This window comes from Alteromonas sp. S015 (assembly GCF_036864485.1).
GTDB lineage: Bacteria > Pseudomonadota > Gammaproteobacteria > Enterobacterales > Alteromonadaceae > Alteromonas.
The window spans coordinates 346,027-403,697 of record NZ_JAZETO010000001.1 but is presented as its reverse complement, the minus strand read 5'-3'; the positions used below and the strand labels follow the sequence as shown (position 1 = coordinate 403,697).

45 protein-coding genes (2 of these 45 only partly in view) are annotated in these 57,671 nt (G+C 44.7%); 14 read left to right on the top strand and 31 right to left on the bottom strand.

All coding sequences use genetic code 11. The features are described 5' to 3' along the window. Positions 1 to 1,127, bottom strand: the 5' portion of a protein-coding gene (locus tag V7R42_RS01670) for an aromatic ring-hydroxylating oxygenase subunit alpha (protein ID WP_334018509.1). The gene continues 28 nt to the left of window position 1, outside the view; only the first 1,127 of its 1,155 coding nucleotides appear in the window; the start codon lies at positions 1,125 to 1,127; its stop codon lies beyond the left edge, outside the window. A gap of 153 nt (positions 1,128 to 1,280) precedes the next feature. Here V7R42_RS01670 and V7R42_RS01665 point away from each other — a divergent pair, with 153 nt between their 5' ends. After that, entirely contained in the window at positions 1,281 to 1,865 is a 585-nt protein-coding gene (locus V7R42_RS01665) for a TetR/AcrR family transcriptional regulator (protein ID WP_334018508.1), read from the top strand. A 332-nt stretch (positions 1,866 to 2,197) separates the two neighbouring features. Further along, on the top strand, positions 2,198 to 3,847 hold the full coding sequence (locus tag V7R42_RS01660) for an AMP-binding protein (protein WP_334018507.1): 1,650 nt from the start codon (positions 2,198 to 2,200) through the stop codon (positions 3,845 to 3,847). 118 nt (positions 3,848 to 3,965) lie between these two features. Here V7R42_RS01660 and V7R42_RS01655 read toward each other — a convergent pair whose 3' ends face one another. The 4 genes from V7R42_RS01655 to V7R42_RS01640 form a co-directional block, all read right to left on the bottom strand. Further along, the gene (locus tag V7R42_RS01655) at positions 3,966 to 7,013 is read right to left on the bottom strand and encodes an efflux RND transporter permease subunit (RefSeq protein WP_334018506.1); all 3,048 of its coding nucleotides are present in this window, start codon (positions 7,011 to 7,013) and stop codon (positions 3,966 to 3,968) included. Between the two features lie 3 nt (positions 7,014 to 7,016). Next, on the bottom strand, positions 7,017 to 8,150 hold the full coding sequence (locus tag V7R42_RS01650) for an efflux RND transporter periplasmic adaptor subunit (protein WP_334018505.1): 1,134 nt from the start codon (positions 8,148 to 8,150) through the stop codon (positions 7,017 to 7,019). 267 nt (positions 8,151 to 8,417) lie between these two features. After that, the gene (locus V7R42_RS01645) at positions 8,418 to 10,355 is read right to left on the bottom strand and encodes a monovalent cation:proton antiporter-2 (CPA2) family protein (RefSeq protein ID WP_334018504.1); all 1,938 of its coding nucleotides are present in this window, start codon (positions 10,353 to 10,355) and stop codon (positions 8,418 to 8,420) included. Position 10,356: 1 nt separating this feature from the next. Beyond that, entirely contained in the window at positions 10,357 to 10,995 is a 639-nt protein-coding gene (locus V7R42_RS01640) for an NAD(P)H-dependent oxidoreductase (RefSeq protein WP_334018503.1), read from the bottom strand. Between the two features lie 246 nt (positions 10,996 to 11,241). Between V7R42_RS01640 and V7R42_RS01635 the strand changes: the two genes are divergently transcribed. Beyond that, positions 11,242 to 11,736 (top strand): acyloxyacyl hydrolase, encoded by a 495-nt coding sequence (locus V7R42_RS01635; RefSeq protein ID WP_334018502.1) that lies wholly within the window; start codon positions 11,242 to 11,244, stop codon positions 11,734 to 11,736. A gap of 148 nt (positions 11,737 to 11,884) precedes the next feature. Here the strand turns inward: V7R42_RS01635 and V7R42_RS01630 are convergent, their stop codons facing one another. Together V7R42_RS01630 and V7R42_RS01625 are read right to left on the bottom strand one after the other, a co-directional pair. Next, complete coding sequence (locus V7R42_RS01630) at positions 11,885 to 14,182, bottom strand: xanthine dehydrogenase family protein molybdopterin-binding subunit (RefSeq protein ID WP_334018501.1); 2,298 nt, start codon at positions 14,180 to 14,182, stop codon at positions 11,885 to 11,887. Continuing rightward, a complete protein-coding gene (locus tag V7R42_RS01625) occupies positions 14,179 to 14,670 on the bottom strand; it encodes a (2Fe-2S)-binding protein (RefSeq protein WP_334018500.1) in 492 nt (163 codons plus the stop codon). Before V7R42_RS01625 ends, V7R42_RS01630 begins: the two co-directional genes overlap by 4 nt. A 279-nt stretch (positions 14,671 to 14,949) precedes the next feature. Here V7R42_RS01625 and V7R42_RS01620 point away from each other — a divergent pair, with 279 nt between their 5' ends. Then, entirely contained in the window at positions 14,950 to 15,309 is a 360-nt protein-coding gene (locus tag V7R42_RS01620) for a winged helix-turn-helix transcriptional regulator (RefSeq protein WP_334018499.1), read from the top strand. Positions 15,310 to 15,394: 85 nt separating this feature from the next. On the opposite strand, the gene V7R42_RS01615 is transcribed toward V7R42_RS01620, so the two are convergent. After that, positions 15,395 to 15,670: a putative quinol monooxygenase gene (locus V7R42_RS01615; protein WP_334018498.1), complete on the bottom strand. Its 276-nt coding sequence runs from the start codon at positions 15,668 to 15,670 to the stop codon at positions 15,395 to 15,397. A 299-nt stretch (positions 15,671 to 15,969) separates the two neighbouring features. On the opposite strand from V7R42_RS01615, the gene V7R42_RS01610 reads away from it, so the two are divergent. Beyond that, positions 15,970 to 17,277 carry a diguanylate cyclase gene (locus V7R42_RS01610; protein ID WP_334018497.1) on the top strand — a complete coding sequence of 436 codons (1,308 nt, stop codon included), beginning with the start codon at positions 15,970 to 15,972 and terminating at the stop codon, positions 17,275 to 17,277. 45 nt (positions 17,278 to 17,322) lie between these two features. Here the strand turns inward: V7R42_RS01610 and V7R42_RS01605 are convergent, their stop codons facing one another. From V7R42_RS01605 to xdhA, 7 genes are read right to left on the bottom strand one after another with little or no spacing between them, the layout of a single operon-like run. Then, positions 17,323 to 18,612, bottom strand: coding sequence for a urate hydroxylase PuuD (locus V7R42_RS01605; protein WP_334018496.1), 1,290 nt, complete (start codon positions 18,610 to 18,612; stop codon positions 17,323 to 17,325). 47 nt (positions 18,613 to 18,659) lie between these two features. Then, complete coding sequence (gene guaD / locus V7R42_RS01600; RefSeq protein ID WP_334018495.1) at positions 18,660 to 19,952, bottom strand: guanine deaminase; 1,293 nt, start codon at positions 19,950 to 19,952, stop codon at positions 18,660 to 18,662. Between the two features lie 5 nt (positions 19,953 to 19,957). Further along, a complete protein-coding gene (uraH, locus tag V7R42_RS01595; RefSeq protein ID WP_334018494.1) occupies positions 19,958 to 20,284 on the bottom strand; it encodes a hydroxyisourate hydrolase in 327 nt (108 codons plus the stop codon). A gap of 58 nt (positions 20,285 to 20,342) precedes the next feature. Further along, entirely contained in the window at positions 20,343 to 20,846 is a 504-nt protein-coding gene (gene uraD / locus V7R42_RS01590) for a 2-oxo-4-hydroxy-4-carboxy-5-ureidoimidazoline decarboxylase (protein WP_334018493.1), read from the bottom strand. Beyond that, positions 20,833 to 21,735: a xanthine dehydrogenase accessory protein XdhC gene (gene xdhC, locus V7R42_RS01585; protein ID WP_334018492.1), complete on the bottom strand. Its 903-nt coding sequence runs from the start codon at positions 21,733 to 21,735 to the stop codon at positions 20,833 to 20,835. Before xdhC ends, uraD begins: the two co-directional genes overlap by 14 nt. Continuing rightward, entirely contained in the window at positions 21,732 to 24,098 is a 2,367-nt protein-coding gene (gene xdhB / locus V7R42_RS01580) for a xanthine dehydrogenase molybdopterin binding subunit (protein ID WP_334018491.1), read from the bottom strand. The genes xdhC and xdhB overlap by 4 nt, the downstream gene beginning before the upstream one ends. Then, positions 24,091 to 25,536, bottom strand: coding sequence for a xanthine dehydrogenase small subunit (xdhA, locus tag V7R42_RS01575; protein ID WP_334018490.1), 1,446 nt, complete (start codon positions 25,534 to 25,536; stop codon positions 24,091 to 24,093). Before xdhA ends, xdhB begins: the two co-directional genes overlap by 8 nt. A 420-nt stretch (positions 25,537 to 25,956) precedes the next feature. On the opposite strand from xdhA, the gene V7R42_RS01570 reads away from it, so the two are divergent. Together V7R42_RS01570 and puuE are read left to right on the top strand one after the other, a co-directional pair. Continuing rightward, complete coding sequence (locus tag V7R42_RS01570) at positions 25,957 to 26,601, top strand: TetR family transcriptional regulator C-terminal domain-containing protein (RefSeq protein WP_334018489.1); 645 nt, start codon at positions 25,957 to 25,959, stop codon at positions 26,599 to 26,601. Position 26,602: 1 nt separating this feature from the next. After that, a complete protein-coding gene (puuE, locus tag V7R42_RS01565; RefSeq protein ID WP_334018488.1) occupies positions 26,603 to 27,508 on the top strand; it encodes an allantoinase PuuE in 906 nt (301 codons plus the stop codon). Positions 27,509 to 27,834: 326 nt separating this feature from the next. On the opposite strand, the gene V7R42_RS01560 is transcribed toward puuE, so the two are convergent. Next, positions 27,835 to 29,166 (bottom strand): NCS2 family permease, encoded by a 1,332-nt coding sequence (locus tag V7R42_RS01560; protein WP_334018487.1) that lies wholly within the window; start codon positions 29,164 to 29,166, stop codon positions 27,835 to 27,837. 323 nt (positions 29,167 to 29,489) lie between these two features. On the opposite strand from V7R42_RS01560, the gene V7R42_RS01555 reads away from it, so the two are divergent. Continuing rightward, positions 29,490 to 30,488, top strand: a complete 999-nt coding sequence (locus V7R42_RS01555) for an adenosine deaminase (protein WP_334018486.1) — start codon at positions 29,490 to 29,492, stop codon at positions 30,486 to 30,488. A 65-nt stretch (positions 30,489 to 30,553) separates the two neighbouring features. Here the strand turns inward: V7R42_RS01555 and V7R42_RS01550 are convergent, their stop codons facing one another. Continuing rightward, on the bottom strand, positions 30,554 to 30,916 hold the full coding sequence (locus V7R42_RS01550; protein ID WP_334018485.1) for an Hpt domain-containing protein: 363 nt from the start codon (positions 30,914 to 30,916) through the stop codon (positions 30,554 to 30,556). 186 nt (positions 30,917 to 31,102) lie between these two features. Here V7R42_RS01550 and V7R42_RS01545 point away from each other — a divergent pair, with 186 nt between their 5' ends. The 3 genes from V7R42_RS01545 to V7R42_RS01535 all read left to right on the top strand — a co-directional run bounded on the left by V7R42_RS01545 (position 31,103) and on the right by V7R42_RS01535 (position 36,516). Further along, positions 31,103 to 33,208, top strand: coding sequence for a two-component system response regulator (locus tag V7R42_RS01545; RefSeq protein ID WP_334018484.1), 2,106 nt, complete (start codon positions 31,103 to 31,105; stop codon positions 33,206 to 33,208). Positions 33,209 to 33,433: 225 nt separating this feature from the next. Beyond that, positions 33,434 to 34,354, top strand: a complete 921-nt coding sequence (locus tag V7R42_RS01540; protein ID WP_334018483.1) for a diguanylate cyclase — start codon at positions 33,434 to 33,436, stop codon at positions 34,352 to 34,354. A 158-nt stretch (positions 34,355 to 34,512) separates the two neighbouring features. Next, positions 34,513 to 36,516: a PAS domain-containing hybrid sensor histidine kinase/response regulator gene (locus V7R42_RS01535; RefSeq protein WP_334018482.1), complete on the top strand. Its 2,004-nt coding sequence runs from the start codon at positions 34,513 to 34,515 to the stop codon at positions 36,514 to 36,516. Between the two features lie 68 nt (positions 36,517 to 36,584). On the opposite strand, the gene V7R42_RS01530 is transcribed toward V7R42_RS01535, so the two are convergent. The 11 genes from V7R42_RS01530 to V7R42_RS01480 all read right to left on the bottom strand — a co-directional run bounded on the left by V7R42_RS01530 (position 36,585) and on the right by V7R42_RS01480 (position 51,112). Next, the gene (locus V7R42_RS01530; protein ID WP_334018942.1) at positions 36,585 to 37,634 is read right to left on the bottom strand and encodes a purine nucleoside permease; all 1,050 of its coding nucleotides are present in this window, start codon (positions 37,632 to 37,634) and stop codon (positions 36,585 to 36,587) included. 245 nt (positions 37,635 to 37,879) lie between these two features. Beyond that, the gene (locus V7R42_RS01525; RefSeq protein WP_334018481.1) at positions 37,880 to 40,306 is read right to left on the bottom strand and encodes a TonB-dependent siderophore receptor; all 2,427 of its coding nucleotides are present in this window, start codon (positions 40,304 to 40,306) and stop codon (positions 37,880 to 37,882) included. A 243-nt stretch (positions 40,307 to 40,549) separates the two neighbouring features. Further along, complete coding sequence (locus V7R42_RS01520; protein WP_334018480.1) at positions 40,550 to 42,103, bottom strand: uracil-xanthine permease family protein; 1,554 nt, start codon at positions 42,101 to 42,103, stop codon at positions 40,550 to 40,552. A 215-nt stretch (positions 42,104 to 42,318) separates the two neighbouring features. Next, on the bottom strand, positions 42,319 to 42,684 hold the full coding sequence (locus V7R42_RS01515; protein ID WP_334018479.1) for a cupin domain-containing protein: 366 nt from the start codon (positions 42,682 to 42,684) through the stop codon (positions 42,319 to 42,321). A gap of 36 nt (positions 42,685 to 42,720) precedes the next feature. Continuing rightward, on the bottom strand, positions 42,721 to 43,965 hold the full coding sequence (locus V7R42_RS01510) for an allantoate amidohydrolase (protein ID WP_334018478.1): 1,245 nt from the start codon (positions 43,963 to 43,965) through the stop codon (positions 42,721 to 42,723). After that, positions 43,958 to 45,226 carry a pyridoxal-phosphate-dependent aminotransferase family protein gene (locus V7R42_RS01505; RefSeq protein ID WP_334018477.1) on the bottom strand — a complete coding sequence of 423 codons (1,269 nt, stop codon included), beginning with the start codon at positions 45,224 to 45,226 and terminating at the stop codon, positions 43,958 to 43,960. Before V7R42_RS01505 ends, V7R42_RS01510 begins: the two co-directional genes overlap by 8 nt. A gap of 10 nt (positions 45,227 to 45,236) precedes the next feature. Continuing rightward, entirely contained in the window at positions 45,237 to 46,055 is an 819-nt protein-coding gene (locus tag V7R42_RS01500; RefSeq protein WP_334018476.1) for a sulfite exporter TauE/SafE family protein, read from the bottom strand. A gap of 115 nt (positions 46,056 to 46,170) precedes the next feature. Continuing rightward, complete coding sequence (locus V7R42_RS01495; protein WP_334018475.1) at positions 46,171 to 47,748, bottom strand: gamma-glutamyltransferase family protein; 1,578 nt, start codon at positions 47,746 to 47,748, stop codon at positions 46,171 to 46,173. A 192-nt stretch (positions 47,749 to 47,940) separates the two neighbouring features. After that, on the bottom strand, positions 47,941 to 49,227 hold the full coding sequence (locus V7R42_RS01490; protein ID WP_334018474.1) for an amidase: 1,287 nt from the start codon (positions 49,225 to 49,227) through the stop codon (positions 47,941 to 47,943). A gap of 284 nt (positions 49,228 to 49,511) precedes the next feature. After that, positions 49,512 to 50,075 carry a DUF924 family protein gene (locus tag V7R42_RS01485; RefSeq protein WP_334018473.1) on the bottom strand — a complete coding sequence of 188 codons (564 nt, stop codon included), beginning with the start codon at positions 50,073 to 50,075 and terminating at the stop codon, positions 49,512 to 49,514. 203 nt (positions 50,076 to 50,278) lie between these two features. Next, the gene (locus V7R42_RS01480; RefSeq protein ID WP_334018472.1) at positions 50,279 to 51,112 is read right to left on the bottom strand and encodes a MurR/RpiR family transcriptional regulator; all 834 of its coding nucleotides are present in this window, start codon (positions 51,110 to 51,112) and stop codon (positions 50,279 to 50,281) included. A gap of 404 nt (positions 51,113 to 51,516) precedes the next feature. Between V7R42_RS01480 and V7R42_RS01475 the strand changes: the two genes are divergently transcribed. Together V7R42_RS01475 and V7R42_RS01470 are read left to right on the top strand one after the other, a co-directional pair. Continuing rightward, positions 51,517 to 52,143, top strand: coding sequence for a CPBP family intramembrane glutamic endopeptidase (locus V7R42_RS01475; RefSeq protein WP_334018471.1), 627 nt, complete (start codon positions 51,517 to 51,519; stop codon positions 52,141 to 52,143). A 47-nt stretch (positions 52,144 to 52,190) separates the two neighbouring features. Beyond that, positions 52,191 to 53,588 (top strand): mechanosensitive ion channel family protein, encoded by a 1,398-nt coding sequence (locus V7R42_RS01470; protein WP_334018470.1) that lies wholly within the window; start codon positions 52,191 to 52,193, stop codon positions 53,586 to 53,588. Between the two features lie 17 nt (positions 53,589 to 53,605). Here the strand turns inward: V7R42_RS01470 and V7R42_RS01465 are convergent, their stop codons facing one another. From V7R42_RS01465 to V7R42_RS01455, 3 genes are all read right to left on the bottom strand, one after another. Next, on the bottom strand, positions 53,606 to 54,724 hold the full coding sequence (locus V7R42_RS01465) for a DUF3080 family protein (RefSeq protein ID WP_334018469.1): 1,119 nt from the start codon (positions 54,722 to 54,724) through the stop codon (positions 53,606 to 53,608). After that, on the bottom strand, positions 54,721 to 55,470 hold the full coding sequence (locus V7R42_RS01460) for a pteridine reductase (protein ID WP_334018468.1): 750 nt from the start codon (positions 55,468 to 55,470) through the stop codon (positions 54,721 to 54,723). The genes V7R42_RS01465 and V7R42_RS01460 overlap by 4 nt, the downstream gene beginning before the upstream one ends. A 160-nt stretch (positions 55,471 to 55,630) precedes the next feature. Continuing rightward, on the bottom strand, positions 55,631 to 56,515 hold the full coding sequence (locus V7R42_RS01455; protein WP_334018467.1) for a fructosamine kinase family protein: 885 nt from the start codon (positions 56,513 to 56,515) through the stop codon (positions 55,631 to 55,633). Between the two features lie 488 nt (positions 56,516 to 57,003). Here V7R42_RS01455 and thrS point away from each other — a divergent pair, with 488 nt between their 5' ends. Further along, positions 57,004 to 57,671, top strand: the beginning of a protein-coding gene (thrS, locus tag V7R42_RS01450; protein WP_334018466.1) for a threonine--tRNA ligase. 1,249 nt of this gene lie beyond the right edge of the window; 668 of the gene's 1,917 nt are visible here — the first part of the coding sequence; it begins with the start codon at positions 57,004 to 57,006; the stop codon falls past the right edge of the window.

Genomic DNA, 57,671 nt, shown 5'->3' with positions numbered 1-57,671 from the left:
TCATTAAAGGCGTGTAAAGCCCACTCATTCTTACCGTATTGAATGTAGGGCAGAGCGCCGCTTTCTAACGATGATTGGATAGACTCACCCAAAGCCCAATCCTCGTTGAGCGTGGTATTGGTGATGTCGTGGTTTTTCTGCCAATGACGAAGCTGATTAATATCGTTAAGATCGGCGCTATTTGGGATTAAAGTGGTAATAGTAATTTCGGTTTCTCCCGCGCTCAGCGGGCGAAAGTTAATAAATTCAACGTGTTCCTTTTGTATAAGCAGCGCCGTATTAGGAAGCAACATGAACAGCGTGTGGCTATAGTCATGCAGCGATAAATCGTCTGTTGCCTGTGCTTCTTCAGACGACAAGTTCTTTGTGGGCATAACTACCCGGTAATGCATATCAACCTTGTCAATTACCGCAACATTGTTGTAAAAAAACGGCGCGATGGTCTCTTTGTGTGCAAATGCAAAGTGATAAGTCTCAAGCCCGCCCTCAGAAAAGAGTTTCCAATTACCCTTCCATACCTTAGTAAAGCGCTTGAAGTGGGTTAGTTCATCTGCTTTAAGCCACTCAAGGTGCGCATTCATACCTGCCAAGTGACCCGTTAAATGGGCTTTGATATCTTCATTTTCAGCAGCGCTTGGGCATACCCATATAAAGCCATACATTTCAATGCTAGGCAGTGCGATTAAGCCATTGTCTGACTTATCGGTATTTGGAAAGCAGTGCTGGTGACCTGGAATGTTGTTAAGAGCGCCATCAGTGGTATACGACCATGCGTGGTAAGGGCATACAAACTGCTTACTGCACCCCGAGCCTTCAACTAATTTCGCACCTCTATGTCGGCAGGCGTTTCTAAATACATGCACGAGGTTGTTCGAATCACGGCTGACAATCAACGAGCCCATAGTTGTCTTAACTTCTTTATAGCTGTCGAGCTCATCTACCTCAGAGGCATGAGCCACAATGGTCGGTAAAGAATTGAACACCTTTTTTAGTTCATCGTTAAATCGAGATTGGCTAGTGTATCTGTTAGTGTTTGAACGCACCTCAATATCACCCAGTGAGGTGGTTTTGTTAGCGACGTTTTGTTTCGCATTTTTAATCAACAACTTTTCGATATCGGTGTTCATGATGTCACTCCTAAACGGGAAGCGTATGTTTTGATAAATCAAACGCGGTATACGTATTTTAATTTACTTACCGGTTGGTAGGTTTTTACAAAATACCTACCAAGTGGTAAGCTGTCAATATGCTATTTACACTTTTTGCTTTGGAATGATGAAGTGAAATTAAAAACGAAAGATAAGTTATTGAGTACCGCCACAATTCTTTTTTCGAAAAATGGTTTTTATGGCACAAGTATTAATGATGTTGCCGCGGAGGTTAGCGTTAGCAAACAAGGCCTGCTGCATCATTTCCCTTCAAAAGAAAAACTTTACGCAGCCGTAATAGCACAGGCCGCTCATCATCTCGTCGATTTGGTAGAGGAAATAAAAACTGAATCAGATAATGCGCAAAATCAACTCTTCGCACTATTTAAAAGAATGGTATGCGCTGATGAAGAGCGATTAAGAGTGATCATTTTGCTGATGCGGGAGCTACTTGACAATCGTGAACGCGCTGAACAGGCACATAAGTGGTTTTTACGCCCGTTTCTTGATGATGTTGTGGCTATTGTCACAAGTGGAGAGCGACAGGGGTATTTTATTGGGAAATCACCGCTGGCTTTTGTGTATCACTTGTTGGGTGCAACGCAATACTACGTTATTTCCCGCCCTACGCTCGATAAGCTTTACACGCGCGAAGAACGGAAACTACACGAACAGCAGCACATGGAGATGTTAAAGGGTATTATTTTTGGTGCATAACTGCACCTAGCACGGTATTGCGTTAAGTGCTTCAATTTCTCGACGGGAATATTGACCCTTGATAGGGCCAATATTCAACCTGTTTCTACAAATGAAAGCTAATGGAAAGCCATTAAAACACTCTTTCTCTTCCGCTAACGGTTTGTTTGTCTCACAACCCTCAATTCCTAGTCCTACCAAAAAATTTTGCCACCTCTAAGCGATCAAAATTTTTTACAAATAATTTTATTATTGTTGACAACCTACCAGTTGGTAAGTTATTCCTATTTAGCCTACCAGTTGGTAGGTTTTAGTTCCCTTGTGCCTAACTAACTGCCTAAGGATGCGAAATAATGAATGATGTACTCCCTTTAAGTGCGCTGAGCCACAACTTTAAACATCTTGCTGTGAAACCGGCATTCTACCAACCTGATGGTGTAAGGCAGCGCGTATGGACTTGGAAAGAAGTAGAAAAAGCGGTGCGATCGTTAATAGGTGGTTTGCATGATTTAGGGCTGGGTAAAGGCGATGCTGTGGCAATTTATGGCAAAAATAGCGCCGAATGGATCATAGCTGACTGGGCGGTAATGCTGGCTGGTATGGTTTCAATTCCCATTTATCCGACGGCAAATGAAGAAACGCTGACTTTTATTATTGAGCGTACAAAATGCAAGGCCGTGTTTATTGGAAAACTTGACGATAACCAAGTAGGTAAGCGCGTGTTTTCCTCTTCGCTTGTGCAAATAGCGCTGCCTAATATTTCGATTGACGGCGCGATTGCATGGGACGACTGGGTGGCTCAAAAGTCGTTTACCGGTGAGTTCTTTGAAGGGGCAGCTGATAGTGTTATCAGTATCATGTACACATCAGGCTCGACGGGCACGCCCAAAGGCGTGGAACTTACACAGCTTGCATATGCATCATCATGTGCTGATACTGCAAGATTGTTTAACGTAAATCAAAGCGATAGGCTCTTTTCCTATCTACCTCTTGCTCATATTGCCGAGCGTGTTGTTACCGAAGGTATGATGATTTATGCCCCAGGAGCAGTGACTTATTTCTCCGAGTCACTTGAAACCTTCATTGATGACCTGAAAGCGGCAAAACCAACTGTTTTTTTCTCAGTTCCTCGCCTATGGGCCAAGTTTCTTGCTTCAATTTATCACACCGTTCCTAAGAAAAAACTGTCAGCGCTGTTAAAGGAGCCTTCTATAAATCAAAGTATTAAACGAAAAATAAAATGTAGTTTAGGCTTCGAAGAAACAAGGGTTTGGGTATCGGCTGCCGCACCAATCGCGAAAGAAATAATTGAAGAGTTTGAAGCCCTTGATATCTATATTTCTGAAGCCTGGGGCATGACCGAGGTAACGGGGGCTGGGTGTATCAACTACCCGTTTAAATCGTCGATGATTGGTACTATAGGCAAGCCCTTTACTGATGCTCAGGTTCGTCTTTCAAAAGATAATGAGATTCAGGTGAAGGGCCGCAATGTATTTGAACGTTACCATTTAAATCCAGAGGTAACTGCTGAAAGTTTCACCGACGACGGCTGGTTTAGAACCAAAGATAGAGGTGAGTGGGACGAGCAGGGCGCTCTTAAAATCGTAGGGCGATTAAAGGACGAATTCAAAACTACAACGGGGAAGTACATTATTCCTTCTCCTATCGAGGCAATAATGTGTAATCACGACATAATAGAATTAGCGTGTGTGATGGGGAGCAATAAGCCCCAACCTTTCGCTGCAGTTGTACTTAGCGATACTGCATTATTATTAGATAAAGACGCTATTAGACGAGAGCTTGAGCGGTTTCTTCAAAATACTAATGAAAGCCTAGAAAACCATCAAAAGCTAAGCCATATTCTTGTGGCTAGTGAACCATGGACTATTGAAAATAATATGCTTACGCCGACGATGAAAATTAGACGCTTTGAAATTGAGGCGAGATTTAAAGAAGCTGCGTCAACACTCAATAAAGAAGAAAAAATTTTGTGGTGTAGATAGCCAATAGCAAAACTGGTAAGTGTTCAGTGACCTTTAGTAGGCAATAGCGCAAATATAAAAAAGCTGGCAACCTAAAAAAGGAGCCAGCTTTTTGCTGTAAAATTGGGTTGTAGGCTTTTTACTCTGACTTTATACCGTGAAACGTACAGTGCAGCACAGGCAAAATAAGCAGCGTAAGTACGGTGGCAACGGTCAGACCAAATACAATAACAACTGCCATTGATGCGAAGAACGCGTCAGAAAACAGCGGGATCATACCCAGTATGGTGGTGATGGCTGCCATTGAAACGGGGCGTACACGAGATACTGATGCGGTAACAACCGCTTCAAACGCGCCGCTATTACCTTTTGCTTGTACATTTATTTCTTCCATCAATACGATACCGTTTTTAAGCACCATACCAATAAGGCTTAAGCTGCCGAGCAGCGCCATGAATGTAAAAGGTGCACCAACTAACACCAAGCCGCCAATAATGCCGATGGTAGTAAGCGGTATTACACCCCATATGGCTAACGCCTGGCGTAGCTTGCCAAACAGCAAAACGGTGATAATGAACATACCTAATATACCAATAGGCATACTTGCAAAGAGGGCGCTTTGTGCGTCTGTAGAGGTTTCGTATTCACCGCCCCATTCAATGTGGTAGCCCTCAGGCAGTTTAAGCGCTTCGACTAGAGGGCGAACTTTAGCTTGCACACTCGCAGCCGTCTCACCGGATAAAGGCATGGGCTCTGCATAAACCGCCAGCATCCGCACCCGGTTGCGGCGTTTGATGATAGGGTTATCAAGCGATACATCAACATTGCTGATAACATCAGCCATGCTTATATATTTACCTTGTTCTTGGCTCCATACGTTGAGTGAGGCGAGGTTATCAATGTCATAGCGCTGGTTTGGATCGTTGCGCATGACAATAGGTATTAAGTCGCTACCTTCGCGGTAAAGGCCCACAGTTTCACCTTCATTGTTAAGTAAAAACGCAGTGTGAACGGCATCGCGCGTTACGCCGATACGCCTGGCTTGTTCTTCCAGAAACACAGGTTCAACAAATGGGACTTTGTTGCTCCACGACAAGCGAACGCTGTCCATGGTTTTCTCTTCTTGAAATATCGCTTCAATGTCGCTGCTTATCTCACGCAAAACTTCAGGCTCTGGTCCGTAGATTCTCGCTTCAATTGCCGCTTTTGCAGAAGGGCCTACTTGAAGTGCTTTTACCTTGTATTGCACATTAGGGAAGTCTTCTCGCACCAGCTCGATAATTTCTCGCATACGGGCATCACGAGACTCAACCGTATCAGTTTCAACAATAAGCTGGCCATAACTGGCGTATCTGTCTTCTGGCGCATAGGTGAGGGTAAGGCGCTGTGCTCCACCGCCAATAACGCTTGTTACGTTGGCGATATTCTCCATGCCTAACACGTTGTCTTCTAAGCGACGAATAGACAGCTCGGTGGTTAAGATGTCGCTACCTTCAGGCAACCACAAATCGACGAAAAATAGCGGTGTGGATGAATCTGGGAAAAATGCATTTTTTACGAATTTACCTGACGCCATACTGCCTACTAATGCAATAAGTACCAGTACAATTGTCACGTAACGATGATTGATAGCAGCAGTAAGCACACGCTTGTATACCGTAAAAATAATGCCCTTATATGGGTCGTCATCTTCATCATTAGCACCGCGCTCTTTTTCAGTTTTAAACAGTAAGTCGAAAAAGAAGGGGGTAATGGTAAGTGCGGTGATCCAACTTAAGAAAAGCGAAAAGCACAGTACCCAGAAGAGGGAGCCGACGAATTCACCAGTGGCATCTGGCGAAAGACCGATTGGCGCAAAAGCGGTAATAGCAATGACAGTCGCGCCAAGTAGCGGTAATCCATTTTGAGACACCACGTCTTTTGCCGCCTGAAGCTTGGTTTGTCCTTTTCTTACGCCAATTAGCATGCCTTCGGTTACTACAATGGCGTTATCGACCAACATGCCTAGAGCAATAATAAGCGCACCCAAAGAGATTTTTTGCAACTCAATGCCTTTGACCGACATCAAAATGAAGGTGCCAAGAATGGTGAGCACAAGAATGAGTCCCATCAACACGCCACTGCGCCAGCCCATAAAAAGCAGAAGTACGAAAATTACGATGGCTACGGCTTCAACAAGGTTAATAAGAAAGCCAGTCACAGAATCGTCGACCACCGTGGGCTGGTTGTAAACGGTATCCAGCGTCATGCCCAGGGGCATTCGCTGCTCTAGCTCGGCAATTTTGCTATCAAGCCGTTTACCTACATCAACTACATTGACCGCCGACGCGAACGACACACCAATCGATAGGGCCGGTGTGCCAGAACTGTGATAAAGAATTGAAGGGGTATCGTTAAGCTTGCGCTCAATGGTCGCGATATCCGTTAAGCGAATAAGGCCGCTTGCCGGTGAACCAATGACTACTTGGCCTAACGCCTCTAAATTATCAAATTCACCGGTGGGCTGAATAGACAGGCGTTTGCCCTGAACCTTAATAGAGCCCGCGTTACCCACCACATTTTGCGCGGTTAAAAGGCCGGCTATGGATTCAGCAGAAACATTGAGGGTTTTCATTTTATCGTGATCTAAAGACACAATAATTTGTTCGCTCACCGTACCTGCAATAGATACTTTTTTTACACCCTCAACAAGCTGAATTTCTCGCTGCATTAAATCTGCAAAGTCCTCCATTTGCTTAAGACTGTAGTCTTCACTTTTGAGAGTGAGTAACAAACCAAATACATCACCAAAATCATCATTCACAATAGAGGTGCTGGTTCCTGGCGGCAGTGCTGCTTGTGCATCACCCACTTTACGGCGCAAGTTATCCCAGTATTGCTCTAGGTCCTTGGCCTGAACACTACTTTTAAGCTCAACGGTAATTTGCGATAGCCCTACCATGTTTACCGAGCTTATGCGCTTTACGTTGGGTATACGCTGAATGGCTTTTTCAAGCTGAAGCGTGACTTCTTCTTCAACTTGCTCAGGCGTCGCTCCCGGATATTGGGTGATAACCAGTGCGTTTCTAATAGTGAACTCGGGAAATTCTAACTGACCTAAGCCAAGAAAAGTTACGATGCCGCCCAGGCCTAATATGATGGCTACCATCCAGCTTATGACTTTTTGACGGAAAAAATACTCGACCATGACTTATAGGCCTCCTTCTTTCGTCCACTCCGTAACAGCTTGGCCTTCTTTTACAAGATGGGCACCAGCAGCAACGATTTTATCATCGTCGTTTAGTGGGCCTTCTACAAGCAGGCCATTAGAAATACCACGAGTGATCATCACTTCTACCGCTTCAACAGTGCCTTCCTTCGCGTCTTCACCGTCAGGTCTAAAGCGCCATACAATCGCCTTGTCAGGCTCAGCATTGTCAGTAACCACTGCACCGAAAGGAACCAACCAAAGCTTTGCGTCAGACTCAATTAACTTCGACATATCAAGCAATACAGTGGCGCTCATGCCGGAAAGAACATTGATGTCGTCTGGTTCTGGTAAAGTAATCGTTACTTCGTAGCTAAGTTCACCTTGTCGCGTGGTGCTTTCGTGGTCTTTATACATAGCGGCGTAGCGCTTTTCTGGCATACCAGAAAAAGTGACCCACGCCATTTCCGAGGTACGGTTTTCACGGGCTCGTGAGCGGTCAATCATGCGCATTTTTTGTTCTGGAAGCTGAAAAGTCACGTCGATAGCGCCCGGCATATGAAGCTCGGCAATAGTCTGCTGCGGTACAATAACTTGGTAATTTTCAACAGGTACCGACGCGATTAGCCCTGCAAATGGTGCGCGAAGCTCCGTGTAACTTAGCTGATCTTGCGCATTGGTCAGGCTGGCTTTAGCGGCTAAAAAATTGGCTTTCGCTTCATCAAAAGTAGAACGGCTTACGGCACCTTTTTCAACCGAGGCTTCCATACGCTCGAACATAGCCGATGACACGTCAAATTGAGATTGAGCGGTGGCGAGCTGCGCTTTTGCGTCTCTATCGTCAAGCCGTGCGATAAGCTGGTTTTCTTTTACTTCTTCACCTGCTTTTACTTTAAGTTCTTGAAGCTTACCGCCTATACGAAAAGAGAGGTTTGAATACTCAGCCGCTTCCACTTGCCCTGGGAATTTAGCAATGGTTTCGTCTGAATGCTGAACTTCATAAAGCGTTACCGGTGTTGAAGATACAGTTTTAGGTGGAGTAGGGGCGTCTTCACACGCACTTAGGCCAGCAAGTGCGGTAAATGCAACCACAGCGCGCACGGCTACACTGTTAAAGAGACTCTTTTTAGACAACATGGTAACTCTCCATTTAAATAAACCACTTTTCGTTCCCATTTTGGCAATGGGTTATCTTGTATTACGCGCCTATTAACCATCATTAAAGCGGATGGTATAGAAATCTAATATACGCTTACTTCAACGTACTTAAAGGTTATAGCGTTATTTTTCGTTTTCGATCAGAATTTTTGCTCACCAGTTCAAGGGTTAACCAGCGAGTTCAAATCAACATCTTCGACCCGTAGTGCGAATACGCAACAGAAATACCGCTAAGTTACACGTCCATTACTTCTTTGCGTTATCTGGTTTCTCATCGGGCGCTAGTTTTTCAGCATAACCTTTAGGCGGCGGAGTCCAGCCTCGCATCTTCGAATGTCTGTCATGTAAATCGGTTCTCAGCGCATCTTCAATGAGCGATTCCAGCTCGCTGAACAGTTTTAGGTAGTTGTTGTCTACCCGTTCGCCACTCGCATCATCTATCCATGCGTGATACAACACATCGTTTTGTTGAGATTCAATATTTTTGTAGGCCATTTTCTGTCGCTCAACATGGAACGGGTGGACATTGAGTGAGCGCAATGCTTCTGCGCCCATCTCCAGCGCACTATGATAGGTTTCTGAAACTACAAAATCTGCGCCCAGTTGGCGCAAGCGGTAGCCATGACCACGGTCAAAAGCACGGGCAAGTACTTTTACATTCGAAAAAGCGTGTTTGGCGTACTTCACCATTTCTGCTGCGGTTTCTCTGTCGTCAATGGCAATAACCAATAAAGACGCTTCGTGCGCCCCTGCGGTATGCAATATGTCAGGTTTAGATGCATCACCGAAATACGCTTTATTGCCAAAGCGTCTGAAAAGGTCTATCTGCTCAGAGCGAATATCGAGCACAACGGTTTTTACGTCATTAGCCGCTAAGAGGCGATTGACAATCTGTCCAAAACGACCTATGCCGGCAATGACCACAGTACCTTTCTCGTCAATTACATCTTCATTACGCTGTGATTTCGCATTCTTATAATGAGGAATAATGGCTTTGTCGAATAGGATGAAAAGCCCTGGCGTTAAGAACATGGAAATAGCCACAACAAGAGAAAGTACAGAAATAATGTCGCTGGGCAGCACGTAGTTTTGCGAGGCAAAACTGAGTAGCACGAAGCCAAATTCACCCGCCTGGGCAAGGCTTAGTGTGAACAACCATTTATTGGTGCCTTTTATTTTAAAAATTAAGGCGATGATAAACAGTACAACGGCTTTCACCAGCATAACCGCGACAGTTAGCCCTGCTATCAACATCGGGCTCTCACTAAGCACTGAAAAGTTAATGCCAGCGCCTACCGTAATAAAGAAGAGACCTAACAATAAACCTTTAAATGGCTCGACATTGGCTTCAAGTTCATGCCTGAATTCGCTGTTTGCCAACACAACGCCCGCTAAAAATGCGCCAAGAGCGGGGGACAGACCAACAAGCCCCATTAAAGCCGCAATACCAATAATGAGCATGAGCGCTGTCGCGGTAAAAATTTCCCGTAATCCCGATGCAGCAACAAACTTAAACAAAGGGCGACTTAAGTAGTGCCCGCCGACGGTAAGAAAGGCAATTGAGCTAATAATCACCAGACCAGAGGCCCAGGGGGCAAGCCCTTCAACCAAATTAAAGCTATCGTGTGACCCTGAATCGCCGCCATGTACATTTCCTGCTTCGACCAATTCGGGTATGGCAAGAAGGGGTATAAGCGCGAGCATAGGAATTACAGCAATATCTTGAAACAGCAAAACAGAAAAGGCACTTTTGCCTCCTTCAGTTTTCTGCAGGCCTTTTTCTTGCAATGTTTGTAAAACAATGGCGGTTGAAGAAAGGGCGAAAATAAGACCAATGGTAAGAGCAATGCTGAAAGGCTGTTCAAGCAACAGAGCGACACCAGTGATAAGCGCGGTAGTTAATGCTAATTGCAAACCGCCTAATCCCATAAGCTTTGACTTCATCGCCCACAACGAGCGAGGCTCAAGCTCTAGCCCAACCAAAAACAGCATCATGACTACACCGAATTCAGCAAAATGTTGAATGGCAACGGTCTCATCGCCAACAAGGCCGAATACCGGTCCTATGACAAGCCCAGCAATTAAATAGCCTAATACAGACCCCAATCCAAGGCGCTTTGCAATGGGCACGGCGATGACAGCGGCAACCAAGTAGATAAATGCATATAAGAAATAGCCAGTCACGTTAATCTCCTTGAGAAGTACAAAGGTCTGCGAGATTTTCGATACGCTTTGCTTTTTCTAAATCGAGGGTATTGGTTGTTAGCTTTTTCAGCAAAGTTACCCACTTGTCTTTGTGCTGAGCCACCCGGTGTTCTTCCTGCGCAGTACGAGAGCCAAATAGAGCAAAAGGGGCGATGTAAGTCATATGCGTGATTTGGGCCATTTGCTCTAATGGCTGAAGTAGTTGCCTAATAGTGTAATGATTGAAACCGTCAGTTTGATAGGCCTCTTCTTTGCCGCCTGCACTTAACGCACAAAGGAACAATTTATTTTTCAGCGCAGTACCTTCATGACCGTAGGCGAACCCATATTCCAACACCAGATCTTGCCACTCTTTTAAAATGGAAGGCGTTGAATACCAGTAAAGAGGAAACAGAAAAATAATAACATCGTGGTCGACTAGACGCTGCTGCTCTCGTTCAATATCAATATTGAAATCGGGATACTCTGCGTAAAGGTCAACAGCTGTAACGTGCTTATTTAATTGGGCTTCATGAAAAAGGGGCACATTCACTTCTGATCGAGTTTGCGCAGGGTGAGCAAAGAGAACCAGTACTTTTTTGCTGTTTTTTGTATCTTCAATGTTATTAATGTTAGTCATACATCTCTGCTTAAATCTATCTACCGTGCAGTGTTAGCGAATGCCCACACATTGATTCTTTTCCTAATACAACCTGAATTTTTAGAGCGATTGCGAATTAATATTTCTTCAAAGTTATAAGGTAACCTTAGTTTATTAGGTTGAAAAAAGTAACCTAATTACCATTATACACCTATAAATAAAAACAACGTCGAAAACAGTGTCGTCGAAGAAAAACTTTTAACTTTTGCTAAGAACAGTATAAACATGAAAACACCATTAAAAACACTCGCACTTGCATTATCTTTACTTTCTCCTATTGCACCACTTTCTACCCATGCTCTACCGCAAGGCAGTGAACTCAAAGCCGGGGCTGCGGTATGGAACTTGTTTGATGACGCAGACCGATACGCATTGCATGTAGCCTATGTCCACAAGCCGCTGGACTCGTTTTACGGTTTACGGCCTACCGTACTTCTGGTTAATGCGGACCAAGGCCAACATTACTTCGCAGCCGGTTTGGCAAAGGATGTCTATAATTACAACGACTTTTCTGTACGCGTTGCCTTCCATGCGGGCATTGTTGATGAATCTGAAAATTTAGGCGACACCGTTGAGTTCTATTCATCACTTTCCGGACTCTACAATTTCTCTGAATCTTTTTCACTAGAGGCTGAAATTGGCCACATTTCTAACGGTGGGCTAGGGGACACAAACCCTGGTTCAGAGTCGTTGGTGTTAAGTGCGCACTATCATTTCTAGCAGTGGGAATAACATTCTCAACGTGGTAGCTACCCCTCTATACCATTTGTTATAAAAATAACCCGCGAAATCGCGGGTTATTTTTTGCTTATCGCCTTTATTTACCTTCTCGATGCTAAATCGACAGCACGGCATTTACGTCAAAAGTCTAGGCATTCAACGCTTTTTTGACGTCGCTGGACAGCATTGGTAAGTGCCGCAATCTAACGCCCACTGCATCGTAAACAGCATTGCCAATGGCTGGTGCTACCCCAATAACGCCTGGCTCGCCCAATCCTACTGGAAATTCGTTGCTTTCAATGTACTCAATGTCCATAACAGGCACGTCATTCATTCTCAGTGGTTGGTATGTGGTTAAGTTTTTCTTTGCTACATATCCGTCTTTTATTTCATTGTGTTCGAATAACGCAAGGCTTGTACCCCAAAGCAGCGCGCCTTCCATTTGCGCCATAGCACCATCAGGGTGAACGATAATTCCTGCGTCAGCGACTACCCACAACTTTTTAAGTGTTATTTTTCCACTATTTTTATCAACGTGAACATGTGCCGCGGTAGCAAGCCATGCTGGCATCGTGCGTTCTTGGCCTGCAGTTACACTAAACCCAATACCTTCGTTCTCTCCAAGTGCAACACCAGCTGTCTTATCTTTAAGTTTTTTAAGGGTATGAGCTAGACGAGTTGCGCCGCCAACGCTTTCAGGGGCTTTGCCTGCCTGTTTGCCCTTACCATCGAGCATGGATAATCTAAAATCCACAGGGCTTTGATTAGCTTTGTGTGCTACTTCATCGATAAAGCTTTCTAATCCCCATACTATCCAACCTTGACCCACCGAGCGAAGCCACCCAGGCGTAAAGGTCTCTTGTGCGACTTTATTGTTTATAACTCGGGCCTGGTGATGTTGCATGGTGTACCAGTGGTCGGCGCCTGACGCTGAAAATGGGTCAACTTTTCCTTTCCCATCTACTCCGTCAGGCATGAAGCCGGGGGCCATTGCAAGCGTCGGCCAGCCTGCTGCCAAAGCGTGCTCCAAACCAGTGAAGTTGCCAGACTCATCGAAATAGGCGTTGAACAATGATGTTGATGCCGAACGAGGTTGATCAAACATCGTATCGTCAGGGCGCATAAATAGCATTTTAACCGGTTGTCCGGCCGCTTTAGCTGTAAGTAGAGCAGGAACTATCCAATCTCCAAACAGACGGCGCCCAAAGCCTCCACCCAGATAATATTGATGAATGATCACATCTGAATCAGGGACCTCTGCAGCTTTAGCGACAGCCGGAAGGGTAAGGCCTTGCCATTGATTACCGGTATGAATATGCCACTTACCTTCTTTAAATTCAGCAACTGCATTTAGCGGTTCAAGTTGAAAATGGCTAGCTGTTGCTGTGGTATATAAGGCTTCAATTGTTTCTGCCGCCTGCTTTTCGGCATTACGGATCTTCCCTTCATCGACAAATAGCGTCCCTTCACTTCTATCGCGGCAGATTCGCTCGCCCTCTTTTTGAATATCAGCTTCATTTACGTTGACCGTCTTTCCTGCGTCGTAGCTAACCTTCACTTTATCGATAGCCTTGATTGCAGTTGGGTAGTCAGACGCCAATACAGCGACCCACCCCTCAATAGTACCTGAAGGATCGGTGAGCACCTTGTAGCCTTTGTATCCGGGAAGTGACTTTGCTTGGCTGTCGTCGACTTTAGTGACTTTACTGCCATAGCGAGTAGGCGGGAGAATAGGGCGCGCGTAAAGCATATTGTCTACTTCAACATCGATACCGTAAACCGCTGTGCCGTCGGTTTTAGGTGGAATATCGAGTGCTTTATACTCATTACCCAAACCAATGAGGTGTTTTTTGTTTCCCGGCTTAATAGCTAAGCTTTCTAATTCGTCAGCCGAATAAACTTTATCAATATTACCATTGGAAACAATGTCACCGTAGCTTATTTTTTTTGTGCCCGACACAACGAAACCAGCGCTAGCTTCACAGTTAGATACTGGTTCGCCTAATAGTTTAGCACCGGCGTTAAGAAGAACTTGGCGGCCTGCCGCTCCTGCTTGCGACATGGGCTTGTAGCTTTGGAAAACAGACCACGAACCTCCCGTCACCATGTAGCCCCACTTAGGGTCGGTATCAACATGTACGATTGACACTTTGTCCCATTCGCATTCTAGTTCATCTGCTAAAATACGCGCTAGAGCAGTACCTACATGCTGCCCCATTTCAGCTTTCGCAATATTCACCGTTACATGGCCTTGTGTATCCATCTCAAACCAGACATTCGGTGAAAACGTTTTGTTTGCAATGGCTTCCTTCGCCGACAATACGGATGGAATTGCCGAGGCACCAAAAGCCATAAACAGTGACGTTTTCACAGAACCCGCCATAAATGAGCGACGAGACAAATTGATAGCGTCTTTTTTCTCTTTAGATAAGTCTTTTATGCTCATGCGTTTTCACCTTCTGATGAAGCGTTAGGGTCGTAATGCTGTACAGTAGACGTTGCAGCGCGCTTTATCGCTTTTTTAATTCTTGTGTAAGCCATACAACGACAGTAGTTGCCATTCATGTGATTAGCGATGTCTTGGTCGCTTGGATTAGGATTGCTATCAAGTAGTGTGGCGGCTTGCATTATTTGACCAGACTGACAATATCCACATTGCGGTACCTGCTCTTCCACCCAAGCAGATTGCAAAGGGTGGTCGCCATTTAAGCTTTCGATTGTATTGACCTTCTTTCCGTTAACGAGAGAGACAGGATAAGAGCATGAACGAATGGCATTGCCATCAATATGAACGGTACACACACCGCACATGGCAACACCGCAGCCGAACTTCGTGCCTTTAAGCCCAAATTCATCGCGAATTACCCAAACCAAGGGCGTATCTGAGGTGGCATCCGTCTGCACTTTTTTTCCATTTAACATAAATTCAATCATGGTAATCATCACCGTGAAGTTAGAGTCTAAGTAGCTCTCGCCAAGGTAAAAACTTGGTTTGAACGGTCTGTTTTGCCTGTTATCTGTGCCTGACGTTAATATTTATTTTCACCAGGCTTTTGTTTGGTCCTTTGTGAACCCAATATTTATAAAGTAGACTAATTGACTATGGATATACGACTATTAGCCAAAATAGTTTATGTGGTATAGTTTAGTTACCTTGTTCAACTAAGCAATTAGTTTACTTTTAGTTACTAGTCGCTTTTTCAAAGGACACTAATGAAAACTGAAATAAAAACAGACGCTAAGGGTAGAAAAACCGTTTTAAATACGTGTACGGAACCTTGTGCTATTGAGCGTGGAATGCGCCTAATTGGTGGAAAATGGACGGGTTCTATTATTTATCATCTTAAAGATGAACCTGTTCGATTTAACGACCTATGTAGAATGCTAGGTGGCGCCAGCCGAAAAATGGTAGACCAGCGTTTAAAAGAGCTGGAAAATAACGGTATGGTCATTCGTAATGTTATCGACTCTCGACCCATTGCTGTAGCCTATAGTCTCACCGATTTCGGGCGTTCTGCGTTAGATATTCTTGAGCAGTTGAGAGTCTGGTCTGAAAGCAACACAAACGATTAAGACGTGACGTGCAAAGTACAGGAAAACGAAAACGGTGAGCGTTACTGCTCACCGTTTTGACATAGTTTAGCTTAAAATAGCAACCCTAAACTGACACAAGTGGTAATCGTAATACCTTTTCTACAAGTGTATCTGCTTTCTCTTGAAAGCTTTGAAAATGCGCAGTGGCTTCATGAGCATAGAGTGCTTCTTGAGTTTTCCATTTCTCAGTAATAACAAATACGCCGTCTTCGCACGAATGTAGGTCGTACATTACTGCCCCTTTCTCTACTCGGCTTGCTTTAACCAAAGGCGTTAGTGCTTCTAACAGCGCATCTTTTTGACGAGGTTTAGAAAAGATAATGACTGAAAATTCGATCACATTTTTCTCCAAATAATAAAGTGCTTAGCATAAGTAAACTGGAGACATTGTAATAGTATTTAACGCTGGTTTGTTCTTTTTATCAGGTAAGAGGCACGTTGCCTTATTCGATGTCTTTCGCTGTGCATAGGCCCATGTAGCAGAAGCTTATCTAAGCCTTTTTCTCATTTTTATCCATTAGCTAGTAAATAAAAGTAATCTATACTTGATTATACCAAAGTATATATTGGTCTTATTTTAACTTAAGTACCACTTTTCTTGAGGCGACGGAATGCAGTTATTTACCGGGGCGGTGCCCAATGTTTGAAAAAACCTTTCACTTTTGTCCCGTTGGGCTGGCTCATGTCAGTTTGGACGGAAGCTTCATTCGCGTGAATAAGCGTCTGTGTGATTTTTTAGGGTACTCAAAGGAGCAACTTACCGCACTCACGTTTCAGCAATTGACGGCGCCAGATTACCTTGATGAAGACCTTGACTGTGTAGCGCGTCTATTGAAAGGCGACATTGATGATTACTCAATGGAGAAACGTTACCTAAGACGTGATGGTGAGGAGGTTTGGGCTAAGCTCACGGTTGCATTAGTTAGGGACGGGCGCGGGAATCCTGACTACTTTATTTCTGTTGTTGAAGATATTGACGAGAAAAAGCGTATTCAATCGGAACTATTTCAAGTCGATGCGCTGTTCAGCAAAATAGTGAGCGCGTTTTCGGACAGAACCTTTATTTGGGTAGCGACGCCTGATTTAACCAAGCTAAAATATGTTAATGACGGATATGGGAACATTTTTGGTCGCAACGAATTTGAACTTTACTGTAATCCCACTAGCTTTATTGACCACGTTCATGAAGATGATAAAGCGCGCGTACTAAAACTTTTCGGTCAGCGCCCTTTGCAAAATTGGGATATTCAATATCGTATCTATGATGCAAAAGGCGAGGTCAAATACCTTCACGACCGAGGGAGTTTGATTTTTGACGACCGTGAGTTGCAGTCGCTTATTTTAGGTACTGCAGACGACATAACAAAAGAGAAAAATCAACAGCAAGCTTTGATCAGCGCCGTCGCTAAATTAGAGCACCTTTCTAAAACGGATTCTCTCACGGGACTTGCCAATAGAAGAGAAATTTTTAGCCTGTTAGGTGATGAAATCTCTCGGATGATGCGTGGTCAACCGGCTTCAACGCTTGTTTACATTGACTTAAACAAATTCAAAGAAATTAACGACAAGTATGGGCACAAAACAGGCGACAAAGCATTAGTCACTTTTTCTAAAAACATGCGTGCGCAATTACGAGAGAGCGATAGATTTGGACGTATCGGTGGTGATGAATTTGTTATTATGCTCTACGGCACTGATGAAAACGAAACGGCTACTTTTTTTGACAGAATTCAGAACGATAAATTGAAAGTGGAAGTCGATGGTAGCAATATTGTACCTATCAACTTCAGTGTTGGTTGGGTTCAGTGGAACGAGAGTATCAACTCTGTGCAAGAGTGGTTAGATAGGGCTGACGAGGTAATGTACGAAAAAAAGCATCAAGGGCAGGTTCTATCTTTTACCGCTCTGAACGAGGCGGAAACTAGTAGGGTAGGTAAGGCAGTGTAGCGCGAAAGTTTTTATAACTTACCGTGCTACACCACGTAACGACCGTTACTGATTTCTCTGAGCAAACCAGTGAGCTATCACTTGCCTTTCTTCTTCTGTCATGTTTGTTTTGTTCAAAAATGGCATATCTCTAGTCACAGTTGTTCTTCTAACCACTTGCGGCGCAAACCTTTCAATATCTGCCCATGAATCTAGCACTACGCCCATCGGCGCTACTTTAAATATGTCGTCGGTGGGCGTGCGCGAGTGGCAGCTTACACAGTGAGCGGTAATCAAGCCTGCGACGCGTTCATTACTAATTATTGACGCTTTTTCTTTTTCCATACCGTTAGAAGATGCTAAGGGGGCACTTGGCGCAGATTGTTCCGCTGACTCCGAGTTCATGGCTGAAGAACTCAGCGTATTATCATGACTCAACGGTTGCATTGACGAGGTTTGCGGCCAGGATACCCATAGTGCAATGGCAAGCATGGCAACGGCGCCCGACACTAAAATGCTTGGCTTAGTAGTACCCACATGACGAAGATTAAAGAAATGTCGTATCCAAGCCGCAGCGGCCATGATTGCAATCAACACTAGCCAATTTTGAGGGTGCTGATAGGTCATGGGGTAATGATTTGAAATCATGATAAACAGCAGGGGCAGCGTGAAGTAATTATTGTGTACCGAGCGCAGCTTCGCGCTTGCTCCCCAATTCGGGTCAATATCTTTTTTGTCAGCCACCGCCGCCACCATTTTGCGTTGGTTCGGCATAATATTGAGAAAAACATTACCCGCCATGATAGTGCCGATAAGCGCGCCTACGTGAATATAGGCGCCGCGGCCGCTAAACCACTGTGTGGATAAATAACTAACAACACAAATAAGCGTAACTAATCCAATACCGAAGGCGAGCGGGTATTTTGCCAATGGGCTGCGACAGCCAAGCTCATATATGGCTAGCCCACCAAAGATTAACCCAAGTCCTAAAGATATTGCCGTGGTTGGTGACATGGCATTAACTGACGGGTCGATGAGGTAAGCGCTAGCGCCAAAGTAGTAAACAATGATGAGTAAAGCAAAGCCTGATAACCAAGTGGTATAGGCTTCCCATTTAAACCAGTGCAACGTTTCGGGCATTTTTTCTGGTCCATAGGCATATTTGGCGACTTCATAGAAACCCCCACCATGAATAGCCCACAAATCACCTTTGATGCCTTTGTCTTGTTTCCATTTCGGCGGCGTACGTAAGTTGTTGTCTAACCAAATAAAGTAAAACGACGCACCAATCCACGCTACGCCGGCCACAACGTGAAACCAACGTACGAATAAACTAACCCAATCGAGCCACGGCATTATTGTTCTCCTTGTTTAGGGCCCAAAGGCCCTACAGCAGCCTGTTATTAATGATGTTCTTTTTTATAGCGGCAGATACCGCTTATCCACGTTTGGTCGATAGCGCGGTCATCACCTAGAATGCTCAAGGCAAAAAACACATCGTCGAAGTCCGCGTCTTCTTTTATTCGCAAACGTGTTAATTCATCGAATCTTGGCTCTACAACAATAAAGTCAGCGGTAGAACCTGGGTTTAAGTTACCAATTTCATGGTCAAGCGCATGGGCCACTGCTGCGCCTTGGGTCATAAGATAAAACCCTTCTAGCGGACTGATGGGCTCGTTGCGCAATTGACTTATCTTGTAAGCATCGCCATAGGTCTTGAACATGTTAAATGTAGTGCCAGCACCAACGTCAGTAGCCATAGCAACATGCACTTTATTAGCACGCGCTGCGGTCATATCAAAAAGGCCACTACCTAGAAACAAGTTTGACGTAGGACAAAACGCTACCGTAGCGCCGCTCTCTCCAAGGCGAGCCCACTCATTAGGCGTAAGGTGAATACCATGACCAAATACCGCGCGTTCTCGCACAAGGTTATAAGTGTCATATACATCTAAGTAGCCGTCAGCGTTAGGAAATAAACTTTTCACCCAAGCAATCTCGTCTAAGTTCTCAGATAAGTGTGTTTGAATGAAGACGTCGGGATACTGCTTGGCAAGTTCCCCTAATGCAGCTAGTTGAGGCTCTGTGCTGGTTGGCGCGAAACGAGGTGTCAGCGCATAGCGATTACGGCCTTTGTTGTGCCACGTTTCAATTAACTGTGCGCTGTCAGCTTGTGCGGTTTCTGGGCAGTCGTTAAGCGCGCTAGGGCAGTTTCTGTCCATGCACACTTTACCAGCCACAATCGCCATATCGATGTCACTGGCTGCGCTAAATAGCGCGTGGCTACTGCTTTTGTGAACGGTAGTGAAGACAAAACCCGTGGTTGTACCGTTTTTTAGTAGCTGGTTTAAAAATACTTTAGCGATGGCGTTGGCGTGTTCGCTATCAGCAAACTGCATTTCTGTGGGAAACGTGTAGTTTTCAAGCCAGCTTAATAGCTGCTCGCCATAGTGGGCTATACTTTGGGTTTGCGGATAATGCAAATGGCTGTCTATCAAACCTGGTAAAATCCACTTGCCCGAAAAATCTGTGACAGTTGCGGCAGGGTAGCGTTCAACAATGTCGCTAAACGGGCCAATGTCTTTTATTTCTTTGTTATCGACTAACAAACCACCGTCTTTAAAAATGGCAATGTCATTATCAAATTTTGTTGTTTGTTTAGGAAAGTGCGCAATGCTTGCACGAAAAAGCTGCATGTTTGTTAGCTGCCCCTATAGCTGCTGAAACCAAATGGCGAAATAAGTAGTGGCACATGATAATGGCCGCCATTCTCATCAAGTTCAAACGTAATATCAATGTGTGGATAGAAACTACTACCGTGGGTTTCTATCAGGTAAGGCTTGCAGTGAAAGCGCAGGGTATAAACGCCTGCGGCAAAACCGTCTTCAACGCCCCAGTTGTTAAAACGGCCGTCGCTATCCGTTTCACCTGAAAGGGTGCTACCGTCAGGTCGTGTAAGTGTGAGGGCTATGCCTTTTGCCGGCCTACCCAAAGTGGTGTCGAGTACGTGGCTTGAAAGCGTATTCATACTGTGTTCCTTAAAAACTATTCAATGCGTATAAACCATATTTTTGAAAGTGCGGGGGTTAATCCAGCGCTTTGTTAATACGCAATAGGGTTATCTTAATTTGCTGTTCAGCAGCATTGGTAATTTCTTGCTGTGTGGTATTTTGCAGTCTAGCTTGTAACGCTTCTAACATAGTCATAGCAGAAAGACCGGTGGCACAAATAATGAAGATAAACCCGTGCTTGTCTAAATAAGCCTGATTGGCTTCTTTTAACTGATGTAAAACGGCCTCAGACGCGCTGGCTGTGCCCGACTGCTCGCCCGCAGCAATGGCTTTAGTATTAGCAAACTTTTTGCGCAACGAATCAACGTCTCCAATCATGGGATGTGCCGTAAACGCTTCAAGGTAGTCGTCATTGCTGCATTTTGACCAAGCGCCTTTTGCTTGGCTAACAAGCGTGTCAATATCGTTATACGGGCGAGCTTTTACCATCTGGTAAATCCAGGTTTTCGCCGCGCAACATTGTTCAAACCAAGCAGACGCTTCTTCAGCGCTTAGCGTATTTAGTTCATTGAGTGTCACTGGTGGTGTCCTTTTCTCTGAGAAACGTTTTAGTGGGCTTCTCGCTGTTTCTCTTACTGTTGCCCGTTGTCGCTTCACTTATATGCAGGCGTTCGATAATTTGCGCAGATATGGAGACAGCAACTTCAATAGGTTGCTTACCAGGAATATCTCGATTACCTATGGGCGTAACTAGCCTTGCCAGCGCGTTGTCGTCAAACCCTCTCTGAGTAAGTTTGGTCACAAAACGCTTAGCCTTAGTATCTGAGCCTATTAACCCAACAAAGGGCAGGGTAGGTTGTTTTAAGGCCTGCTCTGTAATGCGATAGTCCAATTGATGATCGTGGGTGAGTATAATTAGCCAACTGTTCTCATCAAGGTGTCTAACCTCGCTCTCTGGCGATTCTTCCACCACTTTTTGCACGTTGGTGGGCAGTAATGGCGGAAACAATTCTTCGCGATTGTCTATCCACGAAATTCGCACGGGGAGCTGAGCCAAAATTGGCACCAATGCTTTTGCAACATGACCAGCGCCAAAAATGGCGATGTGCTGTTGATGAACATTACACACGTCAAACAGCACCTTTACCGCCCCGCCACAGCACTGCCCTAAAGAGCTGCTTAACGGGTAGCTGTGAAGCTGGGTACATTTTTCGCCCTTAGCAAGCAACTCACGGGCGCGGGCAATAGCATCAAACTCAAGGTGTCCGCCGCCGATGGTATCGATGCTATGCGAAGCGGTAACCACCATTTTACTGCCTGGTTCACGAGGTGTAGAGCCAGCGGTTCCTACCACTGTAACCAGCACATAGCCTTCATTGCGCGCGTGGCATTCGGCTATTCCCTCATGCCAGTGTGTTGCACGAAATGATTGCATTGCGCGAAATGACTGTGCTGATCCGCGTGTCATAGAGCTTCACCTATACTGTTTGCTTGCTGTATAGCAGTTACAGCGTTTAAAACACGTTCTGGTGTGGCTGGCGTGTCTAACTGCGGGTCAACGGTGTAGCCAGAAAGACTAGAAATGGCATCTTTCAACGCACACCATACTGAAATGGCTAGCATAAACGGTGGCTCGCCAACGGCTTTTGAGTGGTAAATGCTGTCTTCAGCATTCTTTCTACCAAACAGCTTCACATTAAACTCTTTTGGCGTATCGCCAATGGCTGGAATTTTATAGGTCGCCATATTTTCACTTATCAGCTTACCCGCTTCATTCCATTTAAGGTCTTCTGTGGTAAGCCAGCCCATACCTTGAATAAACGCGCCTTCAATTTGGCCAATATCAATGGCGGGGTTAAGGCTGTTGCCCACATCGTGGAGCACATTCACTTTATCCACGGTGTATTCACCGGTCAGCGTATCGACAGAGACTTCACTCATTGACACACCGTAAGCAAAATAGAAAAACGGACGGCCTTCGCCTGTTTCACGGTTATACTGCAATTTAGGTGTTTGGTAGAAACCGCTTGAAGATAAAGATACACGAGCAAAATACGCCTGTTGCACAAGCTCGGTAAAGGTAATGCTGTGCTCATCTAATACCACGTGCTCATTGATGAACTGCACGTCGCCAGCGTGGTCCTCTAAACCTAAACTCTTGGCAAAGCACTCGGCCAAACGGGTTTTTAACGTAATACACGCATTTTGTACGGCTTTTCCGTTTAAGTCAGTGCCGCTTGATGCCGCCGTAGGCGAGGTGTTAGGTACTTTGTCAGTGCGCGTGGCAGTGACTTCGATCATATCTAGGTTTAGGCCAAATTCATTGGCTGCAATTTGGCCTATTTTGGTATGTAGCCCTTGGCCCATTTCAGTACCACCATGATTCACCTGAATACTACCGTCGGTGTAAATGTGCACCAAAGCCCCAGCTTGGTTTAAGTGCTTTGCGGTAAATGAAATTCCGAATTTAACCGGTGTCAGTGCCAGCCCTTTCTTAACTATCGGGCTTTGGCGGTTAAACGCCGTGATCGCTTCGCGGCGCAGCCAATACTGGGCGTTTTCTTCTAGCTCGGCAATCATATCGGGTAAAAGGTTGTGTTCTACCTTCATGCCATAGGGGGTAAAGCTACCCGTGGTCGGGCCGTATAAGTTACGTTTTCTTACCGAAAGGGGGTCGCTGCCAATTGTACGAGCAATTTTATCAATCATGGCTTCAGCCATGATCATACCTTGCGGTCCGCCAAAACCTCGATAAGCGGTGTGCGATACCATATTGGTTTGCAGTCTACGGCCTATAATATCGCTATCACCTAAGAAATAACCGTTGTCTGCATGGAACATGGCTCTATCTACAATGGCATCAGACAAATCAGGTGAGTGCCCGCATATACCATTGATTGTCATGCGGGTGGCTTCAATTTTACCTGTCTCGTCAAAGGCCACGTCGAACTCGTTTTCAAACGGGTGACGTTTGCCCGTAACATGCATATCGGTGAAGCGAGGCAAGCGAAGTTTAACCGCACATTGATTACGCGATGCCAGCAAAGCCGCTATACAGGCCCATTGTGCTGCTTGGGTTTCTTTTCCGCCAAAGCCTCCGCCCATACGTCGCATGTCTACCATGACACGGTGTAATTTTACGTCTAGCACTTCGGCAACGAGTTTTTGTACCTCACTGGGATGTTGACTAGACGTATAGATTTTCATGCGATCTTCTTCATCAGGGATCGCAAGGCTCACTTGGCCTTCTAAGTACATATGCTCTTGGCCACCAATACTTAGTGTGCCATGTGCTTGGTAGGTCGCTTTTTCAAATTTATTGTCTACGCGGTCAGCATGTTGGCCAAATCGGTGTAGGGGGCGCACAAATGTTTGCTGCTGGTGAGCAGCGTCTGCGGTAAGTATAGGTTTGGCTTCGCTTACCTCTATTTTGCCTTTTAATGCAGCTTGTCGGGCAAGATTTACTGAAGTGGCAAGTACTGCAAATACGGGCTGACCAAAGAATTTGATTTCGCCATTGGCGAGTAGCGGATCGCCTTCAAACACTGGGCCGATATCTTTATGACCTGGAACGTCGTCAATAGTAACCACATCTACAACGCCTTCGCTTTGGCGAACAGCGTCAAGGTTAATCGAGTCAATTGTGCCTTTGGCACATTGGCTTACACCTACCGCTGCGTAAAGGGTACCCTGAGGTTCAATGACGTCGTCAACATAGTTGGCACAGCCTTGTACTTGGCGTGTTGCACTTTCATGCTTTTTAGATACGTGAACGACACCCTTGTTGTCGTTTTGTTGTAGTGGATTAGGGGCATCAATTAACTTACGCATGTTGCACCACCCGTGTTTCAATTTGGTTTACTGTTTGGTTTTCTAACCAGAAGCGGTGCCACAAGTTAGCTAAAACGGTTTTACGATATTGGGCTGTAGCGCGCACGTCATCAATGGGTGAAAATGCATCAAACAACACTTGTTTGCCCAACATTAAACACTCTTTGCTAGCGAACTGCTTACCCTTCAACGCACTTTCAAGGGCGTCGCAGGTTGAAGGCACGGCAGCAACACCGCCAATGCCAGTGCTAATGGCTTCTACTTTGCCGTTGTCGAGTGTGACATTAAATACCGCACACACTGCTGAAATATCATCTTCAAAGCGCTTCGATATTTTATACGCAGCTAATGCTTGATTAGGCTGTTTCAATGGTATTTCTATTGCACTTATCCATTCATCTTTAGCCAACGTGGTTTCGCGATAGCCAGTGAAGAACGTATTGAACGGAACAGTGCGCACACTATCGCCGTTATCTAAATGCAGTATGGCATTAAGCGCAAGTAATAGCGGTGGCATATCACCAATAGGTGAAGCGTTTGCTACATTACCGCCAATCGTCGCCTGATTGCGGATAGGTAACGATGCGAACCGCGTTATGAGTTCGGCTACTTGTGGAAAGGCACTTAATAATAAAGGTGCTGCATCATTAAGCGGAACCGCTGCACCAATAATAAGAGAATGCTCGCTTTTGGTGCATTGTTTCAGCGCGTCAATATGCGTGACGCTAATTAGCGTTTGCACATTTTTTAAATGTTGAGTGAATTGCAGGCTTAAATCGGTACTGCCAGCAACCAGCTGCGCGGTAGGGTTGGCCTCTATAAGCGCTTTCAACTCCTCTCGGGATGTAGGCGTATATATATTGCCTGTGCCCGATGGCTTCTCACCTGATAGCGATAATAATGTTGCTAGAGTAATTTCTTGGCGCGCCGTGAACTGATCATCTGGTGTTTGTCCGCACACTGCCAGTGTCGCGTCGATGATAGGGCGATAGCCAGTGCAGCGGCACAGGTTGCCAGATAAAGCGTGCAGCACATCATCGCGGTTCGGTGTTGAGTTGCTGTGATACAAGGCAAACATCGACATAATAAACCCAGGGGTACAGAAGCCGCACTGTGAACCGTGATGGTCAACTAAGGCCTGCTGTACAGGGTGTAAGCTTTTACCATTGTTTAAATGTTCAACGAACAACAATTGCTTGCCGTGAACTACGCTCATTAGTGTGATACAGCTATTGACGGTACGGTAGTTTAATATTGCTCCACTATTGGATGGCGCCGGTTCTACGAGTACTACCGTGCAAGCGCCACAGTCGCCTGCCGCACAGCCTTCTTTAGTACCTGTTTTCTTACGATGTTCCCGTATAAACTGTAGAAGGGTGAGGTCGGCTCGCGCTTCATTTAATTCAACGACATCATTATTTATTAGAAAGCGAATCATACTCACACCTTCTTGTTATATTCATTCTTGTATTCATTAATATAGCTGCATTTTTTCAATAAAAGTAGACCAATTGGTCAATTTATTGCTTATAAAAAATGGCCGAGTTATAAAAGGCCATGATTTTGTGCAAGATTAATTAAAAAGCTAAGGGAGAGCGTTTCTAATTTCCACTGTGCTAAGCAATGATTCATTTTGTTAAAAAAGAATCATGCAAGATTCGTGCTAGGTTTATACAAAAAGCATAATTTTTGTTCTTGGTTTAGCCACGATATCTGTAAGAGTTCTGTATGACTGGCAACTATGCTCTTTAAGAGCATAGCAACACGTTGGCAATAAATGCTAACCTATCGGAAAGGCATGAGGCGTTAATTTCGCCCGTGCGCTTGCAAAGTAGATTGCAAAGGAATTTTAATAATAATGATGAAGGTAAAAAGTGCCGACGCTGGCGTGGGCGCAATGAACAGAAAAAAGATACTTCAAGCCGCTGAGAAATGTTTCGCCCAGTTTGGTTTCAAAGGTACAGCCGTGCAGAAAATTGCTGATGAGGCAGGGCTCCCTAAAACCAACGTATTGTATTACTTTAAAACTAAACAAGAACTATACGTTGCGGTATTAGAAGAAACCCTTTCGCTGTGGAACTCACGTTTTGATAAAGCCACAGTGGAAGATGACCCCGCCGAAGTGCTCGCTAATTACATCGCCGAAAAAATGGAAGTGTCGAGAACACACCCAATGGCGTCGAAGATCTTTGCCATGGAAATTATCAACGGTGCACAAAACCTGAGTGGCTACTTCGATGAAGAGCATGCGCTTTGGATGAAAGGACGTCTTGCAGTTATAGATGCATGGGTACAAGCCGATAAGTTACCTCCGATTGAAGGGGAATACTTATTGTATACCATATGGGCTAGCACCCAGCATTACGCAGATTTTTCGGCGCAAATTACCCGGTTGCGCGGCAAAAAAATGACAAAAGCAGACTTCGAAGACGCTACCAAGCAAGTGGTTAAGCTTGTACTTGGCGGCTGTGGGTTATCTTTGCCAGAAAACTTCAAGGTGTAGCATGACAGAGTCTGTTTATCCTCGCGATCTAATTGGCTATGGTCAATATGTACCTCACGCGAACTGGCCTGATGATGCCAAGATCGCCGTCCAATTTGTATTGAATTACGAGGAAGGTGGTGAAAATTGCGTGCTTCATGGTGACGAGGCGTCCGAAATATTTTTATCGGAAATTATAGGCGCACAAGCTTATAAAGATCGTCATCTCAGCATGGAATCTATTTACGAATATGGCAGTCGTGCGGGCTTTTGGCGTTTACATCGCTTGCTAAATAAGTACGACATTCCTGTTACTGTATTCGGCGTTACTATGGCAATGCAGCGTCACCCTTCTGCTGTAAAAGCCATGATGGATTCTGGGTGGGAAATCGCCAGTCACGCTATGCGCTGGGTGCACTATCAAGATATGACCGAAGAAGATGAGCGCAAGCAAATAGACGAGGCGATCATTCTTCATGAGCAGTTAACGGGTAGTAAACCTGTAGGCTGGTACACAGGAAGAACGAGCCCCAATACTCTAAAATTAATTGCGGAGCGCGACGACATTTTGTATTGCGCAGACTCGTACGCAGACGACTTGCCTTACTACGATTGCCATTACAGCAAGCCGTTATTGATGGTGCCTTACACGTTAGATACCAATGATATGCGCTTCGCCACGCCTCAGGGCTTCAATAGTGGTGAACAGTTTTTCACTTACTTAAAAGATGCGTTTGACGTGTTGTACGAAGAAGGAGCTGAGGCGCCCAAAATGCTTTCTATCGGCCTTCACAATCGCATTATGGGCAGGCCTGCTCGACTCGCAGCGCTTAAGCGTTTTATCGAGTATGTAAAATCACATGACAAAGTGTGGCTGGCTACGCGAGAACAAATTGCTCGCCACTGGTTGGAAACTCATCCTAAATAAGGTAGTAACAAGTCGCGCACATAGCGTTTAAAGTAGGCGCATTACATTTTAGGCAAAGCAAGGTGAAAGGTGTACCGAGAAGGTTACTTTTACTTACGCTTAGATAAATAATGGGGGCTATGGCGTGCACATGGGGTAACGAAGACAGCAAGCATGTGAAAATCGTATTTATGGGTGATAAAGCTGTTACCTTCACTTACGACGGATTAAAGTAAACGATTAGCGTGTTTGCATTGCTGAGTAATAAAAAAGGTGGCATTGAAGCCACCTTCTTTTTACCTAAAACCGAGATATAGTGTGCAATACCACCCATAGTCACCGGTAAATTATTTCAAATCTAGTAAGTATCTTAGTAAGAACACAATGGCCAACGCATAAGTGAGCGGTGTGACATCCTTAAACTTGGCCGTACCTACCTTAATGCCCACATAAGTAATAAAACCAAGGGCAATGCCTTCGCTAATACTGAATGTGAGCGGCATGGCGATAAGCGCTACAGATGCGGTGGCGAGTGCCCCTAAGTCGTCGAAATCAACCTGGCGAATCGATTCCATCATTAAAATGCCTACCATTAAGAGTGCGGGTGTTGTAGCCATCAGAGGAATGACTTTCATTAATGGAGTAAGGAAGAGAGATAACAAAAAGCATAAGGAAACCACCACTGCGGTAAGCCCCGTACGTCCACCAGTCGATACGCCGGTGGCAGATTCAACATAGCTTGTAACGGGTGATGTGCCTACTAACGCGCCAGCAATACTCGCTGATGCATCGGCCGTCATGGCTGAACCTATTTTCGGTAGCTTGCCTTCAGGAGTAAGCAGATTGGCCTTACGTGAAACGCCAATCAAGGTACCTATGGTATCGAACATGTTCACAAACATAAGCGCGAAAACCAGATCCCAGGTTTCGGCAAGATGATCAATCGGGTACCAAAAGTCCATTGCCATAAATGTATTTGATATGGACTCTGGCATACCTACTACAGCAGAAGGCGTTGTAGTTAAGGTTCCGTTTTCGGTAGGGATAAAAGCACCAATCAAGGTGAGTGCAACAATTGAGATTAAGATAGCGCCCGTGACGCGCTTTACCATAAGAACGATAGTAAAAATAATCCCAATAAGCGCCAGCATCACCGCAGGCTCTGAGAGGTTGCCAAGCTGCACAAACGTTGCAGGATTATCAACAATCAGCCCCGCATTTTTAAGACCGATAAAAGCAATGAATAAACCTATGCCACATTGCACGCCTATCTTTAGAGAAGGCGGGATAGATTCAGCAATTTTGGTGCGGACACCGGTAAGTGAAAGAAGTAAGAAGAGAATACCATTCCAAAAGACAATACCAAGCGCTGCTTCCCAAGGAATTTCACGGCCAAGACAAATAGTAAATGCGAAAAAGGCATTTAAGCCCATGCCTGGCGCAAGTGCGATAGGGTAGTTGGTCATCAGCGCCATCATTAGCGTACCAATGCAGGCTGCGATTGCTGTCACTGTAATTAAGCCTTCTACGGGCATGCCACTCAACCCGAGAATGCTTGGGTTTACCACGAGTATATATGACATAGCCGCAAACGTAGTTAGACCTGCGATGATTTCAGTTCTTACCGTGGTTCTGTGTTCTTGCAACTTAAAAAGCCGTTCAATTACATTGTTGGACATCAAGAGTTCTCTGTTTATGTTTCATTTAGTATATTGTGCGTTAGAAAGCAAAAAACTGACCAGTTAGTCAACTGTTGGTGTGTTTTGTGCTAACTTACTTTTCAGTACAATGATCGATTAACAATCATCGAGTGACGCAAGGTCACTAGCCAAGCAGCACAAAGCCAGCCAAACGGTTAGTAATCAACATAGATGATGTTAAAAAAACCGCAAATAAAACCTAAATGAGCAATAGAACTCGTTTACAGATAGCATTAAAGATAAACTATTACGCACCAATTGAATGCTATTGCATTATTATGGTGCAAAATAAGTGAGGGGCCATGTCGCTGTCATCAATAATTAAACACATTCCAAAGGCCGAACTGCATCTGCATATAGAAGGTAGCTTAACGCCTGAACTCATGTGGCGCCTAGCTGAAAAGCACAGTGTATCACTTCCTTATGCTAACGTGGAAGAGATTAAAGCCGCCTATAACTTCCAAGACTTGCAAAGCTTTCTTGACCTTTACTACGCAGGCGCCGGCGTGTTGAGGGATGAGGAAGACTTCTTCACATTAATGTGGGAATACTTAACGCGTTGCGCTGAGGAAAACATTGTACATACAGAGATTATGTTTGACCCTCAAACACACACCGCGCGAGGTATCGGGTTTGATATCTTTATGCCAGGCTTTTTAAAGGCGATGGAAAAAGCCAAAAACGAATACGGTATAAGTAGTTATTTAATCATGTCTTTCCTTCGCCACCTTCCAGAGAGTGCTGCTTTCGATACGCTTTCTGCGGCCGAGCCCTACTATGAGCACATCAAGGCGGTAGGGCTGGACAGTTCAGAACTTGGGCATCCACCGTCTAAATTCGAACGAGTATTTAAAAAAGCCAAAGCGCTGGGATTTAAAATTGTCGCTCATGCTGGAGAAGAGGGACCAGCCTCTTACATTTGGGAAGCTATTGAGCTATTGAACGTCGATCGCATCGACCACGGTGTGCGCTGTCAAGAAGACGAAGCGCTTATGGCTTTCTTAAAAGACAGACAAATTCCGCTTACCGTTTGCCCTTTAAGTAACCTTAAACTGTGTGTTATTGACGATATGAAAGACCACAATATTGTCCAGCTTCTTGATGCCGGACTCTTAGTCACAGTTAACTCTGATGACCCAACGTACTTTGGTGGTTTCTTAACCGACAATTTTGAATCGCTGCACAATTCACTTGGCATCGACGAAAAAATAATTCGCACATTGGTAGCGAATAGCTTTAAGGCAAGTTTCTTACCGCAAAAACAAAAAAACGAACTCGTTGCGCAAGTACTTTCCGTTTGACACGGCAAGCAGTGAAAAATGATTAGGTTAGCTTTTGGCGATTTATGCGAGAGGCTAACATAATTTTACAATTGCATAACGGCAATAGTTTGCTGTATAAGATTATCTAAATCTTTGATGTCTTCGACGATTTCGCTTAAATCGTCTTGTTTAGCTTTATTCTCAATAGATGAGGCTTTTTCCCGAATGGCATCAGCACCCACATCACCAGACACACCCTTCATAGCGTGACTGTTAAATCTGACAGCTTCAACATCTAATGCCTTCGCTGCGCTTTGAAGCGCTTGTTGTTTTTGTTCTATTTGGGCTAAAAACATCTCCACAATACGATTCAGTAACCCTTCATTTCCGCCAAGCCGACTAATAGCAGCATCGCGATTCCATAATTGTTCTTGTGTTGGCATATCGTTAAAATCAGCTGTGTCCATGTGCGCCACCGTAATTAAAGGGTTGAGTTAGTGTACAATAAATATTCAATAAGAAAAATGGTAGGTTAAGTTATTTAGTATAGAACCTTTATAAACTGGCAAAACGTAGACGAAAGACTAATTTTTTTTTTTACGTATCTCGGGCAATACTTATTCCGTCTTTAGCTTCATAGTGTGGTATTTCTCATGGATAATGAGACGCAGAAAGTAGTCATCATTGACGATGAACCAACAACACTTTTGTTATTAGAAAGTGCAGTAGAATCTTTGGCAAAGGTTGTTACGGTCTCGCAAAGCGCGAATGCATTTTCGGTGATTAAAGCGCAACGGCCTGACTTGGTTGTTTTGGATATAAGCATGCCAGGGCTCTCTGGTTTTGAGGTGTGCAAGCAGTTAAAAGCTTGTCCAGAAACTTCAGCTATTCCGGTTATCTTTGTTACCTCCCATAGCGATCCTAAAAACGAACATGTGGCATTGTCGTTAGGTGCTATTGATTTCATATCTAAGCCAATTGATGTTGGGTTGTGTCAGATGCGAGTAAGGAATCATCTCACTATTCAGGATCAAAAGTCGAAGCTCGCACGTGTTAACTACGAATTAGAAGCGGAAAAAAAGCAGCTTGCCATCACTCTCAAATCTATCGCTGACGGCGTTATCTCAATTAACGCGGCAGGGGATGTAACCTTTATTAACCCAGTAGCGCAAAGGTTAACAGGATTCAGCGAAGCTGAGGCGCTTGGTAGTCCTATTGATGAGGTCATGAACTTGAGGGACGCCTCGACTGAAGAGCGTCTTTTAAATCCTGCTCTATATGCTCTGGAGGTTATGCGTCCAGTGGCTATGTCTTACAACGCCACGCTCGTCAGTCGTCACAATCAGGTGTTCAGAGTCGAAGATACAGCGTCGCCGATTATTGATGAAGATGGCCAGTTGTCGGGCGCGGTTATTGTTTTTCAAGACGTATCAGAAGCCATAGAAATGGCAGTGAAGATGACGCATCTAACCAATCACGATCAGCTGACCGGTTTACCAAACCGAGTCCTGTTGCACGACAGAGTAGTTCAAGCCGTAACACGTTCTTTTATTTCTAAACAAAGCATCGCGCTGTTGTTAATTGATATCGACAATTTCAAATATCTCAATGACAGCCTAGGACATCAAGTGGGAGACTACATAATTGCTTGTATTGCAAAGCGCCTTTCTAAGGTTGTCGGCGAAAGTGCAACCCTAGCTCGCGTTGGTGGGGATGAATTTGCCTGCTTACTTACCGAGGTAGGTTCGGGTTACAGTGCTGACAGTATCGCTATGGCTTGTTTACAAGCGGGTAGAGAACCAATAAAAATTGATGGTAAATCCCACCAACTGAATTTTAGTATTGGAATTAGTCTTTATCCCCAAGACGCGGTAAATGCCGAAGAAATGATGCGCCACGCTGATTCAGCAATGTTCCGTTCTAAATCGAAAGGTAAAGATACCTTTAGCTTCTTTTCAAAAGACTTACAGCATGCCATGCACCATCGGGTAGAAATGGAGATCAAACTTAGAAATGCCATAGAAAACGACAGCCTGACTGTTTACTTGCAACCGAAGTATGACCTAGAAGATAGTGCCGTTTTAAGTGCGGAAAGCTTAGTCAGAATGTTTGATGAAAGTGGAAAAATAATTGGGCCTGATGAATTTATTCCGCTGGCAGAAGAAACAGGGCTCATACACCAGTTAGGAAAGCAAGTATTACAAAAAAGCTGTGAGTTTGTCGCTAGATGCAACGCAATAGGGCAAGACTTTAAGGTTGCGGTAAATGTGGCTGCTAAACAGCTTTCAAACCCCGGTTTTGCAAAAGAAGTTGCCGAAATCATTAACGAAGCAGGTATTGCCGCCTCGTCTATAGAGTTGGAAGTGACAGAATCAGCCTTAATGCACGACTTTGAACAGACCAGAGATATTCTGAATGACTTGGCTGCATTAGGGGTAACTATTGCGTTAGATGATTTTGGTACGGGTTATTCAAGTTTATCTTATTTGCGCCAATTCCCGTTAAATGTGCTCAAGATAGATCGCTCGTTTGTCATCGATATGGATAAAGAACGACAAGCACACGATATCGTAACGGCGATAGTGCATTTAGCACTAAGCCTAGAGTTAACTATTGTTGCTGAAGGAATAGAGACCCAATCACACTTTACCGCTCTTAAAGCGCTTGGATGTCACTTGGGGCAAGGTTATTTTATGTGCCGGCCCATGGCAATGGGGGATTTTTTTGTAAAATTCGTCGCCGATAGCCAAGTAGCGTGAAGTTTATAGGGCAGTGTCTATAGCGACAACTAATGGGCCTCTCTTAATAACCATGTCTTTCTAGCGATACCCACTTAAAAGCAAACAAGCGGATATTTCGATACAAATGTAGGTGCAAGGTGTTAGACTAGCGTAACATGTTGTTATTGCTTCGCTATTCCTGAAGCAATTATGCGCCGTCAGTTAGAATGGCTACTTTGGTAGCAGTAATGATAAAAGTACCCGATGAATCGAATAGAAATTAAACCTTACGAAGAATGCAGTGTACTTATTGTAGACGATGAGCCGATGAGTCGTATGCTTCTTGAATCCATACTATCCTCGGTATTCGAATGTATTACTGCCGAGTCTGGAGAGGAAGCCATTTCCTTCTGCAAGACAAACTCGCCCGATTTAGTCCTGCTTGATATGAACATGCCAGATATTAATGGGCTAGACGTTTGTACAGCTTTGAAAGCCTCGCCAGAAACCAATCATATTCCCGTCATTTTCGTTACGTCTACCTTGGATATTGAGAGCGAAAATGCGTGTTGGGAAGTCGGTGCGTCAGACTTTGTAATGAAGCCCGTCAACGCGTCTACGTTAACGCATCGCATCAAAACACATCTGCAAAATAAGCTTCGCACCGAATTCCTTGAAATGATGACATTTCACGATCAGCTTACGGGCTTGTACAATCGTATGTACTTAACTAACGAAATTCCGTTACTCATTAAGCAAGTTGCGAGAGACAAAAGTACGGTTGGAGCAATAATGATCGACATCGATTATTTTAAGCTTTTCAACGATACGTACGGGCATCTCGAAGGTGATATTTGTCTTCAAAAAGTAGCGCAAATAGTATCGGATACGGTTAAACGTCCTAAAGATGCCGTTATTCGCTTTGGTGGTGAAGAGTTTTTGGTTCTACTACCATACATCGATTATCAGGGGGTGAAATTAGTTTCAAATCAGCTAGTTGAAGCTATTGCCGATGCCAATATAGTACATGTTAAAGGCATAGAAAATCGCGTGTCGATAAGTGCGGGCTTTGCTGTTTGGAAGGCTTCCGATGTAGTTGAAGACGATGTGGCCGCGCTCATAGAAGAAGCCGACATTTCGCTTTTTGAAGCAAAAGAGTTGGGGCGAAACCAAGCCAAAGGCTAATAACACTGTCTTCAATTAATCTGGAAAATCGAATTTCTAGCCTATTGTTTAATATCCCGTATTCACATCGCAAGCTATCATTATAAAAGCGGGGCCGCTGTGCATAAATCAAGCAAAGCGGCAGGAATCTTGTGGTCTTCACGCTTGGGTAGCGAACCATGGTTTATTTTGATGAACAGTCGAGTTTGAATATGGAACTGGAACACCAGTTGAACGCATCGCTAACCAGTTTAGTACAGCGGGGCTGCGATTCGTTTGGCGTGTTTCAAGGCCTGCTCTTACAGCTGGACGAAGAGTCCGTTAATGTATTGATCAAAGCCTCATCGGCGTATGCACCCAACTTTAAATCAGTTCCTTCTTTCTCAACCTGTGTGCCAGTAGACAACTGTTTTCCAATAAATAGCGCTAAGTGCTCTACCGCATTTAAACGATGGTTCTCCACTTATTTTAACGCTGAGAAGTACATCCGTGGCCGTATTCATACCTTAGATGGGCGTCAAGTCTGCCTGGTATTTATTAATGCATGCCCTGAAAAGCCGGTTAACATTGATAAACTGTCATTATTAGATGATTGCCTAAGTGTTATGCTAGACAAGTTCCACATCGAAAAAGCAGAAACTAATCAAAATACGCTGTATGAAAAGTTACAAAGCGTAGCGAATATTGGTACATGGGAAGTGGATCTAACCACTGATGCACTTAGCTGGTCTTCACAAACACGCCTCATTCACGAAGTAGGAGATGACTTTGTGCCTACATTAGAAACAGCTATCAGTTTCTATAAAGAAGGATTTGACAGAGATGAGATCAACCGCATTGTTTCCCACACTGTGGAGACTGGAGAGCCCTGGAGCGCAACGCTTGAGTTAGTTACCGCTAAAGGTAATTCAGTTTGGATTGAAACCCACGGTATGGCCGAAATTAAGAACGGGAAATGCGTTCGTTTGTTCGGTACTTGCCAAAACGTCAACAAGTCAGTGCAACTTAGACTTGAGTTGGAAGAGAGACGAAAAGAAGCGGAAGCTGCGTCACAAGAAAGTGGCATGTTACTATCACGCATAAGCCACGAATTAAAAACGCCGCTTAATGGCATTACCGGTATGTTGCAAGCGATTAAGTTTGAAAATAAAGAGAACGTGCGAATGCGCAAAGTTGATGTGGCGCTTCATAGTGCAGACCGCTTGTTGTCTCTGATAAATGATGTACTGGATTACACATCGATCATAAACGGCGAGTTTTCATTAAAATATAGTGACTTCTGTGTACGTTCGTTAATTGAAGATATATTAGATGTATTTAAAGCGAAATGCGCTGAAAAAGGCGTAAGGCTTTATGCGGTGCTTTCTTTTGACGAAAACACTTTTGTTAACGGAGACGCCGCCAGAATTAGTCAGGTCATCACTAATTTACTTTCAAACGCGGTTAAATTTACGCCGAAAGGGTATATTTCGGTACAAGTAACGTTAAAACATCAAGGCGATATGCCAATCTTGCTTGCGTCAATTGAAGACACAGGCGTGGGTATGAGTGATGAAATACTGTCACGAATTTTTAGACCATTTCAAAATGATACCGCCAGTGCTTCTGAAGAACTAAATGGGAACGGTTTGGGGCTGTCTATCGTTAACCAACTTATAGGGAAAATGGACGGTGAGCTTGAAGTAAGATCAAACGTTGGAAAAGGCTCCTGTTTCGATATTGCTATACCTGTAGAGATGGCCGTATTAGATAAAGAAAAACAGAGTGACGTTGTACTACCTTCAGAGCTACTTAGTGTTCCTCTGAACGTTTTGGTTGTTGACGATAACGATATAAACCGCTTTGTGCTTGCATCTATGTTAGAGAAGTTTAACTACTTTCCAGATGAAGCAGAAAACGGCGAGTTGGCAGTTCAAATGGCTCGCGCCAAAAAATACGACATTATTTTTATGGATTGCGCTATGCCAGTGCTTGACGGGGTAAGTGCGACTAAGATCATTGTTCAAGAAAACTTATTGCCTAAGCATGGCCGCATTGTGGCTGTAACGGCAAATACAACGCCTGAAGACAAAAGCAATTGCAGTGATGCAGGCATGGCCGATTTTCTCGCCAAGCCCGTAGTACAAAATGATGTCTCACTTCAGGTACGTTGTGCGCTTGAAGCAAAATCGGTGACGGTCTAGAGGCGTTAGCACTTTTTCGTTAAAGGTCGATAGATCCCAGCGAGCCTGTCATTGAATCGAAGCGCATTTTAACGAGCAACAGGGGGCTTATCGTTTACGGTTCCCCAATGCTTTACAAAATAGTCTGTAACCTGCGAACCAACATTATAGGCGGCTTCTATAGCGGCTCCCATTGCTGCATATCCATCGCCAGAACTCTCTAACTTTAGGTTCTCAGCTGCGCTCAACGATGGTGGCTGCATGGTAAAATTACTCGCTGTTCTAAGAATGAGTAAACGGTCTTTGTCTACCAATCCAGCATTGTCTAAATAGCTTAAGCTTTGTAGTGTTGCTGAGTCTTCCATGCCCGAGGTGACAAAATTTCCTTTGCCTTGCGTCCAGTATGCCACCCAATTGTTTGCCCACGTGTTTAGTTTTTCGCCATGCCAGAAGGTAGAGGCGGATAAATGTGAGCCTATAGATACATTGGGAAGTGCCTTTGCATTAGCTGAGTTGGTGTATTTCGCTCTCAATGCATCCATCGCTTCATTGTTTAAAAGCTTAGTGTCTTTAGTTAATGAATAAGCCCACTTAGCCAACGGTAGGTTAAGCGCGTAAACTTCACCATTTGGGCTGTGGCTTACATCGACTAACTCTGCATTTTCATAAGGAGCATGAGTAAAGAGGGGGAAGTAACCTGTGCTCCACGCTGAAGGAATTTCTCTTGCGTCGATTTGATGCGCAAGGTCGCCATCTACAACGTAATCTGTCCAAATAGCACTTCCAATAGTATTATCGGCAGGGTCCACGCCTGCAATGCCAGCTACAAGCCAATAGGCTTTTGATAAGTCAAAGCGAGGGTCGAGCCCTAGTGCCATTATTGCCGCTGAAGCACGGGCTATACCCATACCCGTAACTATGCCAATTACGCCTGTTTCAGTATTTGCATACACATCGTGAAAGCCGTGGGGTAGTGGGTATCTCGTTGTGAGTTTCTTGCGGGTTTTCCACAACTGAAATTCGCCGGGGGCGTCACCTTCATCATCACCAATTTCGAACATGCTCACCACTACCACTTTAACTTCCATCGGTTGCTTTTCTTCGATGGCGAGTGCATTTGAAGATAAAACATTCATCATCACACTAACGAGCACTGCCAGTGCGAATGACTTATTAGTAGAAGAGTTGCGACTGTATTTATCAATAGGCAATAGAATGAGTTTTTTAAACAGTGCGATTAGAAGAGAACAGTACATAAGATGCTCCTAAAAAAAAGAGCTCAGGTTTTAAAAAAACTGAGCTCTTTAGTGAATGTGATGCAGTGAATTAAATTGTCGCACTTCTATATTGGATAGAAGTGCGACAACACCACAACTAAGCGTAATTAGAATGAGTAAGTAAATTTAGCATTCCAGTGACGCGGTAGTTCAGGTAGAACAACCTGGCTACCAAACAGATCTGGGAAGTTAGAACGGAAATAACGTTCATCAGTTAGGTTTTTAACGGTTAAGTTAAACGACCAATCTTCAGCCTGATAAGATAAACCTGCATTTACTAGCGTGTAAGAAGGTAGCGTTACAGCCGCAGAAAAACCTGATGCAACTTCATCAACATCAACTACACTCACGTTAGCTGCATAACCGTTTTGAAAATCGTAAGTCGCTGTTACGGTATACACGTTTTCAGGAATGCCTGCTTTACGTGCATCTGTGTTAGCGAAGCCTTCACCAATCAAGTTCAAGCCAATTACGTTACCACCAAATACCAACGAAGGATCGGTAAGGCTAGATAAGTCTTCAGCGCCTAAGAAACCAAACTGGCTTCCGTTTTCACGTGCAGTAAGATTGATAACCTTAATGTTAGTGTAGCCCGCAGATACGACTAAGTTTTCGTTCACAACCCAACGAAGTTCAAATTCAGTCCCTTTGTTGTTCGTAGTGTTGTTCGTTACGGTATTCTGACTGCTAAAATCAGTTCTTTCCATTTCGAATGATGAAAGTGCAAAGTAAAGCGTGTCATCTAACAGTGAACCTTTCACACCAAACTCAAATAGGTCAGAAGTATCAAACGCACCGTCTTCAAGTTGCTCTACACCAATCTCAGCACCTTGACCAGCGATAATGGTCGCTTGCTCAGCGGCTGTGATATAGGGAATTAAGCCAAATGGTAGTTCATAAGAGATACTGGCATTCCAAGACCATCCACCTACCGTATCTTCAGCAGAAACTGGTGTACCCTCGTTACCTTCAATGCGAGCACTTGGCAATATTAGGTCTTGACGCGAGGTGGTTTCAATATCAATGGTGTCATAACGTGCACCAAGAACAAGGTTCAAGCCCCAATCCCAGGTAAGGTCGGTCATTACACCCAAGCCTATATCAAGGTAGTTGCCATCATCGTAGTTATCATAATTCATGCCTGAACGAGTCGACAGTAATCTTCTGTCTAATGCCGATGACGGCATAGTCAAATCACGACGGTTAAAGTATTCGTACGTAAAGTCATCACCGTGTAAGAAGTCGGTGTAACGAATTGACGGAGAAATTTGAAGTTGCGCTAACAAACTGTCGTTTTCATATTCTGTAGCGAAAACAAGTTTGTCTTCGACAACCCAGCTATCGTGGAACTGAGAGAAACCATACGCATTTTCATTGATGTTATCGTATGAATCGTAAAAGAACTGGTTACGAATTTCCCAATTATCTGAGTAATAAATAGTATCGAAATAGAACGTTATCGCTTCGTTACCAAGTTGGTCATCTGGAGCAACTAATACTTGGCTGCCGCTTAGTGTGGTAGTACCAACATTTTCTAGCGCCATTAATTCAGTGGCTTCGTCATCGGTAAATGATGATCCAGGCACGTAGAAGAAACTGTTACCCGCAATGTTTACTGCACCATATTCTTCATGGCTAATGGAGCCGTCGCCATCCGTATCTAACGACTGGGCAGTACCAGTAATATAAGTACCGTCGTCAATAAGTTCTTGCGTTAAGCGGTTCCAACCGGCAACTTGGTTGCCATCGTAATCATGGTACATACCACCAAATTCAAATCGAAGGTTATCGGTAATATCTATGTTGAAAGCAGCTTGTAGAATAGTTTGGTCGGTTTGTGTATTTTCGTAGTAGCTATCTGAGTTTTCTAGCTCACCGTAAATGTAGTAACCCATTTCTTTACCAGCTACGCTAGTAGGGCCGCCAACCTCTGCTGTTAAAATGCTTTTATTCCAAGAGCCAGTCGTATATGACAACGCGCCAGTAGGTGCATCTAAATACTGACCGCCTGCAGCCCGGGCAGATTTAGGATTAAAGTTTAGGTATCCACCAATTTTAGATGGACCATAAATAGGTGATGCAGGGCCACGTACAATATCGATACGACTAGAAGCACCAATTGGGGTAGGGTAGTTACCAGGGTTATCTAGACGCTTAACGCCACGAAAATATGTTTCGCCCGGTGTACCACGTACGTCAAGTGAGCCTGCAACACCAAAGAAAGACTGGGTGAACGTACCCGGTGCAAATGCTACTAATTCATCAATATCAGAAACGTTAAAACGTTCCATTTGCTCTTGAGAAATAGTGGATGCTGAGCGCGGTGTTTCAAGAATAGATTTACCAAAGCCAAATACTGACTCAACGTCTTGACCGGGTAAGCTGCCTAGCGACCCAGTCACCTGAATCTTCTCGACATCTTTTTCTTTTACCTCTGTCTCTTCTTGTGCAAATGCTTGAGATGACAATGCTACCGCCGTTGTCATCGCTAAAGCTTTTGCTAGAGGAGATAATTCGAATGTAGTGTTTTTCATGGTTTCCTCATTATTTTTAGTTGCCCTTATTTAGGGCTTTATTAACGCACTATTTCTATTGCGCCTTGCTGTATGCAAGAGGTTTAGCAGGATGAGTGCCAACTTCTTAACCAGTTGGTCAACTTTTGACCTATCCTTAAGTTGCTGAATTATAGGGTTTTAAAAATATAATATTGTTCTTATATTGTTATCATTATGTTAATGAATAAGGTTTTTCTTATTTTTGCACCTTCGCAGTGATTTCTACCGGGTTTTTGCACTATAAAGGGCAGGGCGCAGTACTTGCCGCTGCTTTGTACCTAATATCGCTTTATGGGTTGAAGCTGCCGAGTTACTGCGACTCTCTTTAGTGCTTTTTTTTATTTCAGGAAGAGCGGCCTTCACCGAGTTATCCGAAGCTTCGCTTGCGTTACCTTCTGATAGTTGATTGCCGGTGGTTGCCAAAGCTTCTGACTTATCACTAGCGCCTTTTTTCCCGGGTAATGTTAAATCTAAAATAACCGCCGTAAGTCCTGCTGACGTAACAGGGGAAAGCAGGATGTGCTCAAGCCAATTAGGAAGTTCGGCTAAGGCTTCGGGCACCATCATTACCCCAATTGCCATACCAAGGGCGCAAGCCGTAACCAAACTGCTGCGTCTATCCAACGCATAGCTGGCTAGAAGTTTAAGGCCGCCTACTGCAACCATGGCAAACATCACTAATGTTGCGCCGCCTAAAACAGGCTTAGGGATTGCCTGCAGCACACCACCAACAATTGGAAAGCAGCCAATAAGTACAAACAGCGCAGCAACAAAGAAGCCCACTTTACGGCTGGCAATACCGGTTAGCTGAATAACGCCATTGTTTTGACCAAAGGTAGTGTTCGGAAACGTGTTAAACATACCGGCCAGTAGCGAATTTACGCCGTCGCCTAAAATACCGCCCTTTACTCGGGCTAAGTAAATTGGACCGCTTACGGGTTGCTTACAGAAAAGGCTGTTGGCAGTTAGATCGCCCGCTGTTTCTATAGCGCTGAATAAATAAATTAGCGCAATAGGCAAAAACAGATTGATATCGAATGAGATGCCAAACGCAAATGGCGTAGGAATAGCTACAATAGATAAAGAGGCAAGGCCGCTAAAATCAAGGCCTTCTGTAAAACCAACATACGTTGTACCTATGGCCATGCCAATAAAAATTGCGCTTAAGCGAAGCCAATGGTTGGTAGACGCATTTAAGAATACTATAACCATTAATACGCCAAGGCCTACTGCTAAGTTCTCAGTACTGGCAAAATCAGCGGCATGAAAACCACCGGCAAGATCGGTCATACCTACGTTTATCAAGCTAAGGCCTATAGCAGTGATCACTATCCCCGTGGTTAAAGGCGTAATAATGCGCTTGAGTTTATTCACAAATAGGCTGAACACTACCTCAACTAACGCCCCAGCCATGGTCAGGCCAAACAGTAGGGCTAAAATATCCTCTGGCGTTCCGCCATTCGCTTTTACTTGGTTTCCGGCCAAAATCAACGCACTAATAAACGCAAAGCTAGTTCCTTGAATGGCGACAAGGCCACTGCCTATTGGGCCTATACGTTTTGTTTGAATTGCTGTGCCAAGGCCGCTAACAAACAGCGCCATACTAATAAGATAAGGTGTGTATTCAGTAAGGCCTAGCGTTGATGTAACAATAAGAGTAGGGGTTATAACACCAACGAAGCTCGCCAATAAATGCTGGAATGCCGCGGTAAGAGAGGGAAGAAATGCCGGGCTATCATGTAAGTCGTAAAGTAATTCGCTGTGATTTGAAGACATGAGCAATTTTTCTTGATGACAGTTGCTCATTAATTGCAAGATATTGACCAATTGGTCTGTTTGGTTTTGAGTTGTTAAGGTGTTGTTTTTTATTTGTTTTATGCGTGGTCTGTAAATAACTTAAAGCAATCAGGAAGTGACCAAGCCCCAATTTGGTGCCTAAACGAAAAAATGCGCTAATTTAGCGCATTTTGTAAAGTGATAAAGGCATTAAATTAAAAGGTGACACCTTCATCTAATGTCACAAAAATAGAGTGGCGAACTTCATTGTACATAGCCCGTGAACAGTGGCCTTCTCCTTCGGTATCTTCCAGTAACAGTACGTCGCCTGCCCCAAATACATGACGCTCGCCGTTAGATACGGTAAATTCTGCGCGCCCTTTTAAGATGAAAAGTAACTGTCGTGCAGGCGCAGGGTGCCACTTGAAGTCATAATCTGCGGGGGTTTCGCGGAAAATAACTTTATCTGCACCAAACTTTTCTGACAGCATGCCGATAGGACCGCCGTCTTTTAGCACTATCTCAACTTCACCAAAGTGGCTTTTGCCCGCCTCATCGTTGTAAATCCTTGTTATTTTCATTATTAACCCTTAATTCAAACTTTACTGATTAGAACATTACGCGTGCTTAAGCTTGCTGATAGTTCTATAAAGCACTGACAAACTTGCCGCTACATCTTCACCCGTAATAGACTCAGCAGGATGGTGGCTAATGCCGCCCTTACAGCGTGTGAACAGCATGGCTACTGGGCATATATCTGCAATAGCCATAGCATCGTGACCTGCACCAGATGCAAAAATTCGCGGTGCAATACCGCTTTCCTCTACGCCGCGAACTAACGCGTCTTTCAACTGGCTATCGCAATGTACTGCAGGCGCACTGTGGGTTTGCTCGTGACTAAGCGTTACTTGTCTAGATTGCGCAATGTCATCAAATTTTTGCAATATTTCTGCCAATACTGAATCGCGCAAATTGTCATCTTCGCTTCGAATATCTAAGGAAAAGCGTGTGCGACCCGAAATGACGTTAACGCCGTTAGGCGCATTGTCAATTTTCCCTACGGTAGCTACCACGCCCGGGCGTTTCAAGCTTATACTCTCAACAGCAAGTAGCATTTCTGCACTTGCACATAGGGCGTCGCGACGCATTGACATAGGAACAGTACCGGCGTGACCCGCCATGCCTTCTACCGTAAAGTTAAAGCGTTTCGCACCTGCAATGGCACTGACCACACCTACAGGCAAGTTTTCTTGCTCTAAAACAGGACCTTGTTCAATGTGAAGCTCTATGTAGCCCAAAATGTCAGTACGCGAGATGGCCGCACTATTCACCGCATCGAAATTAAGCCCAAAGTTTGCCATGGCTTGCTCAAGGCTCACGCCATTTTCATCTTTTAAATGGCGCCATTGCTCTTGCCACTTGCCCGTTAACGCGCGGCTTCCTAACAGCGTGGTGCCAAAACGCGTGCCTTCTTCGTCACAAAAACCTACGATGTCGATGTGAAAAGGGAACTTAGTTTGTGTACCATCGAACATGGCCACCAGAGAAATAGCAGCGACCACGCCAAGCATTCCGTCGTACTTTCCGCCGTTAGGCACCGTGTCGAGGTGACTGCCTAAAATCAATCGCGGTGCGTTGGGTACACTTGATGTATAGCGTCCCCAGATATTACCGACGGCGTCTTGCCACGTTGTCATACCCGCTTCAATCATCCAGCCGGAGGCCAGTTGATTCGCAAGTTTGTGTTGATCAGTTAAGTAGCGCCTGTCTAGACAAGTTGGGTCTTGGCTTATTGTGCCTAATGTTTCACACCTCGCCATAACCTGTGTCGCCAGTTCAGTAAATTCTACGAATTCACCCATTCGCGACTCCCGCCGCTTTGGCTTTGGCGTAAACGCTAAGGGCTGCATCTACCCCTTTACCCGCAGGTAGCTCAAATTCTTGCATACGAAGCACGGTTTCAAGTGACTGAAGTGTGTGAAGAACCGCGTCTTCTCTGGCGTTGTAGCCCATGGTGCCAATGCGCCAAATTTTGCCTTTCAGCGGGCCGAAGCTAGTGCCAATTTCAATGTTAAAGCGCAGAAGCAAGGTTTCGCGCACCTCCTCGCCATGAACACCATCTGGAATGTGTACGCCAACAACGTTGTACATCTTGTGTTTCAAATCGCCAAATGGCTCAAGGCCCATGGCTTGAATACCGGCAAGCATGGCATCGCCGGCCACTTTGTGGCGAGCAATAACATTTTGTTGGCCTTCTTCTAAATGCACACGTGCGCATTCGCGTGCGCAATAAAGCATACTGGCCGCTTCGGTATGGTGGTTTAGTCGCTCTTCGCCCCAATAATCCATGATCATAGGTAAGTCGAAGTAGTTTGAGCGAATTTTAGGGCCACGTGCGGCTTCATGATGCGCATCGCGAATACCTGCTTCAACGTGATGACGGGTACGCACGGTTTTAACAAATTTGTCGCTTAGTGTAATAGGTGCGCTGCCCGATGGACCACCTAAACACTTTTGCAGGCCAACTGATACCGCGTCTAACTTCCATGCGTCTACCTCTAGCGGGTTACCGCCTATTGACGCGGTAGCGTCGCAGTAAAACAAAACATCGTGCGCTTCACAAATAGCACCAATATTCTCAAGCGGTTGAAGCATGGTGGTAGACGTATCGCCTTGTACTATGGCAAGAAGCTTAGGTTTTACTTCTTTTATTGCGGCTTCTATTTGCTCAGGTGTAAATACTTCACCCCAAGGTACTTCAATGGTGTGTACTTCAGCGTCAGCACGCTCAGCAATTTCGGCAAGTAAATGGCCAAAACGCCCAAAGATAGGTACAAGCACCTTATCGCCCGGTTCTATCGCTGATACTAAAACAGCTTCAATACCCGCCCGCGACGTACCATCAACCAGAAAAGTTTGCTGGTTTTTCGTATTAAAAACATCGCGGTAAAGCTGCATCACTTCATTCATGTAGCCGGTCATAATGGGGTCATATTGCCCTACTAACTGGGTAGACATCGCGCTTAATACACGTGGGTAGCAGTTAATTGGACCAGGGCCCATTAACAGTCGAGGGGGCGGATTAAGTGGTGCGAACGTACTTGTAGATGCTTCGGTAGACATGTGAGCACTCCTAGATAAGCACTTGCGCCAGCATGCGCAAGCCAGTGATGATAAGAACAACGGCAAAGATTTTCTTAAGTAAACCAGCGTCTAGTTTGTTGGCGATAGTTGCACCAAGTGGCGCAAATAACACGGTAAGTGGAACAATGCAGGCAAAGCCCAGTAAGTTTACGTAGCCGTAGGTAGCAAAGGGTGCATCGGCAGGTGTAGTACCTACAAATAGCAGGGTAAGTGCTGCTGGAAGCGAGATGATCAGGCCAACCGCGGCGGCTGTGCCCACCGCTTTATGCGCTGGATAGTTACAAAAAGTAAGGGTAGGTACGGTTAACGTGCCGCCGCCAATACCCACCATAGAGCTAAACAGCCCAATACAGGTTGCCATAACCGACTGACCCGCACGGCCCGGAAGCCCTTTAAATAAGGCGTCTTTCTTGCCAATAAGCATATTAACTGCTGACAAGGTTGCGATAACACCAAATAGTAAAGTCAGGAATGTTGGGTTAACCACTGTTACCGCATAACTACCTACAAGCACGCCAATTAAAATAAATATTGCCCACGCTTTTAACAGAGCAAAGTCTACGTTTCCTTTACTGTGGTGAGCGCGAATAGAGCTAACTGAAGTAGGAACAATTGTCGCAAGCGAAGTGGCTGTGGCTATAACCATTGCGCTTTCTGGCGACACACCAAGGGCTTGAAATAAGAAAAACAGTACCGGCACAATAACAATGCCGCCACCCACGCCGAGCATGCCTGCCAGTATGCCCGCGAATACGCCTGTTCCCGCAAGCGATAATATAACCGTAAGGTTATCCATTAAAAACTGCATGTGATTTCTTTCTCTTTAACGTTTGTTGTTTTAACTATTTTGTACATGCTGCGTTCTAGCGATTGCGTCTTAGTAACGACAACCTAAACGCCAAGGCTTAAACGCAGCAACGAAATTAGCGATGCCCTAAGTAGGCTTTACCGTCGCTTCTTGGGTCGCTTGCGCCGCTTACGGTGCCTTCTGTGTCTCGAATAATTGCGCCAGCATGGCCCATCAATTCATTGCAAGGATCTACCGTCACCATATCGTGGCCCCGAGCCAGCAAGCTCTCGCCCACATATTCAACCAGGTCACGCTCGGCTTTTAAGTTATGACTTTGGTCGCCCCACGTTCTGCCAAGAAGCCAACGGCCAAGAGATATGGCTTTTGCAATCGGCTGTCCGTGATAAATATGGCGCGCGAAAAGTGCTGCCTGAGTCTGGGGCTGACCTTCACCACCCATAGTGCCGTAGCTCATACGGCGACCATTAATAAGTTCCGCAAAAGCTGGGTTTAATGTATGGAAAGGCTTCAACCCCGGCGCTAGATATTGGTTACTATTAGGGTCTAGCGAGAACGAGGTGCCTCGGTTGTTCCAAACGATACCCGTTTGCGGGCTCACTACGCCTGAACCGAATTCCCAATAAAGCGATTGTATGTAGCTCACCATACGGCCTTCACTATCGCAGCAGCCCATCCAAATGGTATCGCCGTGCTTGGCTTCATGTGGCCATGGCAGGGCTTTGTCTAGTGAGATATTCTTTACCATCTCATCAAGTACATGGTCGCTCAGCAGGCTTTGTAAACTTACCGGCGTACGAGAAGGGTCGGTTACGTTTGCGTTACGTGCAATAAAGGCTTGTTTTGTGCACTCAATGAGTAGATGCACCATGTCGGCGTCGGTGCTACCTAAATGCTGAACTCTGTCATAAAGCGCTAAAATAATAAGCGATGCTACACCTTGCGTTGGTGCTGGCAGGTTATAAAGCTTGCCTTTACTGGTAGAAACTGACAAAGGCTCAACGATGGTTGCCTTGTAGTTGTTGAAGTCTTCAAGGCGGATAGGGGAGCCTGCCGCTTCTAAATCTTCAGCCAGTTTTGCTGCTAACTCGCCATGGTAAAAATCATCCAGCCCTTTGTCTGAAAGGTGTTTTAAGGTTTCAGAAAGCTTTGTGAGCTTTAATATTTTGCCTTTTTTAAGGGCTTTACCTTTAATCAGAAACTGAGCGAAGTTTTCATCTGCGCTTAGTTCGTTAAAGGTTTTGTTGCTGGCATCGACTAAACTTTGTGTAACCTCAATTCCCCAGTTAGCTTGGCTAATCGCCGTATCGAATAATGTGCTTAACGGTAAACCGCTTTGCCATTCATGGCTTATTTCAAGCGCAGCTTGCCACCCAGCAACCGCACCTGCCATGGTCAATGCAGACTTTCCGCCTCGGCTAGGGATGGCATCGCACCCTTCGTAGAACCCTGGCGTTGCGCCTTTTGCCGCCACGCCCGATGCATCAATACCAATAGGCTTTTTACCCGGCTCGCTAATTAGCCAAAACCCATCGCCGCCCATACCGTTCATATGTGGGTATTCAACGGCGATAGAGGCGGCTGCTGCAACCATAGCTTCAATGGCTGTGCCGCCTTTTTCAAGAATGTTTAAGCCTACTTGCGATGCCGCAAAGTGAGGGGCAGTAAACGCGATATTTGGTTTTTCACTCATCATTATTTCCTTCAAAAACTCAGCAACCACGCCGTCATTTTGAGCCCTAGTTAGTCAAAAACTAGGCAAATTGACGTGCGTTTGGGTCCTACTTCCGCTTTCTACTTTCAACTTGAATGCGATAGGATGCTGTATGCCTTATTTAAGTGCGATTTAACGGTGACTCAAACAAGGCCAGCACACTGTGCACGTTTAGCGAGTGGTTAGCTTTTTTGCTAACGCGAGAAGTGCAAGATCGTTGCCTTTTTTGCCCACAAGCGATAATCCGCATGGGGCGTTGTGTAGGGTAAATAACGGCAAATGAAGCTGCGGTAAACCCGCAAGTCCAGCTATAGCAGTAAGTGCAAGCAGAGCGTTTCTATCATTTGCCAGCGTCGTTTCATCAGCGTCGCAACGAGGTGCTACGCCGGGCGTTGTGGGCATAACCAATACATCTATTTCTTCAAACAGTGTATTTATATGGTTTATTACCACAGATTGTTGCGTTTTAGCCTGTTGTATATCTTGGACAGTGATGGTTTTACACCAATCCAAACGCAACCTAATATCGTTAGCGATATTAGGCTGAGTGTCTTCAATCCATTCGCCGTGTTGCTGCCAAATTTCGCTACCTTGTAAGGTGCGAAATGTAGCGGCAGTTTCTAATGTAACTAAATCAAGCTGTGCTTTAGGCAACTCAATGCAGTCGTTTTGCTCAGCAAGTGCTGAAAGCCAGATTTTGCACAGCGATTTGTGAGCAGTTTGCTCGAACAAATAGGTTGCTATGCCAAGTTTAGGGGCTTCGGATATTTCGCTTTGCGTTGCGCTATTCAAGCAAACGCTTGCAACCTTAGTTAGCGTGTCTAGGTCGCGGGTCATCCAACCTACAGTATCAAACGAAGGCGCAAGTGCTACCATATTGTCGCAAGCAATTGCGCCATGTGTGGTGCGAAGCCCCCACAACCCTTGATAGCTAGACGGCACCCGTATGGAGCCGCCTGTATCGGTGCCAAGACCAATGTCGGCAAGGTGTGCACTAACAGCCACTGCTGATCCCGACGAAGAACCTCCCGGAATATGAGCCGGCGCTACAGGGTTTATGAGTGTTGCGTAATGCTTATTTTGCCCATGTAGGCTGTAGGCCAATTCATCGGTAATGGTTTTACCTTTAAACGCGGCACCTGCGCCAAGCATCTTTGCCACACAACTATTTGTACTTTCTGGTATCGGGTGGGTTGCTAACCAATCAGGATTACCCGCTGCGGTCGGCAAACCTTGAATATGAAACAAATCTTTTACCGCAAGACCTAAACCGCACAGTGCTTGGTGTACATGATGGCGCCCATCTGTCGAATCGCAAGCCGCCGATTGCTTTTGCCCGTTTCTAGAAGGCGATGCTTCATCGTCAACGAGATCATAGTGGTTAAATGTTAATTTTAGATTGTTAACTGCCTGCGTGAACGTTACATCACAGGGCTTTAGCACAAAAGGAGAACTCACAGCGCATTACTTATTAGTTGATGTTTCTTTATTAGTCTTAACTTCATGAAACAATTGTTTCATTAAAAAGTCAATAGAAACGAACGTTACTCCGAAATAAACTGAAAAAGTTAAGTCAAAAAATGCTATTCCGCTTAAATTGGTAACGTCTAAAAACAAAAAACTACGCAAATAGATGAAACAGCGGCAAAACATAGGATGAAAATCATTATGGTGCGCTTTAGTAGTAGGTAGTTAGGTCAAAAGCTCAGAAGTAAGCACTTAAGACAAAACCTACATGAGCATTAGAACCCTTGAGGATAATTCTTCAAAAAAGCCAGTTCGTCAGGAGTTGACTCCCTCCCCAATATCGCGTTCCGGTGGGGATAGCGGCCGAACCTCTCAATAACGTGTTGATGACGCTTTTCAAACGTAAATTCTTGTTCTAAACCCTCTTGAGAGAACAGTTCCATTGCCACATCATGAATAGCTAGCGATTCACTGTGCATAAACGGCATATAAAGAAACGCGCGTTGCTGCGGTGTAAGTACCTTATCGGCCTCAACACTTACCGCTTCTTGGGCAAGAACTAAGGCAATATTGTCTGCACTGAACGCGTCTTTATGGTTGCGATGAATATTTCGAGAAAATTGATCGAGAAGAATTATTTCGGCGAGACGGCCAATAGCGGTTGCTCGCCAAGGCCACAATTCGCCCTTAATGGCGGCTAAACGCAATGTCGAAAATCGCGAAGTGATAGTTTTATCTAGTGCAGTATCTTCCTTAAACCATTGCTCAGGTGAGAGTTCTCCAAACCAAAAGTCGAGTACACCGTTAGCTTCTTCCATAACGACTTGCGTTTTATCCATATATTAACTCCAACCACACGCTTTCAGCAGTGAAATTATATTAACAGGTACTTTTTTAAACATTAAAATCCGAAATAAGCAGTTTTAAAGCATACTTATACCCATTTTTTAGCGCTTTAGTTTCTTTTACGCTTGCAAAATAACAATTCTCTGCTAGTTACTCTATTTTACAGTATTGCTTAAAAAGCGTTCGGAGGGAAGGGTCATCGTTTTGGACTCTCTAGTTCATTCATCTTAATATAGATGTCGGTAATAGCGTCAACGCGGTCTGCGGCTTCACTCCCTAATACCTCGTAGGTAAGGTTACACAGCGACGCAACCAGACTCATTGGTGCAGCATAACTATCAAAAGGTGAGTCACTGCCAATGTGGGTGACAAGAAGGTGGTCGACATCGTGGCGATAGCCTTGGCCTGTCGGGTCGGTAACAAGTATGGTTTTACAATGTTTTATATTATTTAAAACGAATTTAAATTGGCGGGTTCTACGTCGAAAACCAAAAAGCACCACAAGATCGTTTTCGGTTAGATCAATAATATCTTCGCTTAGTGTTTGCCCTGGCTGGGGGAGCACGCGAACCGATGACCTAATCTGTTTAAGTTGCTGCCTAAAATGGAGGGCAATGGGATAAGCGTTACGAAACCCAATTAACGTAACCTGGCTCGCTGAAGCAAGTAATTTTGCAATGTCGCTTAATGCTTCAGATGACGTTCCTTCGAAGGTATTGGCTAGGTTTTTACTATCACTCTCATGCTGCAAAACACCACTTGAAGGGCTTATCACCGGCACGCCTTGCTCACGAAGCTGCACAAGGGCTTCTTTGGCTTGTTGGTGTGAATCGAAGCCTAATTGACGAAAGAACCGACTTACGGTCGCTTTCGACGTTCCCGTTCTTTCGGCGATCAGTGATGTAGACTGACTCAGTACGGCAATGGGGTTTTGCTGAATATAATGCGCAATAGATTTGCCCGAAGGGGATAACGAGGCATAGTGTTGTTCAATTTGCTGTAAAACGTCGCTAGGGCTACTTTTTGTCATTGGTATCGCCTTATACATCTTGCGCAATTATTTCACGACTTTTGTGCGATATACAAACACTACGTGAAAGTGGCCGCCTATCGCTATCAAATATGAGCAAGGTTTTAGTTAAAACAACCACGAACAGCACACGTCCACACCCTATTCAACGCATTCACATTTAAAAAGTGCTAACCTAACAATAGCTTACCTGCGATGCATTTTTTATAGGGCTAAAGTAGCATCTAATTACTTACTCAAGCTTTGCAAATTGGCACTACACTTTCATACATATCAACCGTAAAAGTTCATAAAAGTGTCATCGGTTGGTAATGGTATTGTTGGTCTGTCTTCAATTCTACATGCGCAAACGTACTGGAGAATCATAGAACAAGGTCAACCTGACTGAAAGAAAGAGGTGAGTTGTGGCAAAGTTGTGGTCTGAATTAATCGTGTTATTTGTAGCGATTCCTTTTGCCGTTCTCTACTGGATTAAGCATTTTGCAAATTATCTCATGCCTATTTTAGGGGGAATGGGGCTTTGCTGTTTAGCTGTCTTGTTAGCAGATAAACAATTTAAACGGTTTAAATTGTGGCATTGGGAAGACTATCGGATACATTTTAAAAGTACCCTTAAATTATTTTTGCCATGGGCAAGTTTACTGGCGCTGGTGGTTTACTTTTTAAAACCCGAACTCTTTCTGCATTGGCCCATGAATCAGCCGTGGATGTGGGTGGCGACCTTGCTGATTTACCCCATTGTATCGGTGATACCCCAAGAGATTATTTTTCGCACCTATTTCTTCCATCGCTATAAGCAAATCTTGCCCTCTAAATACGCGAGATGGGCATTAAGCACTTTTTTATTCGGCCTTGCACACTTAGTGTACGGGAATTGGGTAGCGGTGGTGATCTCTTGGATTGGCGGCGCCATTTTTGGTTACCGGTATATGCAAACCAACTCAACGCCGGTAGTAGTTGTTGAACATGCCCTATGGGGAAGCTTTTTGTTTACCATTGGACTGGGATCTTATTTGGTTATTGCGTCGTAGATATTTGTAGTAAAAATCAATACCCATGAACGCCAAGGAGTAAGGTGATGTTCAGTGCGCCACAAATATTATTACCCTGTATTCTAAACAAGCAAGTAGGGCTTTCTTTAACGCACACCGATACACCTTCAAGCGAACGCTTTATACAAACGCTGCTTCAACAAAGCGACGAAGGTGGCGCAATAAGCAGTTTATCCAGCGCACAGTCGCTACTCTCTCAGGTTTGGGATAGCTTTGTTTATCGTTTACCTGGCTTGGCTTTAGGCTTGGTTATTATGGTGGCGTTTATTCTTTTAGCGCCACATATTGCAAAAGTTATAGTTAAACCGTTAACGCGCACAACCACCTCTGCGCTGCTGCGTTCAGTGATTCAGCGAAGCGTTAGCTTGGTATTAATACTGCTCGGCATTTATCTCTTTTTGTTTTTGGCTGGGCTAACCGGGTTTGCCATTGCCGTGGTGAGCGGCACTGGCGTGGTAGGGCTTATTCTTGGCTTTGCTTTTCGCGATATTGCAGAAAATTTCATATCAAGCTTACTGCTTACTATTCAACGCCCCTTCAGAATTGGCGACATCGTTCAAATTAACGATTTCACGGGAATTATTCAAAAAGTCACGGCCCGGGCTACTACCCTGGTTGACTTCGATGGTAATCACATTCAAATACCCAATGCCACTATTTACAAAGGGGTAATTAAAAACTTAACGGCCAACCCGCTTATGCGAGGCCAGTTTATTATAGGCGTAGGATATGATGCTGATATTCAGCAGGCACAGCGAATAGCGCAAAAGATCACCGCAAGCCAAGACAATGTTTTAAAAGACCCTGAACCGCAAATTTTGATAGATGAATTAGGCTCGTCTACTTACAACATTAAGGTTTATTTTTGGGTAGATGTAGAGAAAACCAGCGTATTGAAAATGGCGTCAGTGCTAATGCGTAAAATCACCCAAGCATACTTAAACGCTAACATTAGTATGCCTGATGACGCGAGAGAGCGTATATTCCCAGAGGGCCTGCACCTTCGTGTTGAACAAAATGAAGCGACAGGCTCGCAAAGAAGATTAGAAGAAAGCCCAGAAGATAAGGAAAGCGTGTCTACAGGCTTCTCTGGTGGCCGAGAATCAGCCCATGTGGACAACGTTGATAATAAAAACCATGAAAGTTCTCAGACTAAAGGCAGTGAAAGTCCTAACATAGAAAATAATAATAAGAGTAAGAACCCGTTAGGTCACGGCGCGGCCGGTGATTATTCGGTTAAACCAAAAGATACGTTAGCGCAAAGCGACGGGCGAAAACACAGCAGTAAACCTAAAAACACAGCTTACAAAGAAAACCCTGAAGAGCGAATGCCAACGCAAGATGACGTATCGTCAGAAGCGCATGAAATTAGAGAGCAGGCCCGCAGGTCGAGAGATCCTGAGGCAGGTGAAAATATTCTTTAATACACGCTTTAACCTAATTAAACGGGGGCTACGGGTGATAGATTGCACCTACCAAGAAAGTTTTGCCATAGGTTTACATGCGCCTTCATGGCGCCGCTGTATTCGCTGAAACCATCTTGCGTTTGTTGCCTGATATAGCGTTTAAATTCTTTGTGCAGCAACGGTTGTGCAAGCCAGTCTTCCCATAATGGTGCCAGCTTATAGTGGTATTGATTCACCAAACTACCTACGGGCTGTATTTGCTCAATAAAAAACAAGTAAAACACATTGCGTAATATTTTAGCTTTGTCGCTGGCACGTCCCTCTGGGCAACTCACGGCATCAAGCTCGGTAGCAAGCACACTTGTAAGCAGCGAGAGGTTTTGCGTCAACGTTTGTTGAGTGTGCCAAAGCGTAGCGGGTAATCGGGCTGAGCGTATAATTTGAAGCTGCAGCTCTAACTCGCTGCTGTCTATAGGGCGTTCGTTTTTGTTGTTTAGATTGTCAAGGTAATACAGGGCATTAACACTCGACAGGGCATCCTTGTTATTTTCGACCGACATTAAGCGTTCAGGGGTATTAAGCGCTAAACGCAATTCCTGACTTCCTTGGATAAGATTCGCCCACGTCTTGCTGTAATCTTGCAACTTTTGCTCACGCCACGACGCGATGGTCGCGGCTAGTGCAGCATTAGCTTGGTTAGCGCTGCTATCTTCTGAAAGCGCCGTTTCGCAATGTTTTAGCGCCGTAAGCAGCTTGCTTTCATATGTTAGCCTTTGCGATGGCAACTGGCTTTTGCCCAGTGACGTATTGCGCTCGGCCACAACAGTACCTAATTCACAATCTTGCAGCGCATAAAACTCACGCAGGTTAATGCTTACACCTTCAATTGTGTATTTGAGCGTTGCTGAGTCGGCAAGCTTGGGAAGCGGGGTAGTAATCTTTTCATTAAAGGTGTCGGGTAAGGAAACGTCGAGCACCCGAGAGAGTCTTTCTGTATAATCTTCAATACTCTGTTTTACCGTATCGTCTCCAGCGCACCCGAGCAGAGTAAAGAAGCCCGCGCTGATAATGCCGACGCGGCACGCGCTCTTAAGTTCTAAAGCGCCAAATTTAAAAGCGCTAAATTGAAGGTTTTTTGCCAAAGAAGCCTTCACGCTGAGGCTCCGGTATAAAGGCCGCGCCCACCATCAACGTAAATGATTTGCCCAGTGATGTACGAGGCCGATGTCAGAAACAAAAGGGCATTGGCTATATCTTCAGGTGTGCCGAGTTCGCCAAGAGGAATACTGGACAACAGTTTGTCTTTTTCTTCTCTATCCATTTCACGTTCCGGCCACAGTATTGCCCCTGGCGCAATACCATTAACACGCACATGTGGCGCTAGGTCTATCGCTAACGACTGAGTTAGTGAGGCAAGGCCCGATTTAGCAAGCAAATAAACGCTATGCTTAGGAAGTGGGCGGTCAATATGCATGTCAACCATGTTAACAATGCAGCCTTTGCTTTCTTTAAGTGCTGGTGCCAGTGCTTGCGTTAAGAACAACGGGCCTTTTACATTGCTACCTATTAACGATACCCAGTCATCTTCCGAAATGTCTCCAACCAGTGTTGGGTAAAAACTCGAAGCATTGTTCACCAGAACATTAAGTTTGCCCCAAACACGCAGTGCTTGCTGGCCAAGCGAGTTTACTTCGTCTGAATTACACAGATTAGCTTGCAGGCAAGTAGCGGAATCTGCACGCTGGCAATTGAGCTTTTCGGCCAATGCAAAAGCATCATCTTTTGAGTGCCCGTAATGGATAATAATGCGATAGCCCTGGCTATGAAGCTTGCACGCCATCGCGGCGCCTATGCGTTTAGCTGCCCCGGTAATAAGTGCTACAGGGCCTAAGTTTGTCATAATAAAAGCTACTCTCTATTTTAAATCTTCGTATGTTTATATACAGCGTGCGAGGCATCCAATTACACGCGTTGTGTACCATCTAACGCATGGCCTTTAGCAATAAATCGCAAACAATTCGGTCAATAAATGACAATTTCAGATTTGCTCATGTTCTGAATTAGTGGTTGTAAATGTCGTCTACTACCTGTTTGGCTTGGGCAATATAATGCGCGCCGAATAATAACCCGTGATTTAAAATATGGTAAAGCTGGTAAATTGGTTTTCTTAATCGGTAATTTTTTTCAATCGGCGTGTGTAGGTTGTAGCCTTCAAAGAAGGTCTGCGGAAAGCCACCAAACAATTCAGCCATGGCAAGGTCAGTTTCGGCATCACCAACATAAACGGCAGGGTCAAATAACACCGGCCCTTTTTTATTAAAGCCTGCATTGCCAGCCCATAAATCGCCATGTAGTAGTGAAGGGTGGGGGTGGTGCAGGCTTAGAAGGTGTCTCACTTTCTTAACTATACAATCTATATCGCCGTTTTCTTTAGGCCACAGCCCCTTCGTAGCCAGTCGTTCCAACATGCTACCTATGCGTTTCTCGGCAAAGAAATCAGCCCATGACGCCATGCGCCCGTTGGTTTGCACGCTGGCACCTATGTAATTGTCATGTGGCCACCCATAGCTGGTGTAGGCGTTAAACGCATGCAGTGCAGCAAGCTGTTGCCCTAAAGTGAAATAATCGCCCACCGCAGGTTCAATAAATCGAATGTGAGAAAGTACCAAATATTCCATGTTGGGCGTTTCATTAGTAGTAATGCCATGACAGATGACCTGTGGCGTGGCAATAGTTTGGGTGTTAGCAATGGCGGCAAGTCCCTCGGCTTCATGGGATAATTGCTGAGTATCGTCATACTTTCGGGTTTTAACAAAGTAGCGATGTGTGCTGTCTTTTATAATGTAACTGTCGTGCGTATCCCCGCCACTTACTCGTTCAGCTTTTTGGCAGCTAAAAAACTGTTGGATTTCATCTGAAATATGCTCGCTAATAAAATGCCACATATTGCACACTCTGCTTTGTTCTATGCGTCAGCCCGGGGCGTTTTTTTTGTTTATGGATGTTCGTTATTTTCAATGCTAAACACGGGGAGAGCGTTCTTTCAAGCTCCTATACAGCCATAAAACAAAGTATGGAATAAAACGGAGGAAATGCATACATTCCTCTCTCAAAATCCTGCTATTAGAAAAACAAAGTTTCACTTATTAGCAACTTCAGGCTTTTCAGTGTTGAAGTTGCTCCTACACTGGTTATAATCCACCCTTCGCTTTATAACGGCCTACTTTAGAGTCGGTTTATTGAGCACACTCAACGCGAATGTGTGTTCGTGTTAAGTGTGCGATTTAGTTAAGCAAGTTTCGAGTGCTAAGGCCTTTAGATCTTTGGTGGGGAAATATACAGCAAAGATGAACAGGCCTTCGATAGTACGCTTAAATTTTTTCAAAAAATGCATGTGGCGCAGAGTAGGCGTCACCACTGTAAAGGAATTAAAATGCCTGTAATTACCCTTCCTGATGGAAGCCAACGCGCTTTCGATAACGCTGTTTCTGTATTAGATGTTGCAAATGACATTGGCCCTGGTTTAGCCAAAGCAACCATTGCAGGAAAAGTAAACGGTGAGTTAGTTGACGCCGTTGATATGATTGACGCGGACGCACAACTTCAAATTATTACTGCAAAAGACGATGAAGGTTTAGAAATCCTTCGTCACAGTTGCGCGCACTTGTTAGGTCACGCAATCAAACAACTTTGGCCTAACACTAAAATGGCTATCGGCCCGGTTATCGACAATGGTTTTTATTACGACGTTGATATGGAAGAGAGCCTGACCCAGGAAGATTTAGCCAAACTAGAAAAGCGTATGCTTGAACTGGCTAAAACCAATTACAACGTGGTTAAGAATAAAGTAAGCTGGCAAGAAGCGCGCGATGCATTTGAAGCACGCGGTGAAAGCTACAAAATGGAAATTCTTGATGAAAACATCAGCAAAGATGACCGTCCAGCACTTTATCACCACGAAGAATACACGGATATGTGTCGTGGACCACACGTACCAAACATGAAGTTCTGTCACCACTTCAAACTAATGAAAGTGGCAGGGGCTTACTGGCGTGGAGACAGCGATAACAAAATGCTTCAGCGTATTTATGGTACCGCATG

Excerpts from the sequence above, each read along its gene's own strand:
- V7R42_RS01660 (WP_334018507.1), top strand. The coding sequence starts at position 2,198 with ATGAATGATGTACTCCCTTTAAGTGCGCTGAGCCACAACTTTAAACAT.
- V7R42_RS01655 (WP_334018506.1), bottom strand. The coding sequence starts at position 7,013 with ATGGTCGAGTATTTTTTCCGTCAAAAAGTCATAAGCTGGATGGTAGCC.
- V7R42_RS01650 (WP_334018505.1), bottom strand. The coding sequence starts at position 8,150 with ATGTTGTCTAAAAAGAGTCTCTTTAACAGTGTAGCCGTGCGCGCTGTG.
- V7R42_RS01640 (WP_334018503.1), bottom strand. The coding sequence starts at position 10,995 with ATGACTAACATTAATAACATTGAAGATACAAAAAACAGCAAAAAAGTA.
- V7R42_RS01635 (WP_334018502.1), top strand. The coding sequence starts at position 11,242 with ATGAAAACACCATTAAAAACACTCGCACTTGCATTATCTTTACTTTCT.
- V7R42_RS01630 (WP_334018501.1), bottom strand. The coding sequence starts at position 14,182 with ATGAGCATAAAAGACTTATCTAAAGAGAAAAAAGACGCTATCAATTTG.
- V7R42_RS01625 (WP_334018500.1), bottom strand. The coding sequence starts at position 14,670 with ATGATTGAATTTATGTTAAATGGAAAAAAAGTGCAGACGGATGCCACC.
- V7R42_RS01620 (WP_334018499.1), top strand. The coding sequence starts at position 14,950 with ATGAAAACTGAAATAAAAACAGACGCTAAGGGTAGAAAAACCGTTTTA.
- V7R42_RS01610 (WP_334018497.1), top strand. The coding sequence starts at position 15,970 with ATGTTTGAAAAAACCTTTCACTTTTGTCCCGTTGGGCTGGCTCATGTC.
- V7R42_RS01605 (WP_334018496.1), bottom strand. The coding sequence starts at position 18,612 with ATGCCGTGGCTCGATTGGGTTAGTTTATTCGTACGTTGGTTTCACGTT.
- guaD (WP_334018495.1), bottom strand. The coding sequence starts at position 19,952 with ATGCAGCTTTTTCGTGCAAGCATTGCGCACTTTCCTAAACAAACAACA.
- uraH (WP_334018494.1), bottom strand. The coding sequence starts at position 20,284 with ATGAATACGCTTTCAAGCCACGTACTCGACACCACTTTGGGTAGGCCG.
- xdhC (WP_334018492.1), bottom strand. The coding sequence starts at position 21,735 with ATGACACGCGGATCAGCACAGTCATTTCGCGCAATGCAATCATTTCGT.
- xdhB (WP_334018491.1), bottom strand. The coding sequence starts at position 24,098 with ATGCGTAAGTTAATTGATGCCCCTAATCCACTACAACAAAACGACAAC.
- xdhA (WP_334018490.1), bottom strand. The coding sequence starts at position 25,536 with ATGATTCGCTTTCTAATAAATAATGATGTCGTTGAATTAAATGAAGCG.
- V7R42_RS01570 (WP_334018489.1), top strand. The coding sequence starts at position 25,957 with ATGATGAAGGTAAAAAGTGCCGACGCTGGCGTGGGCGCAATGAACAGA.
- puuE (WP_334018488.1), top strand. The coding sequence starts at position 26,603 with ATGACAGAGTCTGTTTATCCTCGCGATCTAATTGGCTATGGTCAATAT.
- V7R42_RS01560 (WP_334018487.1), bottom strand. The coding sequence starts at position 29,166 with ATGTCCAACAATGTAATTGAACGGCTTTTTAAGTTGCAAGAACACAGA.
- V7R42_RS01555 (WP_334018486.1), top strand. The coding sequence starts at position 29,490 with ATGTCGCTGTCATCAATAATTAAACACATTCCAAAGGCCGAACTGCAT.
- V7R42_RS01550 (WP_334018485.1), bottom strand. The coding sequence starts at position 30,916 with ATGGACACAGCTGATTTTAACGATATGCCAACACAAGAACAATTATGG.
- V7R42_RS01545 (WP_334018484.1), top strand. The coding sequence starts at position 31,103 with ATGGATAATGAGACGCAGAAAGTAGTCATCATTGACGATGAACCAACA.
- V7R42_RS01540 (WP_334018483.1), top strand. The coding sequence starts at position 33,434 with ATGAATCGAATAGAAATTAAACCTTACGAAGAATGCAGTGTACTTATT.
- V7R42_RS01535 (WP_334018482.1), top strand. The coding sequence starts at position 34,513 with ATGGTTTATTTTGATGAACAGTCGAGTTTGAATATGGAACTGGAACAC.
- V7R42_RS01530 (WP_334018942.1), bottom strand. The coding sequence starts at position 37,634 with ATGATGAATGTTTTATCTTCAAATGCACTCGCCATCGAAGAAAAGCAA.
- V7R42_RS01525 (WP_334018481.1), bottom strand. The coding sequence starts at position 40,306 with ATGAAAAACACTACATTCGAATTATCTCCTCTAGCAAAAGCTTTAGCG.
- V7R42_RS01520 (WP_334018480.1), bottom strand. The coding sequence starts at position 42,103 with ATGTCTTCAAATCACAGCGAATTACTTTACGACTTACATGATAGCCCG.
- V7R42_RS01515 (WP_334018479.1), bottom strand. The coding sequence starts at position 42,684 with ATGAAAATAACAAGGATTTACAACGATGAGGCGGGCAAAAGCCACTTT.
- V7R42_RS01510 (WP_334018478.1), bottom strand. The coding sequence starts at position 43,965 with ATGGGTGAATTCGTAGAATTTACTGAACTGGCGACACAGGTTATGGCG.
- V7R42_RS01505 (WP_334018477.1), bottom strand. The coding sequence starts at position 45,226 with ATGTCTACCGAAGCATCTACAAGTACGTTCGCACCACTTAATCCGCCC.
- V7R42_RS01500 (WP_334018476.1), bottom strand. The coding sequence starts at position 46,055 with ATGCAGTTTTTAATGGATAACCTTACGGTTATATTATCGCTTGCGGGA.
- V7R42_RS01495 (WP_334018475.1), bottom strand. The coding sequence starts at position 47,748 with ATGAGTGAAAAACCAAATATCGCGTTTACTGCCCCTCACTTTGCGGCA.
- V7R42_RS01485 (WP_334018473.1), bottom strand. The coding sequence starts at position 50,075 with ATGGATAAAACGCAAGTCGTTATGGAAGAAGCTAACGGTGTACTCGAC.
- V7R42_RS01480 (WP_334018472.1), bottom strand. The coding sequence starts at position 51,112 with ATGACAAAAAGTAGCCCTAGCGACGTTTTACAGCAAATTGAACAACAC.
- V7R42_RS01470 (WP_334018470.1), top strand. The coding sequence starts at position 52,191 with ATGTTCAGTGCGCCACAAATATTATTACCCTGTATTCTAAACAAGCAA.
- V7R42_RS01460 (WP_334018468.1), bottom strand. The coding sequence starts at position 55,470 with ATGACAAACTTAGGCCCTGTAGCACTTATTACCGGGGCAGCTAAACGC.
- V7R42_RS01455 (WP_334018467.1), bottom strand. The coding sequence starts at position 56,515 with ATGTGGCATTTTATTAGCGAGCATATTTCAGATGAAATCCAACAGTTT.